The organism is Micromonospora arborensis (assembly GCF_003205615.1).
Taxonomy (GTDB): domain Bacteria; phylum Actinomycetota; class Actinomycetes; order Mycobacteriales; family Micromonosporaceae; genus Micromonospora; species Micromonospora arborensis.
In genome coordinates, this window is the sequence record NZ_PYBV01000011.1 from 1 (window position 1) to 53,882 (window position 53,882).

Genomic DNA, 53,882 nt, shown 5'->3' on the forward strand with positions numbered 1-53,882 from the left:
GTGGGTGGGGGTGGGTGGGGTGGGACGGGGAAGGGCCCGCCGGGTTGGCCGGCGGGCCCTTCTAGTGGTTCGGGGAACTACATGCTGGAGATGTCGCCCTGCTTGGCGCGAACGGCTTCGGCGGCCTCCAGGAGGCTGGCGCGCTCGTCGGCGTCCAGGTCGGTCTCGACGACCCGCTTGACGCCCTCGGCGCCGATCTCGGCCTCGACACCGAGGTAGACGCCGGAGATGCCGTACTCGCCGTCGACCCACGCGCACACCGGCATGACCTCGCCGGAGTCCTCGGCGACGGCCTTCGCCATCCGGGCCGCGGCGGCGGACGGGGCGTAGTACGCCGAGCCGGTCTTGAGCAGCGCGACCACCTCGGCGCCGCCGTTGCGGGTCTTGACGACCAGCTCCTCGATCTGCTCGGCCGGCATCGCGTCACGCAGCGGCTTGCCGTTGACGGTGCTCTTCGACGGCACCGGGACCATGGTGTCGCCGTGCGAGCCCAGCGTCAGCGTGCGTACCGACGCCACCGGCACGTTCAGTGCCTCGGCGACGAAGTTGCTGAACCGGGCGGTGTCGAGCATGCCGGCCTGGCCGAGCACCCGGTTCTTCGGGAACTGGGTGGCGAGCTGCGCCAGCGCGGTCATCTCGTCCAGCGGGTTGGAGACCACGATGACGACGGCGTTCGGGGCGTACTTGGCGACGTTCTCGGCGACCTGACGGACGATCTTGGCGTTGGTCTCCAGCAGGTCCATCCGGCTCATGCCGGGCTTCCGGGGCAGACCGGCGGTGATCACGACGACGTCGGAGCCCTCGATGTTCTCGTAGCCCTCACCGTTCGGGCCGGTGGTCACGCCGACCACCTTGGTCTCGAAGCCCTCGATGGCCCGCGACTGGTTGAGGTCGAGCGCGAGACCCGCGGGCTTGCCCTCCACGATGTCGGTGATCACTACGGTGTCGAAGACGTCGTACTCGGCCAGGCGCTGTGCGGTGGTGGAGCCGTAGAAGCCAGCCCCGACGACAGTGACCTTCTTACCCATGGTCGTCCCACTCCCTGATAACCAGTCGGTTTTCCGGACCGTATCAGCCATCCTGGCACCGATCAGGCCAGGGTCGGACGGTTACGGCCTTACACCTCAACCGCGCTCGGCACGCTCCACGACGTTGGTGAGCAGCATGGCCCGGGTCATCGGACCCACACCGCCCGGCATGGGGACCAGCGCGCCGGCCGTCTCGGCCACCTCCGGGTCCACGTCGCCGGTATAGCGGCCTTTGCCGTCCGCGCCGATCACGCGGGTGATGCCGACGTCCACCACGACCGCGCCGGGGTTGATCATGTCGCTGGTGAGCAGACCCGGTACGCCTGCCGCGACGATGACGATGTCGGCGGCCCGGGTGTGCGAGGCGAGGTCGAGGGTGCCGGTGTGGCACAGGGTGACCGTGGCGTTCTCGCTGCGCCGGGTGAGCAGCAGGCCGAGCGGGCGGCCGACGGTGTTGCCCCGACCGACCACCGCGACGGTGGCGCCGCGCAGCGCCACGTCGTGCCGGCGGAGCAGTTCCACGATGCCGCGCGGGGTGCAGGGCAGCGGGCCGTCGTAGCCGAGGACGAGCCGGCCCAGGTTGACCGGGTGCAGGCCGTCGGCGTCCTTGTCCGGGTCGATCAGCTCCAGCACCCGCTGGGTGTCGAGGTGCGCCGGCAGCGGCAACTGGACGATGTAGCCGTGGCACGCCGGGTCGGCGTTCAGCTCGGCGATCACGTCGTCGACCTGCTGCTGGGTGGCGTCGGCCGGGAGTTCTCGGCGGATCGAGGCGATGCCCACCTCTGCGCAGTCACGGTGCTTGCCGTTGACGTACGCCTGGCTGCCCGGGTCCGCCCCGACCAGGACCGTGCCCAGCCCGGGGGTGATGCCGCGTTCCGCGAGTGCCTTCACCCGTATCCGCAGCTCGTCCTTGATTTCCGCTGCGGTTGCCTTGCCGTCCAGAAGCGTCGCCGTCACGACCTGATCGTCTCACGGCCACCGCTCGCGGTTCAGACGACCTCGCTCGGGCGGCCCGCCCGGCACCTGACCACCACCAAACGGACGTGACGTTCTGTGACGTGTTGCTAGTCACTCTCAGTCACATTTTGTGGATTCGGTCACCGTCGAACCAGACACGAAGGCGGACCTGAGCAGGGACCGGACGGCCGGATCGGAGGGCGCCAACCGGGCTGCGGGCGGCACTGCGAGCGCTGCACCCGGTCGAAAATCCGCAGGCAGGCGACGTTTAAGCCGGCTTTTGCTAGCAGGTCCGCCGGCCTTGAGCAAGCCAGGACGACCCGGACCGTTACCCACCCGCAACCGCCTCGTTGCCGAAGACCCGTCGCCGACCTACCGTTGCCGCTTGTTGCGCAGCGTAAACCCAGCGTCGGGCCTGACTGCGCAGCGTGAGGAGATGAGGAGGCTCAATGCGAGTTCGTAGACTCGCCGCCTGGACCGCCCTCCCGCTCGCGGTGACGCTGGGCCTCGCGGCCTGCGGCAGCGGCGGAGACGGTGGATCCGGCGGCAGCGGCAGTTCGGCGGTCAGCATCCAGATCGCCGAGCCGAAGCACCTGGTTCCCACCAACACCACTGAGACGTCCGGGGCGCAGGTGCTCACCGGCCTGTTCAGCCCGCTCGTCGACTACGACGCCCAGAACAAGCCGTACGAGGTCGCAGCCGAGTCCGTGACCTCGTCCGACAACAAGGTCTGGACGATCAAGCTCAAGGACGGCTTCACCTTCCACAACGGTGAGAAGGTCACCTCCGACGACTACATCAACGCCTGGAACTACGGCGCGTACGCCCCCAACGGTCAGGACAGCAACTACTTCTTCGAGAAGATCGCTGGCTACGCCGACCTGCAGGGCAAGGCGCCGAAGGCGAAGGAGATGTCCGGTCTGAAGAAGGTCGACGACCTCACCTTCACCGTGACGCTGTCCGAGCCGTACATCGACTTCAAGACGGTGCTCGGTTACACCGCGTTCTACCCGATGCCGAAGGCCGCGTTCTCGGCCCCGGGCGTGCTCAAGGACTCCTACGAGCAGGCGCCGATCGGGCAGGGCCCCTTCAAGATGAAGGGCACCTGGCAGCACGACAGCAAGATCGATGTCGAGCGCTACGACGCGTACCCGGGCGAGAAGCCCAAGGTCAAGAACATTGAGTTCCGGATCTACCAGCAGCTGACCGCGGCCTACGCGGACGTCCTGGCGGACAACCTGGACGTGCTGCCGACGATCCCGACCGAGAGCCTGAGCACCGCGCCGAGCGACCTGGGCGACCGGTACAAGACCAGCCCGATGTCGTCGTTCCAGTTCCTGTCGTTCCCGACGTTCGACAAGGACTACAGCAACCCGGACGTGCGTAAGGCCATCTCGATGGCGATCGACCGTGACGAGATCACCAAGTCGGTCTTCAAGGGTTCGCAGACGCCGGCGCGCTCCTTCGTCTCGCCGGTCCTGCCGGGCTACCGGGAGAACACCGCGGGCAAGGCCGGCGAGTTCAACCCGACCGAGGCCAAGAAGCTCTACCAGGCCGCCGGTGGTCCGTCGAAGATCGTCATCTCCTACAACGGCGACGGCGGTCACAAGGACTGGGTCGACGCCACGGTCAACCAGCTGAAGACCAACCTGGGTGTCGACGCTGTCGGTTCGGCCGAGCCGAAGTTCGCCGACCTGCTGACCAAGGTCGAGAAGAAGCAGCCGGTGGGTATGTTCCGGATGGCCTGGGTCATGGACTACCCGACCATGGAGGACTACCTCGGCCCGCTGTACACCACGAACGGCTCGTCGAACTACTACGGCTACAGCAACCCGGACTTCGACCGGCTGGTCAAGGAGGGTTCCGCCGCCAAGACGCAGGACGAGGCGATCGCCAAGTACCAGCAGGCGGAGGACATCCTGGCCAAGGACATGCCGGTGATCCCGCTCCGCTTCGGCGAGAACGTGTTCGGCACCTCGTCCAAGGTCAAGAACGTGGAGATGGACCTGTTCCAGCGGGTCAACCTCGTCAAGATCGAAGCAGCCAGCTGAGCTGACCATGGTGCGGGCCACCCGGGCGACGCCCGGGTGGCCCGGACCGCACCACCGGGGCCGGGCCGCAGAAGCGGACCCGGCGTCGGTGGTGCCGGCTTCCCCGGGCCGGACGGCGCGTCTCGGATATTTCGGGTACGACCAGAGATGCCGTCCTGCGACCCTTTCGCACATTTCCGGAGAGACTGCTAAGCATGTTCCGCTACATCTTGCGGCGCCTACTGCAGATGGTCCTGGCGTTCTTCGGGACCACCCTGATCGTCTACGCGCTGACATTCGCCGGGCAGGGCGACCCCATCCAGGCGCTCGCTGGTGAGCGGCCGGTGACGCCAGCCCAACGGGCCTACCTGACCGAGAAGTACCACCTGGACGCCACTGGCGTGGGCGGCTTCTTCTACCGCTACTTCGACTACGTGAAGAACCTGCTCCAGGGCAACCTGGGCGAATCGCTGACCGGTCGGAACATCGGTGACATCCTCCAGCAGGCCTGGCCGGTCACCGTCCAGCTCGCGCTCATCGCGCTCGCCGTGGCGATCATCTTCGGCGTCAGCGCCGGCGTGATCGCCGGCATCCGCCGGGCCAGCATCTTCGACAACTCGACGCTGGTGCTGACCCTGCTGGTGCTGGGCATCCCGACCATCGTGCTGGCGCCGCTGGCGCAGTACTTCCTGGGCGTCAAGTGGCAGCTCTTCCCACCCACCGCCGGCTCCGACCCGACGTTCTACGCGCTCCTGCTGCCCGGCATCGTGCTCGGCTCGCTGTCGCTGGCCACCGCGCTGCGACTCACCCGGGCCTCGGTGGCGGAGAACCTGCGCGCGGACTACGTCCGGACCGCCCGGTCCAAGGGCCTGGTCAAGCGCCGGATCGTCGTCGTCCACGTGCTGCGCAACTCGCTCATCCCGGTGGTCACCTTCCTCGGTGTGGAGCTGGGCAACCTGATGAGCGGCGCGATCATCACCGAGGGCGTCTTCAACATCCCCGGCGTGGGCTTCAACCTCTTCCGCGGCATCCGCACCGAGGACGGCCCCCTGGTGGTGGGCATCGTCAGTGTGCTCGTCGTGGTCTACCTGGTCTCGAACCTGGTGGTGGACGTCCTGTACGCCGTACTCGACCCGAGGATCCGCTATGAGTGAGCGCAGCGAACGAATCATCAGCGCGGCGTGCCTGGGCTCTCCTGCCGGCGCCGAGCGCAGCGAGGTGGCGGCATGAGTGATTTTGAAACGGTGGCGGCCAGCGAGAACCAGGCCGCGCGGCGTGGCCCCTCGGGCGAGCCGGGCACACCCAACCAGGTCGGCGCCCCGCACAAGCCCCGCAGCCTGGCCGGAGACGCCTGGCGCGACCTGCGCCGCAACCCGATCTTCTGGATCTCGCTGGCACTGGTCGTCACCTTCACCCTGATGGCGCTGTTCCCCGGCGTGTTCACCGCCAACAACCCGAACGACTGCGTGCTCTCCCGGCAGCACGCCGGGCCGTCCGGCGGGGCCATCTTCGGGTACGACTTCCAGGGCTGCGACACGTTCTCCCGGGCGGTCTACGGCACCCGGGCCTCGCTGGTGGTCGGTGCGCTCGCCGCGCTCGGCACCGGGATCATCGCGCTGGTGGTCGGCATGCTCGCCGGCTACTTCGGCCACTGGGTCGACGCGGTGCTCTCCCGGGTGATCGACGTGGTGCTCGGCATCCCGCTGCTGCTGGCCGCGATCGTGCTGCTCAAGCGGGTGTCCAGCGACAACCAGTGGGCGCGGATCGGCGCGGTCGTCTTCGTGCTCGCCCTCCTCGGCTGGACGACCGCCGCCCGGGTGGTGCGTTCCTCGGTGATCACCGCGAAGGAGCAGGACTACGTCGCGGCGGCCCGGATGCTCGGCGCGGGCAACGGCCGGATCATGTGGCGGCACATCCTGCCGAACTCACTGGCCCCGGCCATCGTCGTGCTGACCATCGCGCTCGGCTCGTTCATCGCGGCCGAGGCGACGCTCTCGTTCCTCGGCATCGGGCTGAAGGCGCCGACCATCTCGTGGGGCCAGGACATCGACACCGGCCGGATCCACATGCGCGAGGCGGCCACACCGCTGATCGTCCCGTCCGCATTCCTCGCGCTGACCGTGCTGGCGTTCATCATGCTCGGCGACGCGATCCGTGACGCCTTCGACCCGAAGCTGCGGTGAGAAACTCATGACCGTTCAACCCACGCCTGCCTCCGCCACTCCCGAAGGCGGCCACCTGCTGGAGTTGCGGGACCTGCACATCGAGTTCCGCACCAACGAGGGTGTGGCCCAGGTGATCAACGGCGTGTCGTACCACCTCGACGCCGGCGAGACGCTGGCCGTGCTCGGTGAGTCGGGCTCCGGCAAGTCGGTCACCGCTCAGGCGATCATGGGCATCCTGGACACGCCGCCCGCGTTCATCCGTTCCGGCCAGATCCTCTACCAGGGTCAGGACCTGCTCACCCGCTCCGAGGAGCAGCGCCGGCAGGTCCGCGGCACGGAGATCGCGATGATCTTCCAGGACGCGCTCTCCGCGCTGAACCCGGTCTTCCCGGTCGGTTGGCAGATCGGCGAGACGCTGCGCCAGCGCGCCGGCATGTCCCGGGCCGACGCCCGACGCCGCGCCATCGAGCTGATGGACCTGGTCAAGATCCCGGGTGCCGCAAAGCGGATCGGTGACTACCCGCACCAGTTCTCCGGCGGTATGCGGCAGCGCGTCATGATCGCCATGGCGCTGGCGCTGGACCCGAAGGTGCTGATCGCCGACGAGCCCACCACGGCACTCGACGTCACCGTGCAGGCCCAGATCATGGACCTGCTGGCCGACCTGCGCCGGGAACTCAACATGGCGATGATCCTGATCACCCACGACCTGGGTGTGGTCGCCGGTGTCGCAGACCGGATCGCGGTCATGTACGCCGGCCGGATCGTCGAGCACGCCGACGTCCGCTCGCTCTACAAGGCGCCGGCTCACCCGTACACCAAGGGGTTGTTGGAGTCGATCCCGCGGTTGGACGTCCGCGGCCAGGAACTGTCGACGATCAAGGGGTTGCCGCCGAACCTGATGCGTATCCCGTCCGGCTGCCCGTTCCACCCCCGGTGCCCGTACGTCCAGCAGGTCTGCGTGGACGTCGTGCCGCACGACCTGGTCCTCGGCGACGGCCGGACCAGCGCTTGCCACTTCGCGCAGGAGGTCCGTGATGACAGCGTCGCCCGCTAACTCCACCAAGGTCCGCGGCGAGACCATCCTCTCCGTCGACAACCTGGTGAAGCACTTCCCGATCACTCAGGGCGTGCTGTTCCAGCGGCAGATCGGCGCGGTCAAGGCCGTCGACGGGGTGAGCTTCGAGCTGCGTCGGGGCGAGACGCTGGGCGTGGTCGGCGAGTCCGGCTGCGGCAAGTCCACCCTCGCCCGGCTGCTGATGCGGCTGGAGACGCCCACCTCCGGGCAGGCCACGCTGGAGGGCAGGGACCTGTTCAAGGCGTCCGGCGGCGAGCTGCGCCGGCTGCGTCGCAACATGCAGATGGTGATGCAGGACCCGTACACCTCGCTGAACCCGCGGATGACCGTCGGCGACATCATCGGCGAGCCGTTCGAGATCCACCCGGATGCCGCGCCGAAGGGCAGCAAGCAGAAGCGGGTCCAGGAGCTGCTCGACCTGGTCGGGCTCAACCCGGAGCACATCAACCGGTACCCGCACCAGTTCTCCGGCGGTCAGCGTCAGCGCATCGGCATCGCCCGCGCCCTGGCGCTGAAGCCCGAGGTGATCGTCTGCGACGAGCCGGTGTCGGCGCTGGACGTCTCCATCCAGGCCCAGGTGATCAACCTGCTGAAGCAGTTGCAGGACGAGCTCGGGCTGTCGTACATCTTCATCGCCCACGACCTGTCCGTGGTGCGGCACATCGCCGACCGGGTCGCGGTGATGTACCTCGGCCGGATCGTCGAGATCGGCACCGATGACGAGATCTACGAGCGGGCCACCCACCCGTACACCCAGGCTCTGCTCTCCGCGGTGCCGGTGCCGGACCCGGAGGCCCGCGAGCAGCGCAACATGATCCGGCTGGTCGGCGACGTGCCCAGCCCGGCCGACCCGCCGAGTGGTTGCCACTTCCGGACCCGCTGCTGGAAGGCCCAGGACATCTGCGCCGTCGAAGACCCGGCAACGGTCCCCCGCGCAGCGGACCCACACCCGTCCGCCTGCCACTTCGCCGAGCTCCGCCCCGCAACCCCGTAACCCCGCCCTGCCCCCACCGGGCGCACCCCGCCGCCCCCGTTGATCATGAGGTCATTGTCCCGACACGCCGAACGGCCGGGCAATAACCTCATGATCAACGGGGTGGGCAGGGCGGGCGGTGCGGTTAGTGGAAGAAGTGGCGCGTTCCGGTTAGGTACATCGTTACGTTGGCCTTCTTGGCCGCTTCGATTACCTCTTCGTCGCGGATCGAGCCTCCCGGCTGCACGATGGCGCGGACGCCCGCGTCGATGAGGATCTGCGGACCGTCGGCGAACGGGAAGAACGCGTCCGAAGCGGCGACCGAGCCGCGGGCCCGGTCGGCACCCGCGCGGCTGACCGCGAGTTGCGCCGAGTCGACCCGGTTGACCTGACCCATGCCGACGCCGACGGTTGCGCCGTCCTTGGCGAGCAGGATCGCGTTGCTCTTCACCGCGCGGACCGCTCGCCAGGCGAACGCGAGGTCCCGCAGCAGCTCCTCGTCGGCGGCCTCGCCGGTCGCCAACTGCCAGTTGGCCGGGTCGTCACCGGGCGCGTCCACCCGGTCGGCGACCTGGGTCAGCACGCCACCGGTCACCGGCCGCCACTCGACCTTCGCCGGGCTCCAGGCCGGCGCGCGCAGCAGCCGGATGTTCTTCTTGCCCTGCAGCACCTCGACCGCACCCTCGTCGAAGCCGGGGGCGACCACCACCTCGGTGAAGATGTCGGCGACCTGCCGGGCCAGCTCGACCGAGACCGGCCGGTTGACCGCGATCACGCCCCCGTACGCCGACACCGGGTCGCAGGCGTGCGCCTTGCGGTGCGCCTCGGCCACGTCCGCGCCCACCGCGATGCCGCACGGGTTGGCGTGCTTGATGATCGCCACGGCGGGCTGGTCGGCGAAGTCGTTCGCGGCCCGCCAGGCGGCGTCCGCGTCGACGTAGTTGTTGTACGACATCTCCTTGCCGTGCAGCTGCTCGGCCTGGGCCAGCCCCGCCGGGGCGTCCGGGTCGGTGTAGAGCGCAGCCGGCTGGTGCGGGTTCTCCCCGTAGCGCAGCACTGTCGACTTACGCAGCGCCGACCCGGTGAACGCCGGCCACGAGTCGTCGGCTGGGGCCAGCTCCTGGGCGCACCACTGGGCAACCGCCACGTCGTACTCGGCGATGTCGGCGAACGCCCGTGCCGCCAGGGCGCGACGCTGGGCCAGGGTGAAGCCACCCTCGTCGAGCGCGCCGATCAGCGCCGGGTAGCCGGTCGGATCGGTGAGCACGGCGACCGAGGCGTGGTTCTTGGCGGCGGCCCGCACCATGGCCGGGCCGCCGATGTCGATCTGCTCCACGCACTCCTCGACACCGGCGCCGGAGGCGACGGTCGCCTGGAAGGGGTAGAGGTTGGAGACCAACAGGTCGAACGCCGCCACCCCCAACTCGTCGAGCTGCGCGACGTGCGTGTCCTTGCGCAGGTCGGCGAGGAGACCCGCGTGCACCTTCGGGTGCAGGGTCTTCACCCGGCCGTCGAGCACCTCGGGGAACCCGGTCACCGTCTCGACCGGCGTCACCGGCACACCGGCGGCGGCGATGGTGCCCGCCGTGCTGCCGGTGGACACGATCTCCACGCCGGCGGCGTGCAGGGCCTGAGCCAGTTCGACCAGCCCGGTCTTGTCGTAGACGCTGACCAGCGCCCGCCTGATCGGGCGGCGCCCGTCCTGAGTGGGACTCACGGAACCGTGACCTTCCTTCCGGTGATGGTCCAGCCTTCGCGGACCAGGCGACCGACCTGCTCGACGAGCTGGCGCCGCTCGGCTTCCTTGATGCGCTCGGTGAGCGTGTCCACGTCGTCGTCGTCGAGCACCGGCACCGCGACCTGCGCGACGATCGGCCCGGTGTCCATGCCGGCGTCGACGAAGAAGAGGGTGGCCCCGGTGAGCTTCACGCCGTAGGCGAGGGCGTCACGCGGGCCGTGGATGCCGGGGAACGCCGGCAGCAGAGTGTTGTGGGTGTTCAGGTAGCGGTCGCCGAAAGCGGCGAGGAACTGCGGGCCGACCAGCTTGAGGAAACCGGCGGAGATGACCAGGTCGGGTTGGTGCTTCGCGACGTGCGCGGTGAGCGCGGCGTCCCAGTCCTCCCGGGTGTCGTGGTCGCGGACCCGCTCGACGAAGGTCGGCACCCCGGCCGCTTCGGCCCGGTCCAGGCCCGCGATGCCGTCGCGGTCCGCGCCGACCGCGACGACCTGCGCGCCGTACGCGGGGTCGACGGTGGCATCCAGCAGCGACTGAAGGTTGCTTCCGGAGCCGGATATGAGGACGACGATGCGGGCGACAGACGCGGGCTCGGTCACCGGGCCACCCTATCGGGCAGGTCAGGACGTCCTTCGGCTGGGCGGTGCGCCGATCTTGGAAGCGCTGACGAGCATCGACCCGGTACGCTGCCGCTCGCTCGGGCCGAACGCCGCGCCGACCCGCGCCCCGTCACTGACCCGGCAGGCCAGCCGGGTCGCTGAAATGAGGAACACCCATGCCGCCCGGTCCCACTCCCAACGACAGCCGTCGATCGACGGCAATATGACGATGTCGTCGTGTCGCTGTGCTGTGCATTCGGAGGCCTGGCAGCGATCATGGTTGGAAACAACAGCAGCAACTGACGGAACCAGTTCAAGGAGCTTCTCGAATGCAACCCGGTAACCCCGGCCAGGACCCGTACGGCCAGCAGCCGAACCAGGACCCGACCGCTCCCCAGCCGCCGTACGGCCAGCCACCCGCCGCCCCGTACGGCCAGCAGCCGGCTCCCCAGTACGGCCAGCCGCCGGCCGCCCCGTACGGCCAGCCGCCGGTCTCCGGTCAGCCGTACGGCCAGCAGCAGCCGTACCAGGACCCGTACGGCCAGCAGCAGCCCCCGTACGGCGGCGGCCCGACGTACCCGAACGCCGGCTACCCGCAGACCCAGGGGCAGAACAACACCCTCGGCCTGGTGGCGCTGATCCTCGGTATCGCGTCGATCCCGCTGGCGTGCTGCCCTCTCCTGGGCATCCCGGTCGGCATTGGCGGCCTGGTGACCGGCTACCTCGCCCGCCAGAAGGTCGCCCAGGGGCAGGCCAGCAACGCCGGGCAGGCCAAGGCCGGCCTCATCTGCGCTGCGGTCGGCGTCGCGCTCGGCATCATCGGAATCATCCTGAGCGTTGCGCTGAACGTCGGCCTGCCGACCCAGCCCTGACGGATCCAGCACGCACTGGGGCGCTCCGGATTCGTCCGGGGCGCCCCGCGATCGTTCTACGGAGCGGGGGCGCGGGTGAGCGCTCGGGTGGCGGCGGCGCCGAGCAGTGCGCCGACCGCGATGACAGCGGTCGCCACCGCCCCGACCTGCCAGCCCACCGGCCCGACCTGCGCCAACCGACCGGCGCCGAGCGGGCCGCCGGACACCGCGGCGGCCACGCCGAGCAGCACGCCGGCCACCGGCCCGGCCAGCGCCGCAGGCGCCAGCAACTCGGCCCAGCGCTGCGGGGCCCGCTCCGGCCCAGCGAGTCGAGCCACCCGGCGTGCGAGCAACCAGCCGGCGACCATCCCGGCCAGCACCGGCACCGCGAGCAGCAGAGCGCCGAAGCCGTCCACCGGGCCACGCGGTAGGCCGGCGAGCAATGGCACGGCCGGCAGCGCGCCAACCGACACCTCACTGGTGCGAACCGCGGTGTCGGTGCCGACCGCGAAGCCCGGCCCGAGTAGGTAGCTGGCTGACCAGACCGCCGCGTTCGGCGCGTACGCGACGCTGACCAGGGTGATGCCGGCCTGCCCGGCAACCCCGGTCCGGTACGCGCCGATCATGTCCGCCGCGTCGCCGCCGCCGGTTGCCACCGCCAGGCCGGCCGCGCCGGCGCCCGCGCCGAGCAGCAGCAGCCCGGCCACCAGACCGGTGCGAATGCCGTCGCGCACCGGGCCCGGCATCCGCGTGACGAGGAGCCGGGTCACGGCGGTGATGCGGGTCGCGCCGACCAGCGCGGCGAGTGTGCCGACCGCTGCGAACGTGGCTGCCGCCCGGAGCACGGACGCATCCGGCCCGTCGGTGCCGACCAGCACGGCCGCGAGCGCGCCGAGCAGCGCGTACGCGATGCCGACCGCGCCCGCGGCGAGCAGCGCCCGGCGCGGTGAGCGGGTGTCGCGGGCGCCGATCGCGCGGCTGACGTGCACACCGGCTCGGGTCAGTCGCCAGAGCGCGAGCACGGTCAGCGCCAACGGGGCGAGCCCGAGTGGGCCGGACTCGGTGTGCAGCGGCACGCCGTGCCCGAGCAGCCAGCCGGCCAACGCGGTGCGCAGGGTGCTGGTCAGGGTGGCGGAGTCCGTGCCGAGCTGGACCAGGCCGAGCACGATGGCGACCGGCAGGTAGGAGGTGAGGGCCGCCCAGCCGGCAGCCACCCCGGCGGCGACGGGCAACGGCGCACGCCCGCGTGGTGACCCACCCGTGCGGGGCGCGGGCACCCGTCGGGCCGGTGCGGCACGGTCGACCGGCCGGTCGTCGGCGCGCACACCGCCGGGACGGCTGGGACGGTCAGGGGTGACGGGGGACATCCGCTCTACTCTGGCACGTCGTGCGGGCGGTGGCAGTCCGTTAACCCGTCCGAAGGGCGGCGAGTTGACCGAACCTGAGTCCGGACCGCCCCGTCCGGTCTAGCCTCGGCCCTGAGGGGGCGCGCTCGCCGCCACCGGGTCGGGTCCGCCGGTCACGGTCCGGGTCGGCACGTCGGCCACGACCACCCGGAGGAAGCTGTGACGACGCCATACCCCCCGCCCCCGCCGCCACCGGCCCAGGGACGGGACCGGACCACGCTCTGGGGCGTGCTGGGCATCGTGCTGGGGCTGATCTGCTGCGGCATCCTCGGCATCATCTTCGGTTACCTGTCCATCCGAGACGCCCGCCGGTACGGGCAGTCACCGTTGCTCGGCTACCTCGCCATCGTCTTCGGCGTGATCAACATCATCGGCGGAGCAATCCTGCGCGCGACCGGCAACTACCCGTTCTGGAACAACGACTGAGCGGGCTGGTCGACCAGGGAGCTGACGCTGGTAGCGCAGAGCGGGGCGGCCGCCGATGCTGGTCTCACCGGTCACGGTGAACCCGGTGCGTGCCAGCACCGCCTGGGACGCCGGGTTGTCGAGGGTGGCCAGCGCGGTGAGACCGGCGAGCCGGTAGTCGTCGGCGGCCAGGTGGCACACCTGCTCGACAGCCGCGGTGGCGACGCCCTTGCCGGCGGCCCGCTCACCGACCCGGTAGCCGAGTTCGGCGAACCCGGCCGCGACATCCACGAGGTTGACCCGGCCGACCAGGTCACCCTGCTCGGTCAGGACGACGTGGAAGTGACACAGGCCCGCCTCCTGCTCGGCCAACAACGCGCGGTGCCGATCGGCGAACCCGGAAAAGTACGCGTCGCCGCGATCCGGCACCGAGCGCGCGAAGTACGCCCGGTTCTCCCGTTCGAACGCCAGCAGAGCGTCCGCATGGTCGGCCCTCAGCCGCTGCACTGTCAGCACGCCGGCAGCCTACGGTTCGTTCGGCGCCCCGGTGGTACGCCGGAGGGGGCCGACCAAGCTGCGGTCGACCCCCTCCGGTGTTGCCTGGCCCGGCTCAGCTGCCGGACATGATCTCCCGCATGAGGCGGGCGGTCTCGGTCGGCGTCTTGCCGACCTTGACGCCGACCGCTTCCAGCGCCGCCTGCTTCGCCTCGGCGGTGCCCGCCGAGCCGGAGATGATCGCGCCGGCGTGACCCATGGTCTTGCCGGGAGGGGCGGTGAAGCCGGCGATGTAGCCGACCACCGGCTTGGTGACGTTGGCCTTGATGAACTCGGCGGCCCGCTCCTCGGCGTCACCGCCGATCTCACCGATCATCACGATGGCGTCGGTCTCCGGGTCGGCCTCGAACGCCGCCAGGGCGTCGATGTGGGTGGTCCCGATGATCGGGTCACCGCCGATGCCGACGCAGGTGGAGAAGCCGATGTCGCGCAGCTCGTACATCATCTGGTAGGTCAGCGTGCCGCTCTTGCTGACCAGGCCGATCCGGCCGGAGCCGGTGATGTCGGCCGGGATGATGCCGGCGTTGGAGGCACCCGGCGAGGCGATGCCCGGGCAGTTCGGCCCGATGATCCGGGTCTGCTCGCCCTTTGCCACGTTGTACGCCCAGAACGACGCGGTGTCGTGCACCGGAACGCCCTCGGTGATCACCACGGCCAGCGGAATCGCGGCGTCGATCGCCTCGACCACGGCGGCCTTGGTGAACTGCGGCGGCACGAAGATGACAGTGACGTCCGCCCCGGTCTCGGCCATGGCGTCCGCGACGGACGCGAAGACCGGCAGCTCGGTGCCGTCGAAGTCGACCTTCTGGCCCGCCTTGCGCGGGTTGACGCCGCCCACCACGTTGGTGCCGGCGGCGAGCATCCGCCGGGTGTGCTTGGAGCCCTCGGAACCGGTCATCCCCTGAACGATGACCTTCGAGTCCTTGGTCAGCCAGATAGCCATGTTCAGACCCCCGCAGCTGCCAGCTCGGCGGCCCGCTCGGCCGCACCGTCCATGGTGTCCACCCGCTGCACGAGCGGGTTGTTCGCGCCGTCCAGGATCGCCCGGCCGGCCTCGGCGTTGTTGCCGTCGAGACGGACGACGAGCGGCTTGGTGACCTGCTCGCCGCGCTGCTCCAGCAGGGCCAGCGCCTGGATGATGCCGTTGGCGACCTCGTCGCAGGCGGTGATGCCGCCGAAGACGTTGACGAAGACGCTCTTCACGGCCGGGTCGGAGAGCACGATCTCCAGCCCGTTCGCCATCACCGCGGCGCTCGCGCCGCCACCGATGTCGAGGAAGTTGGCCGGCTTGACGTTGCCGTGCCGCTCACCGGCGTACGCGACCACGTCGAGGGTCGACATGACCAGACCCGCGCCGTTGCCGATGATGCCGACCTCGCCGTCGAGCTTGACGTAGTTGAGGTCCTTGGCCTTGGCGGCCTGCTCCAGCGGGTCCACCGCGGCCTGGTCGACCAGTGCCTCGTGGTCCGGGTGCCGGAACGCCGCGTTCTCGTCCAGGCTGATCTTGGCGTCGAGCAGCAGCATCCGGCCGTCGCCGTTCTTGGCGAGGGGGTTGACCTCGACCAGCGTGGCGTCCTCGGCGACGAACGCCTGCCACAGGCCGACAGCGATCTCGACCACCTGGTCGGCGACCTCGGCCGGGAAGCCGGCAGCGGTCACGATCTCGCGGGCCTTGGCCTCGTCCACGCCCTGCACGGCGTCGATCGGGGCCTTCACGACCTTGTCGGGGGTCTCGGCGGCGACCTGCTCGATGTCCATGCCGCCGGCGACGCTGGCGATGCAGAGGAAGGTGCGGTTCGCCCGGTCGAGCAGGTACGAGAAGTAGTACTCCTCGGCCACGTCCGCGGTCACCGTGATCATGACCTTGTGGACGGTGTGACCCTTGATGTCCATGCCGAGGATGTCGGTGGCCCGAGCCACCGCCTCATCCGGGCCCTCGGCCAGCTTGACGCCGCCGGCCTTACCTCGGCCGCCGACCTTTACCTGCGCCTTGACGACCACACGGCCGCCAAGACGTTCGGCGATCGCGCGGGCCTCTTCCGGGGTAGTGGCGACGCCGCCGGCCAGCACGGGCAAGCCGTGCCGCTCGAACAGGTCCCGCCCCTGGTACTCGTACAGGTCCACGATTGCGCGTCCCGTCCCGTCTCCGCGGCGCGCCGTCGCGCCGCCACCAGCGTTCAGAAAACAGCTTGACGCCTGTCATCAGTTGAAACAGGCCATTGGCCGCAGCCTAGCGAGGTCGGCACCACCGGCAACCGAGCGGGTGCGCGGTGTGCGGTAATGCACAACCGGGCATCGGATGCGGCCGGTTTCCGGCCACGATCCGGGCGGCATCAACCGTCCGGGCGATGTTGCCAGGGTTGCGTAACCCGGCCGTGGGGGCGTCGTTGAGTCAGGTGTCGGAGCGCTGAACAGCGCAATGACGGGAGACGGCCGATGCCCTGTCGGTCGAGGGGTGGCGGCGGGGCATCGTGCATAGAGGGGCCGGACGTGTGAGGGGTGCGTCCGGCCCCTCCCCCGTGCCCAAATCCGGCCGCCGCAGCAGACCGGCGTGCCTCAGGAGACCGGCTGCGCGACGTTCTGTCGAACCCACTCGACAATCGCCTGAGTGGTGGCGCCCGGCGTGAAGATCTTTGCGACGCCCAGTTTCTCCAGCTCGGGAATGTCGCCGTTCGGAATGATGCCGCCACCGAACACCACGATGTCGCGGGCGTCCCGCTCACCGAGCAGTTCCAGCACCCGCCGGAAGAGCGTCATGTGCGCGCCGGAGAGGACGGACAGGCCGACCGCGTCGGCGTCCTCCTGGATGGCGGTCTCCACGATCTGCTCGGGGGTCTGGTGCAGGCCGGTGTAGACGACCTCCATCCCGGCGTCCCGCAGGGCACGCGCGACGACCTTCGCGCCCCGGTCGTGGCCGTCCAGGCCGGGCTTGGCGACGACGACCCGAATACGAGAGCTCATCAGCGCACACCTTTCACCGGCTTCACGGCCTTCACCTGAACGAACGGTAACCCGGCGGACCCAGCCCTGGAAATCCGGGCCGGGAACCCGGTCTCCGTGACGACCACGGCCCCGGGGGACCACCAGGGAAGTCCCGCCAGCACCACCATCCCCTGCTCCCGGCGCTGCCCGCAGTCAAGCCGGACGACTCCGCCGGACCGGTCACGCTCGGCGACGAACGGGCAGCAACGGGGGCACCGTTCAGCGGCGCGATGCATGACAATCATGGACGCAAACGGACAGATCGACACGCCAATTTGGCGGTCTAGCTTGTGGCTGGCCTGGTGGTTGGCTAACGTGTCCACGGTTGTCATCAGGTCCATGGACGGGTGACGACGCGGTCAGCAGACGTTCAGCACAGCTTCACGAACGTCCACCGGCCGCTTCGGAACCCCGACAACGGAGGGTGTGCGTGCGCCAGCGCCTGTCGTCTGAGCCCGATCGATATCGCGGTCGTCGCCGCGTACCCACCCCACCGCGTAGCCGTTACGCCGCTGTCGTCACCACCGCGTTCGTCGGGGCCGGCATCGTCGCACTCGGCGCGAGCGCCCTGCCGGACGCCAAGGACGTCAGCCCGACGGTGCTCGACGAGCTCAAGCAGGCGTCGGTCACCAGCCAGGAAGCGGCGGATCGCGCGGACAACGCCGACCGCGCCTCGCGGGACAGCCGCAGCAAGGACAGCGCCGAGCCCGAGGTGTGGCTGCTGCCGCTGCAGGGCTACGACTTCAACTCCCCCTACGGGGTGCGCTGGGGCAAGCTGCACACCGGCGTGGACCTGGTCGCCGGCGAGGGCACGCCCTATGTGGCGATCCACGACGGCCTGGTCACCAAGGCCGGCTGGTTCGGCGGGTACGGCAACGCCGTGATCGTCCGGCACGCCGACGGCAGCGAGGCCATCTACGGCCACTCCTCCGCGGTGAGCGTCAAGGAAGGCCAGCAGATCAAGGCGGGCGACCAACTCGGCCTGGTGGGCCAGACCGGCCACGCCTACGGCACCCACCTGCACCTGGAGATCCATGTCAAGGGCCAGCCGGTCGACCCGGTGCCCTTCCTCCAGCAGCGCGGAGTGGACATCAAGCTGCAAGTCGAGGCAATTTACAGCGAGGTAGCCGCCTCCTGACGTTGCGTAGCGACCGATGACCGCCTGGATCTGTCGATCCGGGCGGTTTTTCGTTGCGCGGCCCGGCGCGATGTCTGCCAGGTCACAAGCGGGATTGTGACCGGCGACACCCGGTGGCATGATCACTTTTCCGGATGTAGCACCGCACAGCGGGTCATATCCGGGCACGCGGCCCACCGTCCATCGCCCGGCCGTGCGGTCCCCCTACCGGCCCCCGCCCGGCCCGACACCAGTATTTCGAGGTCAAGTGCCCCTCGACTGTGAAGGCCCGCCGTGCAGGAAGACAGCCCCGTCCAGAACGAGAACACCCCCGACACCACCACCCGGATCGAGCAGCCGCAGCGCGCCGTCCGTCGGAACCGCCTCATCGTGCTCACGGCCGCCGCTCTGGTGGCCCTCGGCCTCGGCGGCGTCGCCGTCGCCACCACCGGCACCGACCACCCGGCACCCGCCGCCGTCTCCCTCGACGCGCAGTCCCGGGCCGAGGCCGCCAGCCGGGCGGACCGCTCCGCTCGCGAGTCGAGCACGCTGGCCAGCCCGACGGCGGGCCCGTCAACGGCGAGCCCGTCAGCGGCAAGCGCCAGCCCGACGAAGACGGCCACCGCGAAGGCCAAGCCCAAGCCGAAGAAGGCCACCAAGCCGACGCCCGCCTGGGTCGACCCGATGCCGGGTGCGGCCGTCACCTCCTGCTTCGGGCAGCGCTGGGGCACCCTGCACGCCGGTATCGACCTGGCGTTGCCCTCCGGTACGCCGATCCGCGCCGCGGCCGCCGGCACCGTGACCCAGGCCGGTGACGCCTCCGACGGGTACGGCAACTCCGTCTTCATCGACCACGGCAACGGGTACCTGACCCACTACGCCCACCAGAGCCGCATCGCGGTCACGGTCGGCCAGGCGGTCAAAGCCGGCCAGGTCATCGGCTACGAGGGCGCCACCGGCGATGCCACCGGCCCACACCTGCACTTCGAGGTGCACCAGGGCATGTGGAACCAGATCGACCCCGCCCCGTTCATGCGGGCGCGCGGAGTCGACCTGGGCTGCTGAGGCGTCATCCCTGCGCGGTCCGGAACAACATCAAGGAAAGAGTGGCCTCAGTGGTGCCGGAGGCCACTCTTTCCTTGCAACAGTGCGATCTTGCGGGCGGGCGGGTCAGAGCTTGTCGACCGGGGCGTGCCGCAGCACCAGCCACATGGTCTGGTCGCCGAAGTCGATCTGCGCACGGGCACCCGGGCCGTGCCCCTCGACGGCGAGCACCCGCCCCAGCCCGTACCGCTGGTGATTGACCCGGTCGCCGGCCGACACCTTCGGCCCCTGTGGCAACTCGCTGGCCGTGGTCAGCCGGCTGGCGTCCACGCCGAGCCGCTGGGCCAGCTGGGCCGCCTTCGGCGTGCCACCGGTGAAGGTGCCCCGCCCGCCGGGCGCGCGGTCCGCACGACCGCCGACGCCGCCGCCCCCGCCGGCCCACGAGGTGTACGACCCTTCGGTGCGCTCCCAGTGCACCAGCTCCGACGGCAGCTCCTCGAGGAACCGCGACGGCGGGTTGTAGGACGGCTGCCCCCAGGCTGAGCGGGTCACCGCCCGGGAGAGGTAGAGCCGCTGCCGGGCACGGGTGATGCCGACGTACGCCAGTCGACGCTCCTCCTCCAACTCGCGGGTGTCGCCCAGCGAGCGCAGGTGCGGGAAGACGCCGTCCTCCAGCCCGGTCAGGAAGACGACCGGGAATTCCAGGCCCTTGGCGGTGTGCAACGTCATCAGGGTGACCACACCCTGATGGTCAGGGTCGTCGGAGGGGATCTGGTCCGCGTCGGCGACAAGCGCCACCTGCTCCAGGAAGCCGGCCAGGGTGGCCCGCTCCCCCTCCTCGCCCAGCGCCTCGATCCGCTCGGTGTACTCCCGGGCGACGCTGACCAGCTCCTGGAGGTTGTCCACCCGGCCGGCGTCCTGCGGGTCCAGGCTCTCCTCCAGCTCGGTGAGGTAACCCGAGCGGGTCAGCAGCGCCTCCAGCACCTCCTCCGGCGTGCCGGTCTCGGCCAGCTCCCGGGCGCCGTCGAGCAGTGCCACGAAGTCGGCGATGCCGTTGGCCGCCCGGCTGGAGATGCCCGGCGCCTCCCGGGCCCGGCGCAGCGCCGCGCCGAACGAGATCCGGTCCCGACTGGAGAGCGCCTCGACACACGCCTCGGCGCGGTCGCCGATGCCACGGCGGGGGGTGTTGAGGACCCGCCGCAAGCTGACCGTGTCGTCGTCGTTGACCACCGAACGCAGGTACGCCAGAGCGTCGCGTACTTCCTTGCGCTCGTAGAAGCGCACCCCGCCGACCACCTTGTAGGGCAGGCCGACGCGGATGAACACCTCTTCGAAGACGCGCGACTGGGCGTTGGTGCGATAGAAGACCGCGACGTCGCCGGGACGGGTCTCGTCGGCGTCGACCAGCCGGTCGATCTCCCGGGCCACCCAGTCGGCCTCGGCGTGCTCGGTGTCGGCCACGTACCCGACGATCCGCTCGCCGGTGCCGGCCTCGCTCCACAGCCGCTTGGGCTTGCGGGAGGTGTTCCGGTCGATGACCGCGTTGGCCGCGTTGAGGATGGTCTGCGTGGAGCGGTAATTCTGCTCCAGCAGAATCGTCCGCGCGTCGGTGAAGTCCCGTTCGAATTCCAGGATGTTGCGGATCGTCGCACCGCGGAACGCGTAGATCGACTGGTCGGCGTCACCGACCACGCACAGCTCGGCCGGGTCCAGACCGTCGGTGCCGGAGACCAGCTCCTTGATCAGCGTGTACTGCGCGTGGTTGGTGTCCTGGTACTCGTCCACCAGAACGTGCCGGAACCGCCGACGGTAGCTCTCCGCGACGTGCGGGTGGGACTGGAGCAGGTGCACCGTGGTCATGATCAGGTCGTCGAAGTCCAGTGCGTGCGCCTCACGCAGCCGGCGCTGGTAGAGCGTGTACGCCTCGGCCAACGCGCGCTCGTTGGGCCCGGTGGCCCGCGCCGCGAACTGCTCCGGGTCGACCAGCTCGTTCTTCAGGTTGGAGACCTGAGCGGCCAGCCCGCGCGCCGGGTAGCGCTTCGGGTCGAGATCGAGCTCGCGGGTGACCAACTGCATCAGCCGGCGGGAGTCGTCCGCGTCGTAGATCGAGAACGTCGACTTGAGGCCGGCGTGCTCGTGCTCGGCGCGCAGAATCCGCACGCACGCGGAGTGGAACGTCGACACCCACATCAGGCGTGCCCGGGGCCCCACCAGGGCGGCGACACGCTCTTTCATCTCGCCGGCGGCCTTGTTGGTGAAGGTGATCGCGATGATCTCCCCGGGATGGACGTCCCGTGCGGCGAGCAGGTAGGCGATCCGGTGTGTGAGCACCCGGGTCTTGCCGGACCCGGCGCCCGCCACGATCAACAACGGCGAGCCGGCGTGGCTGACGGCGTCGCGCTGTGGCCCGTTCAGCCCAGCGAGCAACTGCTGCGGATCGAGGCGCGCGGCGGCCGGCCCAGGTCGGTGCGGGCGGGCCGGCGCGGACTCCGGCGCAGGCGGGGACACGGGAATGTCGAAGAGAGGATGCATCGCCCGACAAGTCTATGCCGCCGGCCAGACACTTCCCGCTCCGCTGCGCCGGTGTGGGGAAGGCCTTGCGCACCCGATGCCGACGTGGGCATACTCGACGGCGTGATCGCTGCGCGCTACTACTTTTACTATGGCACCGGGAGTCCGGCTGCCGTAGGTCGCGCCTGATCGATTCAGACCTGCTAAAGCCCCGGGCTCCTGGAGTCCGGGGCTTTTTCCGTCCCGGGTTTCGGGCACCGGGCACCACAGTGCGAGGGGTACCCGATGATGACAGACGTGATGGAGCAGAGCGGCGGCCCGATCCGACCCAAGGCTGAGCAGCCCGCGGCCAACGGGAGCGAGCCGGCGGTGTCCACGCCGCCGACGGTCCAGAACGTTGGGCCGGCCGAGCTACCGACCGGCACCGACGAGCCGGCCGCGTCGGCGCGAATCCTGGAGATCAGGGAACGGATCAACGAGATCGACAATGCGCTGATCGCGCTCTGGCAGGAGCGGGCCGCGTTGTCCCAGGAGGTCGGGGCGACCCGGATGGCATCCGGCGGTACACGTCTCGTGCTCTCCCGTGAGCGGGAGGTTCTGGAGCGGTTCCGGGTCGCGCTCGGCGCCGACGGCACCCAGTTGGCCCTGCTGCTGCTCCGCGCCGGCCGCGGCCCGCTGTGACGCGCGTGGCTCGCGGCGCCCCGCACGGCGGCTGAAGCCACGTGGGCCAGCCGCGCGCCCCGCTGTACGCCGCGACGGCGGGCCGCTGAGCCCCGGTGCGGCATCGAGGTGCCGGATGGCCGTTCGGCACGGGAGCGGCCCGCTCCAGGTCCTGGACAGACGAAACCGCCTGCCGTCGTCGTGGTGACGGCGGCAGGCGGTTCGGTTGACTCACGCCTCGGAAGTGGCGACGATCTCGCGCCGCTCCGCGAAGTGGCAGGCGCTCGGGTGGTCCGAGCCCTGCCGGATCTCCAGCAACGGGACCTGCTCGGCGCAGACGTCCTGCGCCTTCCAGCAGCGGGTCCGGAACCGGCAGCCCGAGGGCGGGCTGATCGGCGACGGCACGTCACCCGTAAGCCGGATGATCGTCTTGTTGTGCCGCTGCGTCGGGTCCGGCACCGGCACCGCGGAGAGCAGAGCCTGGGTGTACGGGTGGGTCGGCCGCTCGTAGATCTCGTCCTCGGTGCCGATCTCGACGACCTTGCCGAGGTACATCACCGCGACCCGGTCCGACAGGTGGCGGACCACCGACAGGTCGTGCGCGATGAAGACGTACGAGAGTCCGAACTCGCCCTGCAACTTCTCCAGCAGGTTCATCACCTGGGCCTGGATGGAGACGTCCAGCGCCGACACCGGCTCGTCGCAGACGATGACCTCCGGCCGCAGCGCGAGCGCGCGGGCGATGCCGATGCGCTGACGCTGACCGCCGGAGAACTGGTGCGGGTACCGGTTGATGTGCTCCGGGTTGAGCCCGACCAGGTCGAGCAGCTCCCTGACCTTGGCCCGACGGCTGCCCTTCGGGGCCACCTCCGGGTGGATCTCGAACGGCTCACCAAGCAGGTCGCCGACGGTCATCCGCGGGTTCAGCGAGGTGTACGGGTCCTGCATGACCAGTTGGATCTGCCGGCGGAGGCGCCGCAGCGCCCCGCCGGACAGCTTCGAGGTGTCCTGGCCCTTGTAGACCACGCTGCCGGAGGTCGGCTTCTCCAGGTTCATCAGCACCCGGGCGAGGGTCGACTTGCCGCAGCCGGACTCGCCGACCACGCCGAGCGTCTCACCGGCGCGCAGGCCGAACGAGACCCCGTCGACCGCCTTGACCTGACCGACGGTCTTCTTGAACACCACACCCTGGGTGACGGGGTAGTGCTTGACCAGGTCACGGACCTCGAGGATGTTCTCAGTCACGGTTCACCAGCTCCTCGGCGAAGTGGCAGGCGCTGGCCCGGCCGCTGCCCACCTGCAGCAGCGGCGGGACCTTCTCACGGCACACCGGCTGAGCCATGGGGCAACGCGGGTTGAACGGGCAGCCCGGCGGGATGTTCATCAGGTTCGGCGGGAGGCCCTTGATCGTCCGGAGCTGCTGCCCCTTCTCGTCCATCCGCGGGATCGAGTCGATCAAGCCGATCGTGTACGGGTGCGCCGGCTTGGCGTACAGGTCGTAGACGTCGGCTTCTTCGACGATCCGGCCCGCGTACATGACCGCGATCCGGTCCGCGACGTCGGCGACCACGCCGAGGTCGTGGGTGATCAGGATCATGCCCATCTGCCGCTCACGCTGAAGCTCGGCCAGCAGGTCCATGATCTGGGCCTGCACGGTCACGTCGAGCGCGGTGGTCGGCTCGTCCGCGATCAGCACCTCCGGGTCGAGCGCCAGCGACATCGCGATCATCGCGCGCTGCCGCATACCGCCGGAGAACTGGTGCGGGTAGTTGTTGAACCGGCCCTTGGCGTTCGGGATCTTGACCTGGTCGAGCATGTCGATCGCGCGCTTCTTGGCCTCCGCGCGACCCATGCCCCGCCGGATCCGGAACTGCTCGGCGATCTGGAACCCGACGGTGAAGACCGGGTTCAGCGCGGAGAGCGCGTCCTGGAAGATCATCGCGATGCCCTCGCCGCGAATGCGGCGGCGCTCCTCGCTGGACATGCCGAGCATGTCCTTGCCGTGGAAGCGGACCTGCCCACCGGTGACGAACCCGGGCGGCGTGTCGAGGATGCCCATGATGGTCTGCGCCGTGACGCTCTTACCGGAGCCGGACTCGCCGAGCACGGCGAGGGTCTCCCCCGCGTCGACGTGGTACGTGACCCCGTTGATGACCTTTGCGACGCCGTCCCGGGTGCGGAACTCCACCCGCAGGTCGTCGACCTCGAGCAGCCGACCGGAGGGACGTCCGGACCCGCCGGATCCCGGCGCGGACTGCTCAGACACGAGAATGTCGGACACTGGATATCCCCTAGCGGAGTTTCGGATCGAGGGCCTCGCGGACCGCCTCACCGAGCATCACGAAGCTCAGCACTGCGGTGACGAGGAACGCGGCGGGGAAGAAGACCAGCCCTGGCGCGACCCGGATGAAATCCTTACCGCCGCTGATCATGATGCCCCAGGACACCACCGGCGACTTCAGGCCGACGCCCAGGAACGACAGGGTGGCCTCGGCGCCGATGAACGAGCCGACCATGATCGTGCCGTAGACCAGCAGCGGGGCCAGGCAGTTCGGCAGCAGGTGCTTCAGGATGATCCGGCCGGTGCCGGCGCCCAGGGCGCGGGCCGCGACGATGTAGTCGGCTTCCTTGGTGGCGAGCACCGAGGAGCGCATCAGCCGCATGACGACCGGCCAGCTCAGCACGATCAGCGAGACGGTCACCAGGCTCATGATCTGGGCCTTGCTGTTGCCGGAGCCCGAACCGTTGAACGTGGTCAGGATGACGATCGCGCCGAGCACGAAGGGCAGACCGAAGAAGACGTCGGCGATCCGGCTCAGCAGACCGTCCACCCAGCCACCGCGGTAGCCGGCGATGATGCCCATGGCTCCGCCGACGAGCAGCGTGCCGAGCACGGAGAGCACGGCGACGATGATGGAGGCGCGCGCACCGTAGATGGTCCGGGCATACACATCGCGGCCCTGCACGTCGTAGCCGAACCAGCCATCGGCGGACGGCTTCTGGAGGCTGCGGGACAGCGATCCGTTGACGGCGTCGCCGGGTGCGAACAGCGACGGGACGGCCGCCATCAGAAGGAAGATCACGATCAGGGTGACCGAAATCCAGAACAGCGGCTTGCGCCGCAGGTCCCGCCAGGCGTCACCGAGCAGGCCACGCGGCTTGTCGTTGCTCTGCGGCTGCCCCGCGGTGGCGGGGGCGGCGGATTCGGTCGGCTGGGCGCCAGGGGTGCTGACGATCGATGCGGTACTCGGGTCACTCATAACGAATCCTCGGGTCCAAGGCGGCGTAGAGCAGGTCGACCAGCAGGTTCATCACGAGATAGACCAGCACTAGGATGACCACGATGCCCACCACGGTGGCGCTTTCCTTGGTCACGATCGCGCGATACACCGATCGGCCGATACCGTTGATTTGGAAGATCCCCTCGGTGACGATCGCGCCGCCCATCAGGGCGCCGAGGTCGGTGCCGAGCAGGGTCACCACCGGGATGAGCGAGTTGCGCAGCAGGTGAACCCCCACCACCCGGCGCATCGGCAGGCCCTTGGCGATGGCCGTACGCACGTAGTCCGCGCGACGGTTCTCCGCGATGCTCGTACGTGCCACCCGGGCGATGTACGCGACTGACGCACTACCGAGCACGAAGCCCGGCACGATCAGTTCGGACCACCGCATCTCGGAGGAGACGGTCGGCTTGACGATGTGCCACTGCACGCCCAGCAGCCACTGGAGCACGAAGCCGACCACGAAGACCGGCAGCGCGATCAGGAAGAGGGTGGAGACCAGGACCAGGTTGTCCAGGAATCCGTTGCGCCGCAGACCGGTCAGCACGCCGGCGCCGAGGCCGACGACGGCCTCGATGGCGAGCGCCACCAGGGCCAGCTTCAGCGTGTTGGGGTACGCGGTCGCGATGATGTCGCTGATCTCTTGCTGCGAGAAGGTCTGACCGAAATCACCCTGGAGCAGGTTCTTCATGTAGTTGGCGTACTGCACGAAGACGTTCTGGTCGAGGTGGTACTTGTCGGTCATGAAGGCGATGTACTGGTCCGGGCAGCGACGCTCGCCGCACTTTCCTGCAAACGGGTCGCCGGGGACAGCCCAGACGAGCCAGTAAATCAGGAACGTCGTACCGATGAAGACCGGCACGAGTTGCAGCAGCCGTCTCAACAGATAACGGCCCATGGGGTGGTCCTCCAGACAGGGGGCGCGTCGGGCGGCCGACACGGTGGTGACAACGTGCGAGTGGGGTGTTGTGACACCCTCTCGCGGAACGGCCCCGGGTCGGGCTCACCGGATGTGGCGAGCCCGACCCGGGGTCAGACCGTTCGGATCAGAGCACGACCGAGGTGATGTCGAGCTCACCGACGTTGTTCAGCTCGAGCTTCTTGATCTTCTCCGAGTGGCCGGACTGCTGACCGTAGAAGTAGATCGGGATGCTCGGGACGTCCTGGTCGACCTTCTCGACGGCCTTGGCGAACGCCTCGTGCGAGGCCTCCAGGCTCGGCGCGGAGCTGGCCTGCTTCGCCAGGGCGTCGACCTCCTTGTTGCTGTACAGGCCGTCGTTCGAGGAGCCACCCGTGACGTAGAGCGGGTTGATCCAGTTCTCGACGTCCGGGTAGTCCTGCTGCCAGGCAGCGCGGTACGGGCCCTTCATCGCGTGGGCGTTCACGTTCTGGCGGAAGACCGCGAAGGTCGGCACACCCTCGGCGCGAGCGTTGATGCCGAGGTTGGTCTTGATCTGCTGCGCAACGGCGTCCATCCAGTCACCGTGGCTGGAGTCGGCGTTGTAGTAGAAGACCATCTCACCGGTGAAGCCGCCGGCCTCGGCCAGCAGCTGCTTGGCCGTGGTCGGGTCGAACTTGCAGGCGGTGCAGTTGCCCGGCTTGGCGCCCGGGGTCAGCGGGTTCGCCCAGCTGTCGGCCGGCTTGCGGGTGCCGAAGAAGATCTTGTCCGAGATCTCCTGCCGGTTGATCGCCAGCGACACGGCACGACGCAGCTTCGGGTCCTTGAAACGCTGGTCGTAGAACGGGAACGCGATCAGCGCGGTCGACGGCGTGACGGTCGAGATGCCCCGCTCACCGAGGTCGGTCTTCCACTTGTCACCGGCGAGCGCCGAGGTGGGCAGCGACTCCAGGAAGTCCAGGTTGTTGGAGAGCACGTCGGCGTAGGCAGCCGTCTCGTCCTGGTACAGCTTGACGTCGACGTCCTTGATCTTCATCTTGTCGCGCAGGTTGTAGTCGTCGAAGCGCGTCAGCTTGATGAGGACGTTGTCGCTCCACGACACGAACTTCACCGGGCCGTTGCCGATCGGCTTCTTGCCGAACTCCTCGGGCTTCATGGTGAAGAAGGCGTCCGGCAGCGGCATGAAGGCGCTGTAGCCGAGCTTGGTCGGGAAGACCGCGGTCGGCGCTCCCAGGGTGACCTCGAAGGTCTGGTCGTCGACGACCTTCAGGCCGGACAGCTTCTCAGCCGTCGGCGCCGGGGCCTTCTTCGGACCCTCCGCGCCGTCCGGGTCAGACGTGTAGGTCTGCTCGAAGCCCTGGATGTCGGCGAAGAAGGAGCCGTTCTGCGCGCCGTTCGGCGAGTAGGCGGCCCAGTTCCAGGCGTCGACGAAGTTCTTCGCCTTCACCTCGGTACCGTCGTGGAACTTGGTACCCTTCTTGATCTTGATGGTGAAGACCTTGGAGTCCGTCGTGGTGATGGACTCGGCCAGCGCGTTGCGCGGGGCCCCACCGTCGTTCGGGTACTCGACCAGGCCGGTCCACAGCCAGTCGACGATCTTGCCACCGCCGGTCTCCGTGGTGTTCGACGGAACCAGCGGGTTCTCCGGCTGGACACCGTGGACGACGATCGCGCCGTCACCGCTGGCGGCAGTATCGTCGCCGCCACCGCTCGAGCAACCGCTCGCGACAAGCGCGACAGCCGCGCTGAGCGCGATCGCGCTCGTCGCCCGCTTCGAGACTCTCATTCCGAGGGGCCTCCTCTTTCTAACCAGGTTCCGTCGTGGGTTTCACGCACGTTTGGGGGTGACACCGCCCGACCACCCCGGGGCGCGGGTCGCCGGGACCACAGGGAAGTTGGGGACACCCCTGATGTTCCGATCCGCCGGGCTCCCCCGCCAACGAGGCACGACACGACGCAGAAGGCACGGCCACGAACCGTCGCAAATCGACGAGGACATGGTCATGGGCCGTACGGAGTGCCACACACCGATGGTGAGGTGCTGCCACTGTGACACCCACTGGCCGCTTCCGTGAAGGTGCCGTTATCAAGCCGTTAGTTGCCCGCCACGTTGCCGATACTTGAAAAATGATCATAAAACGGCTGGTGCGGGTCGCTCTGACCAGGAAATACCCGGGATCGCCCGAGCACCCGGCCACGCCCGGCCTCAAGCCCGGCGCGCCGCCCGGGGTTCATTTCTGCCCGTTAGGACGTCCGTCACCGTTCGCGTTTCCGCCCATCCGGACGAGGTCGACTACGGCTCTACGGGTACGATCGCCGGCCGGGTGGCCGAGGGCGCAAAGATCATTTATCTGATCCCCCAGCCAGCGCCGCGCAACGTCACACGAGCCGGCGATCCGCCGCCCAGCGGGAAAGCTCGTAGCGGTTCGACATCTGAAGCTTGCGCAACACGTTCGACACGTGCGTCTCCACCGTCTTGATGGAGATGAACAGCTCCTTCGCGATCTCCTTGTACGCGTACCCCCGGGCCAGCAGCCGAAGCACCTCCCGCTCACGGTTGGTGAGCTGGTCCAGCTCGGGGTCGGCCACCGGGGCGTCCGGTCGGGCCGCGAAGGCGTCCAACACGAACCCGGCCAGCCGTGGGCTGAACACCGCGTCCCCGTCCGCCACCCGGCGGATCGCCGCGGCAAGCTCGTCCGGGGAAATGGTCTTGGTGACGTAACCACGAGCACCGGCACGGATCAACCCGATAACGTCCTCCGCCGCGTCGGAGACGCTCAGCGCCAGGAACTTGACCTGCGGGTGGGTACGCCGCATCGCCTCCAGCACCGCGCGTCCGCCGCCGTCGGGCATGTGCACGTCGAGCAGCACCACGTCCGGTCCGACAGCGGCGATCCGGGTGACCGCCTCGGCCACGGTGCTCGCCTCGCCCACCACCTCGACGTGGGCGCCCAACTCCGCGCGCACCCCGGCCCGGAACATGGCGTGATCGTCCACCAGGAACACCCGCAGCCGCTCGGGGCGGGCATCCGCCGGGTCGAGGTGCTCGGTCGACTGCTCGGCCATGGTCATCTGTTCCTCTCCGCTGCGGACGAGTCCCGGGAGATCGGCAGGATCAACCGGACCTCGGTCCCCTCCCCCGGGCCGGACCGGATTTCGGCCCGTCCGCCGTGCCGCTTCATCCGCCCGATGATCGAGCCGCGTACGCCGTGCCGGTGGTCCTCCACGGTATCCGGATCGAAGCCCTTCCCCCGGTCCCGGACGAAGACGCTGACCTGATCGGGCTCCACCTCGGCATAGAGCGACACGGTCAGCACGCCGGCGTGCCGGGCCGCGTTCACCAGTGCCTCCCGCGCGGCCGCGACCAACGCCCCGACCTTCTCGTCGGTCTCCCGGTCCCCCACCACCACCGTCTCCACGGTGATGGCGTAGGTGTCCTCGACCTCGGCGGCGGCCTGCTCCAGCGCGGCGGCGAAACGTTCGCTCGGCGACGCGGTGGGCTTGTAGAGCCAGTTACGCAGGGACCGTTCCTGCCCTCGGGCCAGCCGCTGCACCATCTTGACGTCGGCAGCGTTGCGCTGGATCAGCGCCAACGTGTGCAGCACCTGGTCGTGCACCATCGCGGCCAACTCGGCGCGCTCCTGCTCACGGATGCGCCCCTCGCGCTCCGAGCGGAGCTGGCTGTACGTCCGCCAGAGCACTGGCGCGGCGACCACGCCGACCCCCGCCAGCCCGACCAGCGCGAAGATCACGCCGTTGATCACCGCATCGAAGTTCTGCGCTGGCGAGTAGACGGCCGCGACGCCGATGATGCCGACCGCGACCAGCACTCCCCCGCCGATGAAGCGGAGCACGAACGCCCGCCGGTCACTCTCCTCGACGACCGCGCCGAGCCAGGGCACCGGCATCGCCTCACCCCACTGCCGCCGCCGCTCCGGCGCGGACTGGTGCCAGATGACCCCGGCGCCGACCGCGATGATGGCCACCAACCAACCGGCGGTGCCAGCCGCACCCACCGAGTCGAAGACCATCACCTGGATCAACAGGACACCGAGCCCGATCCCGACGAACGGCAGGAGTTGAGCGACGTCGCGCCGGGGCGGTACCGCGGTGTCACCGGGCCGCAGCGGCACCACGGCCCAGAAGGCCGCGTAGAGCAGCAGGCCGAGCCCGCTCAGACCGAGCAGCACCATGAACGCGACGCGCACCCGCAGCACCGAAATGCCGAGATGGTCAGCGATACCGGCGGCGACGCCGGCGGCCATCCGGTGCTCGGGGGCGCGGTAGAGGCGCGGGGGCGGAGTCACGGTGCTGATCGGAGGCTCCCTGCTCATGGTGGCGGGCTGGTCGAGGTCGGTGATCCGATCGTCACACGCTGCGGCGTCCACGACCACGGGGACGCCCCCGACATTCCGGCCGCCGTATCTCAGGGTGGGGTCAGGGTCGGGTCCTGAGGTCGTTCGGGTTCACCTGGCAGCAGGATCGAAGCATGACCGAGGAAGCTGCCCCGCCACCCCGACCGGGGTCGGCACAGCCGGGCGGTTCGACACCGCCTCCGCCAGCCGCGACGCCCGCCCAATGGACCGAGCCCAGCACGTCTGGTCCGTACACCGGCTCCGGCCCGACCGCCGACGGCGCACCAGCCGCCGGCTACGGGCCGCCCGCTGCCGGCTACGGCCCGGGCCCGGGGTTCGCGACCGGCACCGGCTACGGGGCCGGGGGCACGCCACCCGGGCCGGGTGGTCCCGGTCCGTCCGTGCCGCCACCGCCGCTGGGCGGCGCTGGTTTCACCTCGCGGTACGGGCTGGTCCGACCGCGTGACGGGCGGTATCTGGCCGGCGTCTGCGCGGCGATCGGACGAGCCACCAACACCGATCCGGTCCTCTGGCGAGTGCTGCTCGCAGTGCTCGGGTTCTTCGGGGGCATCGGCATCCTGGTGTACGTCGCCGCCTGGTTGATCATCCCGAATGAGGGCGACACCGCGTCCCCGATCGAGTCCATGCTCGGGCGTGGCCGCTCCAGCATGTCGCCGGTGACTGTGATCGTGCTGGGCATCCTGGCCGCGGCCAGCTTCGGCTACATCGTCACCGACGCCTTCCGCGCGGTGCTGCTCGGCGCGGCCATCCTGGTCGCCGGCGCGCTGCTGCTCAACCGGGACAGCCGCAACAACCCACCGGCGGGCCCCCCGGGCGGGCCGGCACCGTCCGCGCCGTCCGGCACCCCGCCGGGACCGGTGCCGCCGGTGGCCTGGCCCGCACCGTCGTACGGCACGGTCCCATCGACCGGCCCGCTGCCGACCACGCCGATGGCCAGCACTGATCCGGCGTACGCCACCGCGACGACGGCGGCGGCGCCCACCGCCACCACCCCGGCGTACGAGGTGCAGCCGACCAGCGTGCCGCAACCGTCCGCCACGGCGCAGCCGGTGTCCGGCACGGGCCCGGTGTCCGGGCAACCGGCCGGCTCGACGACCGTCGGGGCAGGCTGGCCGGCGCCCACCACGGGCTTGCCGGGCACCAGCACGCCCAGCGCCGGCTGGCCGTCGGCACCGGTGACCGGTCCCCCCGCTACCCCGCCCGGCTATCCGACCGCCGCGCCGCCATCGGGTTACCGTCCCCCGTTCGCGCCGCACGGCCCGTACGCCTCGCCAGCCCCGGCCGCGTCCCCACCGCCCAAGCCACCGAAGCCGCCGAAGCGCCCCCGGGAGCGTTCGCCACTCGGCGCGGTGACCTTCTCGCTGATCTTCCTGATCCTCGGTGTGGTCGCCCTGCTCAACCTGCTGGACGTCTTCCCCATCAGCGCCTCGGCGTACTTCGCGGCCGCGCTGGCCACGATCGGGCTGGGGCTGCTGGTCGGCACCTGGTTCGGGCGGGCCCGCTGGCTCATCGCGCTCGGCCTGGTGACCGCGGCGGCGCTCGGCACGGCGACGGTCGCCGAGTCCTACGACCGGATCCGCGGGGTCGACGGCGCGGTGACCTGGGCACCGACGGACTACCGCGACCTCGCCGACCGGTACGAGAACAGCTTCGGTGACGCCGTGCTCGACCTGCGGGGGATCGACTTCGCGAAACGGGACAGCCAGGTGACGGTCGCGATCAACTTCGGCAAGGCGACAGTGGTCGTCCCGCCGAACGTGGACGTCACCACCGTGGCCGACGTCAACGCCGGCGACGCCACCATCTTCGGCAACCGTTCCGGCGGGCTGGACGGCCGCCTGCAGGAGAGCACCGACCTCGGCGTCGACGGTGCCGGCGGCGGGAAGTTGCGCCTGTACATCCATGTCAATGCTGGCAACCTGGAGGTGACCCGGTGAAGGCTCACCGCACGGATCTGGTGTCGTTCGCCTTCGGGCTCGTGTTCCTGGCGCTGTCCGCCTGGTGGCTGCTCGGTCAGATACTCGGGCTCGCGCTACCCGCGGTCGGCTGGTTCCTGGCCAGCGCACTGATCCTGATCGGCGTCTTCGGGCTGGTCGGCGCGCTGCGCTCCGGTCGGTCGGGCCGGCCCGAGCAGACCGCCGAAGCGGCTGCCACCGAGGCCGTCACGCCGGTCTCCGGTGCGTCCGTGCCGGTTTCCGGTGCCGCCGCGCCGACCTCGGGTGCGGCTCTGCCGGCCTGGGAAGCCCAACAGTCCACCTGGGACGCTCCCCTGCCGGGAAACGAGACGTCGACCACCGAGGTACGAGCGCCGGAGGCACCGACCACCGACGTGATCCACCCGGCCTGGCTGGCTCACCCGACGTCGGAGCCGCAGACCACCCCGGTCCCCGACGACGAGACCGACGAGCCGACCATCGGAATCCTCCGAGCGACGCCGGATGAGCCGACCCGGTCCGACCAATCGGTCGACGCGGTCGACGACGAACCGGGCAACGAGCGCGAGGGTCGACGCGGGGAGGGCTGACGTCGGGCGCCCTGCCGGCGTCGGCCTGCTCCACCGCCACGGCGGTGCGGCTGGCACGGACGGGCGCATATGCTGGCCGGTGGAGATCTCGCCTCCGCCGGCCGGCCCGTCCGCCATGGCGGTCCCGCCGCGATTCCCGTCTCTACCCCCGTCAGGAGCCCGCCCGACATGACCCAGTCCCCCGCCGTGCGTACCACCGGTCGGTCCGGTCCGGTACGCATCGGCGAGCGAGCCGCCCGTACCCTCGTCTCCGAGCTGGCCCGGATCAACGATTCCAAGGCCGCCCTGCTGGTCGGGGTGGGCCCGGAGTCCGCGGTGCTGGCCGCGGCGATCGAGGCGCTGCTCCCCGGTGACCGGCTCACCGTGGTGCCCACCGAGCCGCTCGGCGCTGCCGCGCTCCGCGAGCACGTCACCGCCCAGGGCCGCTGGGTCGCCGACCGGGTGGACGTCGTCGACTCACTGGCCGAGGCCGAGACCGCCGGGGTCGTCATCGCCGGCGAGGTGTTCACCGGCACCACCGAGGAGACCCGCAGCGGCATCGAGGGCCTGGCCAAATACCTGTCCGACGGTGCCGTGTTGAGCGTGGCGACCCTCGCCACGCCCGGCCGGACCACCGGCGCCGCCGCCGAGCTGGCTCGGCAGGACGCCCTCTACGGCGTCGGCGCCGACCTGGTGCTGCGCAACAACCCACCGGTACGCGTCTACCGACTGCGCTTCACCCCGGCCAGCCCCGCCGCGGCCGACAGGTTGACCCCCGCCCACCGGCCCTCGAGCGTGCCGCTGACCCGCGGCATGCACATCGACTCCAACGGCGTGGCCGCCGCCGGCATCGCGCTGGGCCTCGCGGCACTGACTCGGGTGGCGCGTCCCTCGTCCAAGCTCTGGCTACTGCCAGCGCTGGCCGCCGGGCCGGTCGCCGCGTTCTTCCGGGACCCGGAACGGGACGTACCGGAAGACCCGAACGCCGTTGTCGCCAGCGCGGACGGAAAGGTCCTGTCGGTGCAGCGACTGCACGACGAGCGTTTCGGCGACGGCGAGTGGCTGCGGGTCGCGGTCTTCCTGTCGGTGCTGGACGTGCACGTCAACCGTGCCCCGGTCGCCGGCAAGGTGGTGGACTACTTCGTCGCCGACGGTGGCTTCGTCAACGCCATGAAGCCGGACGCCGAGCACAACGTGGCGGCGTACACCGTCCTGGACACCGCTCGTGGCACCGTGGTTGTCGCGCAGCGCACCGGGCTGATCGCCCGCCGGATCGTCCAGCGCGCGCCGATCGGCGCACTGCTGGCCAAGGGCGAGCGCTTCGGTCTGATCCGATTCGGCTCACGGACCGACGTCTACCTCCCGGCCGACGCTGCGGACCCGCTGGTCGGGCCGGGCGACAAGGTAATCGGCGGGTCCACGGTCATCGCCCGCTGGCGCTGACCCACCAACGCAGAACGGGGCGCCGCTGTCCGCGGCGCCCCGTTCCAACTGCTGAAATCAGGCGGTACGACGCTGCCGCAGCCAGAGCACCGGCCCGCTGACGAGATAGCCCACCACGATCAGGGCGAACGTGAGTCGGATGTCGACCAGCGCGCCGATCACCGGAGCAAGCCAGAGCCACGGCGGCAGCTTCACCAGGCGGGCGAGCTTGGCGTACGGGAAGCTCGACACCATCGCGAAGGCAAGCAGCGCGACCCCGGCGACCAGCACGGCGCCGGGCACCGGCAGGCCGATCGCCACGGTCACGGCGAGCACCGCCGCCGCCATGGTGGTGGGCACGCCGCAGAAGAAACGGCCGTCCTTCGGCGAAACGTTGAAGCGGGCCAGTCGAATCGCGGCACACGCCGCGACCAGGGCGCACGCCACCGCCGCGGCGGCCGTGGAGACGGAGCCAGCGAGCGAGGCGTAGACCACGACCGGTGCGGCGAGGCCGAACGAGCACATGTCGGCCAGCGAGTCCATCTGCGCGCCGAACGGGCTGGCCACGCCGAGCCGGCGAGCCAGTGCGCCGTCCAGACCGTCGAAGCCGACGCAGGCGATCAGGCAGAGCGCGGCGATCCGCACCTCGCCCTGCATGGCCAGGAAGATGGCCAGCATGCCGAGCATCAGGCTGGCCAGCGTGCAGGCGTTGACCAGGCCGAACTTCATTCGGCGGGCGATGGTGCGCTCGCCGGGAAGCAGCGGGATCGACCGCGACGAAGCCTCGTCGGCGTGCGCCATCGGCGGCATCGCCGGGCTGATCGGCATGACCGCCTCGATCTCCGCTCGGCCGACACCCAGTGTCGGTCGGCTGAGCCGGTCCAGGCCGTAGCGACGGCGCTGCCGGTCGGCGTACCGACGCTCGGGCGGGGCCACGTCGGTCGCGTGCAGGTCACCGTCACGGCGACCGACCCGGACCAACAGCACCTGGCGGGCGAACGTGCTGCTGCGGCGCAACCGGCCCGCCCAGCGACGCCCTGCGGGGCGCGGACTGTCAGTAGTACGACGCCGGCGCCATGGGGCTCTCGGCACGTTTCCTCCATCACCGGATCGGCTGGCCGCCGTGGGGCGGGTGTCCGGCTGTCTCGTGCCGGACCCTGCGTGGCCCGGCAGCCGTTTTGCGGAGTACACCATCGCATAGGGGAACGTGGCTTGGCGATAGCTGCCGGCGGTACATCCAACTGGTTTAAACCGCTCGAACCGCTCGCTTATTCCCATCCCGGGCTTCATCGCCCGTTTCCTCCATCATTCCCGCCTTTGACTGTACCGGAGGGTCACCATCTCGGCTCGACGAGCCGCGTGCTATCCACCACTCTGTCCGATTGCCAAGGCAGCGATGTCGCTCAACGGCAGGTCAACAGCCTGGGCACGGGTGAACCAGCCAGCACGCGCCGTCGAACCTCCGGCAGATTCGGTGACCACCGCATCCGTAGGTACGTCCACCAACACCCGATAGATCACCCGTACGCCGTGCCAGTCCAGCGGACGACCCTCCGGGCCGAGCGCGGCAGGATTGTGCAGATTGTCCACACCGAGCAGCTCCACCACCCGGCCTAGTTGCCCACCCTCCTCGACCAACTCTCGGAGCAACCCAGTTGTCGGCTGCTCGCCGTGATCGGTGCCACCGCCGGGTAGGTGCCACTGGCCAGCACCGGGATAGCCTGCCGCGATCTGCGTGAGCAGGATCCGCCCGGCCGGGTCGGTGACCAGCCCGTACGCCCCGAAGCGCAGCCTGCGGTCGGGATGCGGTGACGGAAACGGCTCGTACGACCGGCGCGTTCCGGGCGGCAGCGGAGTGACCGGCAGGCCGAGCGCCTCGGCGCTGAACGGTGCCAACGGCAGCCGCGCCACCTCGGGCAGGGTGAGCCATCGAGCCTGGCCAACCAAGCCGCCTGCACCATCACCCAGCACGCCGTGACGCACTGTGCCGCCGCCCGATGCGCCGCCGCCCGATGCGGGGTCGCCCGATGCGGGGTCACCCGATGCGGGGTCACCTGACGCGCCCTCGCCTGACGCGCCCTCGCCTGACGCGCCGTCGCCTGATGCGCCGTCGCAGGCGCTGAGCTCGAAGAGCAGCCGGTCGGTGTGCAGCGCGACGTCGTCCTCCGGATAGGTGGTCACGTCGGCTAGCACTGCCCGCAGCGGACCCACGGCCACAGTCAGCGCGGTCTGCCCGGCGACCGCACGGACCACGGCGCACTCCGGGTGCTCGGCGTGCGCGACGGCACCACCTGGCAGCCGCCAAACCCCCGGGAACTCACCCTCGACATCGTCCCGGACCACCAGGACCCGGCCCGATTCCCACAAGATCCCATAAGCCCCGACGCGCCGCACAAGCTCCATCCCAGCCCACTCCGCTTCCCCCGCCAACCAGCCCGCCAACCAGCCCGTCGACCAGCCCGTCGACCAGCCCGTCGACCAGCCCGTCGATCATGAAGTTATCGCCGTCCATCTCGGCGTGTCCTGACAATAACCTCATGATCGACGCTGAGTGAGGGGGCGGGCGTGCAGGGAGGGGGCCGGGCGGAGGCGCATCGAACGATGATCCACTCCATTTCGCCGATGTCGCGGTATCCCGGCGCGGGGATACCGCAATGTCGGCGAAATGGAGTGGATCAGTCGGCCGCGCCGCTCGTTCGCGGGCTTCCGGCCGATCGTGCGCCCGGGTGGGCCGCCGCACGCACACGGACAGCCGGGAGCACGACAACCCAGAGGCGCGGCCACCCCCACCACGACCGCACACACGCACGGCCTACCCGATGCACGACCGTCCGCACGCACCGGCGTCGGGACGCCCGGACCCACCGCCCGCCAGGAGCCGAGGAGCCCAGGAGCGCAGGAGCCCAGAAGCCCAGCAGCCCAGCAGCCCAGAAGCCCAGCAGCCCAGCAGCCCAGGAGCCCAGGGACCGCGCCGGGTACGGCCGGGGTCAGGTGAGCTGGGCGGCTTGGACTGCTTCGGCGGTCACCTCGGTGAGGTGGTGGGTGGGGAGAGCGCCCAGTTCCTCGCGGGCGAACCAGCGGGCTTCGCAGGTGGACCCGCCCACGTCGGCCACGGTCAGCGGGTTGGGCTGGTCGACCACGACCCGGTAGAAGGCGCGGACCCCGTGCCAGTCGATCGGGTAGCCCTCGGGGCCGAGCGAGGCGGCGTCGCGGTGGCTGGCCACCCCGAGCAGCTCGACGAGGCGGCCAGCCTGGCCGGTCTCCTCGATCAGCTCCCGGATCAGCGCGGCGCCGGGCTGCTCGCCGTAGTCGGTGCCGCCGCCGGGCAGGTGCCAGCAGCCGGCACCCGGGTAGCCGTCGGAGATCCGGGTGAGCAGCACGCGACCGGCCGGGTCGGTGCACACCGCGTACGCGGCGAATCGCTGCGCCCGGTGCAGCCCGTCGGGGCCGGGCACCGCGTAGAAGGAGGGGAATTCGGGTGCTTCGTCGGGGACCACGTCGGCCGAGGAGGCGGGGAGCCCGAGGGCACGTGCGGTGAACGAGCGCAGCGGCAGCTCGCGCGCCTCGTCGAGGGTGTACCAGCGGGCCAGGTCGGTGGGGCGCTCGCCGACCCGGTCTGCGAGGGTGCCGCCCCGCACCGCCACCCGGTAGATCAGCCGGTCGGTGTGGATGGTGATGCCGCGCTCCGGCAGCGCTCGCATGTCGGCGAGCACGTCGGCCAGGCCGGAGACGGCGACCGAGAGGCCGGTTTCGGCGGCGGTTTCGCGGACCACCGTGTGGTTCGGGTCCTCGCCGTGGTCGACCGCCCCGCCGGGCAGGGACCACGTGCCGGGGGTGCCGGAGCGTTCCGACGCGCGGACCAGCAAGACTCGGCCCATTGAATCAGCACAGACTGCATATGCCGCGATCCTGCGGAGCGGCTCCAGCAAGGTGGTCACGGAAGCAAATTCTCCCCGGGCCGAGTTACCGGAACGGAAAAGAGTCGGATTCCTGACTGTCTGACCCTGCTCAGGGATCGGTCAGGGTAAGGATCCGGGCGGTCACCGAGGGCGGGCCGGGCACCGGCGCGGACCGTGGGGGTATGACATCCAGCACCGCTTCCCACGCCCCGTACCGGCAACTCCGCCGACCCACCACCGACCGCATGGTCGCGGGGGTCGCCAGCGGGGTCGGCCGTTACTTCGCCATCGATCCCACCCTGGTCCGGGTGATCTTCGCGGTCACCGGGCTGCTCACCGGCGGGCTCGCGCTGTTCGCGTACCCGATCATGTGGTTCCTGATGCCGGAGGAGCCCAGCGGCGCGCCGGCCTGGCCGCACGCGGCGGGCGTCGCGCCGCAGGCGGGCCCGCCGCCCACCGCCGGGCCCGCGCCGGGCGGGCCGGAGCCGGGGTACGCCCCGACGCCGCCCTACCCGCCGACGACCTCGTCCAGCGCTCCGCCGGCTGCCTGAGCGACGGTCACTCCCACTCGATGGTGCCCGGCGGCTTGCTGGTCACGTCCAGTACCACCCGGTTCACCTCAGCCACCTCGTTGGTGATCCGGGTGGAGATCCGGGCGACCACCTCGTAGGGCAGTCGGGACCAGTCCGCCGTCATCGCGTCCTCGCTGGAGACGGGGCGCAGCACCACGGGGTGACCGTAGCTGCGCCCGTCTCCCTGTACGCCGACGCTGCGCACGTCGGCGAGCAGCACCACCGGGAACTGCCACACCCCCCGGTCGAGGCCGGCGGCGGTCAACTCCTCGCGGGCGATCAGGTCGGCCTCGCGGAGCAGGTCGAGGCGCTGCTGGTCGACCGCGCCGATGATCCGGATGGCCAGGCCGGGGCCCGGGAACGGGTGCCGCCAGACCATCGCCTCGGGCAGGCCCAACTGCAGGCCGAGCGCGCGGACCTCGTCCTTGAAGAGTGTGCGCAGCGGCTCGACCAGGGCGAACTTCAGGTCTTCCGGCAGGCCGCCGACGTTGTGGTGGCTCTTGATGTTGGCGGTGCCGGTGCCGCCGCCGGACTCGACCACGTCCGGGTAGAGGGTGCCCTGGACCAGGAACTCCACGTCGCCGTGTGAGGCGATCTCGCGGGCCGCGGCCTCGAAGACCCGGATGAACTCCCGACCGATGATCTTGCGCTTCTGCTCCGGGTCGGTCACCCCGGCCAGGGCACCGAGGAACCGGTCAGCCGCGTCGACCACCTTCAGCTTGATGCCGGTGGCGGCCACGTAGTCCTTCTCGACCTGCTCGGCCTCGCCGGCACGCAGCAGGCCGTGGTCGACGAAGACGCAGGTGAGCTGGTCACCGACCGCCTTGTGCACCAGCGCGGCGGCGACCGCGGAGTCCACCCCGCCGGACAGGCCGCAGATGACCTCCTTGTCGCCGACCTGGGCCCGGATCAGGGCAACCTGCTCGTCGATGATGTTTTCGGGCGTCCAGGTCGGCTCGATGCCGGCGATGTCGTAGAGGAAGCGGGTCAGCATCTCCTGACCGTGCGCGGTGTGCCCGACCTCCGGGTGGAACTGCACGCCGGCCCGACGCCCGGCCAGGTCCTCGAAGGCCGCCACCGGTGCGCCCGCCGACTCGGCGGTCACCGTGAAGCCCTCGGGCGCCTCGGTGACGCAGTCGCCGTGGCTCATCCAGACCGGCAGGTCCGCCGGCAGGTCACGGAGGATCACCCCGGGGTCGAGGAGGCGGGGGCGCAGCGGCGTGCCGCCGTACTCACGGTTGCCGGTCTTCGTGACCGTGCCGCCGAGCGCCTGGGCCATCGCCTGGAAGCCGTAGCAGATGCCGAAGACCGGCACGTCGGCGCTGAACACGCCCGCGTCGATCTGCGGCGCATCCGGCGCGTAGACGCTGGCCGGGCCCCCGGAGAGGATGATCGCGGCGGGGTTCTTCGCCAGCATCTCGGCGATCGGCATCGAGTGCGGCACGATCTCGGAGTAGACCTTCGCCTCGCGAACCCGGCGCGCGATGAGCTGGGCGTACTGGGCTCCGAAGTCCACCACGAGGACAGGGCGAGGCAGGCTCATGTGCACAAAGCCTACCGACAGTCACGGACGCGTCGGGCGCGGGCCGGCCTTCCGGCGTGCCGCGGCGACGGCTCCGGGCGCAGCGGACGCCCGGAAAGCCCCCTAGCATCGATGCGGTCCGATGACGGCAGGACGGCAGGACGGGAGGACGGGTGTGACCGAGGTGACCGTACGGCTCTTCCGAGACACCGACGCCGAGCCGCTGGCCGTGCTCGTCGCCAGGTGCCTTCGGGAGGTCAACAGCCGCGACTACCCGGCCGACCTGATCGAGCGGATGTGCGCGCACTTCGACGCCGCCCGCTTCCGCGAACTCGCCACCGTCCGGGAGGTGTTCGTCGCTGAGCAGGACGGGCGGGTGGTCGGCACCGTGTCCCGGGACGGCAACAAGGTCTACACGATGTTCGTCGATCCGGACGGCGCCGGCCGGGGTGTCGGCCGTCGGCTCATGCACCACATCGAGCGGTTGGCCGGCGCCGACGGCCACGACCACATGGAGACCGGCGCCAGCATCACCGGGCACGGCTTCTACCAACGGTTGGGCTACCAGGACGTCCGGGTCAGCGAGACCGACTTCGGGCTCAACTACATCCTCCGCAAGCCGCTGCCTTAGCTAGGCACGCAGCGAGCCCGGGGCGTCCGCCGGGACCGCCGGGTGGTGCGGGGGGACGGGTGCCAGCCGGCGGTACGGGGAGCCGAGCGGCGGGCGGGGGTCCTCCTCGCCCCGGTTGGGCCAGAAGGACATCGCTCGTTCCGCCTGCGCGGTGATCGTCAACGACGGGTTCACGCCGAGGTTGGCCGAGACCGCCGCGCCGTCGACCACGTGCAGCCCCGGGTGCCCGTACACCCGGTGCCAGGGGTCGATCACCCCGTCGGCCGGGGTGGCGCCGATCACCGCCCCGCCCAGGATGTGCGCGGTGATCGGGATGTCGAACGGCTCGGTGACCGAGCCGCCGGGAGTGCCGCCGATCTCGTCGGCGAGCAGGCGGACCGCCGTGTTGCCGGCCGGGATCCAGGTCGGGCTCGGCGTGCCGTGGCCCGGGCCGGTGACCAACCGGCGGCCGAACGCGCCGCGCCGCCACCGGGTGGTCAGCGAGTTGTCCACCGACTGCATCACCAGGGCGATCACCGTCCGTTCCGACCAGCCGCGCACCGACAGCATCCGGGCGGTCAGCCCCGGCTGCCGCACGATGCTGCCCAACCAGCGCCGCACCCGGTGCGGGCCGCCGTCGACCAGCAGGGACTGGAGCAGCCCCATCGCGTTGGAACCGCGCCCGTAGCGGACCGGCTCGACGTGGGTCTGCGAATCGGGGTGGAACGAACTGGTGATCGCCACCCCCTCGGTGTAGTCGAGGCCCTCGGACCGGGCTCGTTGGCGTGGCACCGAGGCACCCAGGATCGCCTCCGAGTTGGTACGGGTCAGCTCGCCGAGGCGGGGCGAGAGCCCGGGCAGCACACCATCGGCCTTCATCTCGTGCAGCAGCCGTTGGGTGCCGAGCGCCCCGGCGGCGAAGACCACCTGGTCGGCGTGGACCGTCTGTCGCCCCGTGCGCAGCCAGGTGCCGGTGCGGACGGTGTGCACGTCGTACCCGCCGTCGGGGGCCGGCCGGACGGCCGTGACCGTGGTCAGCGGGCGCACCGTGACGCCGAGCCGTTCCGCGAGCCAGAGGTAGTTCTTGACAAGCGTGTTCTTCGCCCCGTGCCGACAGCCGGTCATGCACGAGCCGCAGTGCAGGCAGCCGGTGCGCTCCGGGCCGGCACCACCGAAGTACGGGTCGGCGACCCGCTGGCCGGGACGGCCGATGTGCACGCCCACCGGGGTCGCGTGGAAGGTGTGGCCCACCCCCATCCGCTCGGCCACCGCCCGCATGGCGCGGTCCGCGCCGGTGTCCCGGGGGTACGTGGTGACGCCGAGCATCCGCTTCGCCTGGTCGTAGTGGCGGGCCAGCTCGGCACGCCAGTCGGTGATGTCCCGCCACTGCGGGTCGGCGTAGAAGGCCGGCAGCGGTTCGTAGAGGGTGTTCGCGTAGACCAGAGAGCCGCCGCCCACCCCGGCGCCGGAGAGCACCAGCACCCCGGTGCCCGAACGCCGGTCAGCCGGCCGGAGCAGGGTGAGCCGTTGAATGCCGTAACAGCCCAGCTTCGGCGCCCAGAGGAACCGGCGGGCCCGCCACGACGTCTGCGGGAACTCGTCGTCGGCGAAGCGCCGGCCAGCTTCCAGCACCGCTACCGAGTAGCCCTTCTCGGCCAGCCGGAGCGCGGTGACGCTGCCGCCGAACCCAGACCCGATGACGACCACGTCGTACCGCATGGACGCATCATTACTCGCGAGTAGTGCTCGCGCCAGCGACGGTTTTTGCGCGATCATGCACCGGCCTACCGACCCGACACCGTCCGGCCGCAACCCGGAGCACCTGTCGGAGCGTTGTGCACCAGACGGGTGGAAGGAATCCAAAATGATCCTCGGGTCGATGGCGCCGCGCCGGCGGTGGCTGCTGCTGGGCCTGGTGGCCCTCGCCGCCGTCGCGTTGATCGCGGCCGGCGCGGTGGTGATCACCCGGTGGACCGGCGACAGCAAGCCCGGCGGCGCCCCGGTCGCCGGCTCACCGTCACCGTCACCGGTCGCCACGCCCACCCCGAGTCCGAGTGGCCCACCGCCGGGCGCGGACATCACCGGCCCGCTCAACCTGCTGCTGGTCGGTGTGGACACCCGGGTCAGCGTGCCCGGTTGGGAGCCGCACGCGGACGCCGTGCTGGTGCTGCACGTACCCAAGGGGTTGGGTCAGGCGTACCTCTTCTCCCTCCCCCGCGACCTGCTGGTCGACATCCCGGCGTTCCCGAAGGCCGACTACAAGGGCGGCAAGACCAAGCTCACGCACGCGATGAGCTTCGGCAGCCGGGTGCCGGGCAAGCCCAAACAACCAAGCACCGCCCAGGGGTACGAGCTGTTGCGCAGCACCGTCAGCGGGTACACCGGGCTGCGCATCGACGCCGGCGCGGTGCTCACGTTCAACGGGTTCGACAAGCTGGTCGACACCCTCGGCGGGGTGGACATCTACGTCGACCAGCGGGTCGCCTCGCTGCACCGCCGACCGGACGGCCGCTACCGGGAGAGCGCGCCGGGCGGCTACAAGGGACCGCAGCAGGTCTACGAGAAGGGCAATCAGCACCTCAACGGCTGGCAGGCGCTGGACTACGCGCGGCAGCGCTACATCACCGGCGGTGACTACGCCCGGCAGCGTCACCAGCAGCAGCTGATCCGGGCGCTGACCCGCAAGATCCTGGACGAGGGCCTGGCCCGGCAACCGGACCGGGTCGACCAGGTGACCGCGGCGCTGGGCGACACCCTCGTCTACGCGGGCGGGCCCCGGATCGTCGACGTGGCGTACGCCCTGGGTGGGGTGCCGGGGAACCGCTTCACGCTGGTCGGCCTGCCCGGTTCCGGCGTCGGCAAGGGCAGCGCCTACCGCGGCGAACAGCTCACCAACGACGGCCGGAAGTTCATCACCGAACTCCGCGCCGGCCGAGCGGATGCCTACCTGGCAGCCCACCCCACCCTGGTCGTCAAGAACTGACCCCGGTCAGAGCCGCTTGGGCAGGGCGGGCTTCTTGGTGCCGTAGAGCCAGGCATCGAAGAGCGCGTCGAGCTGTTTACCGGAGATGCGCTCGGCGAGAGCCACGAACTCGGCAGTGGTGGCGGTACCGTTGCGCTTCTCCGCCGCCCAGGTCTTGACGATCTCGAAGAACGCCTCGTCGCCGACGGCCACCCGCAGGGCGTGCAGGGTCATGCCACCGCGCTGGTAGACCGACTCGCTGAACAGCCCCGGCACCCCCGGCTTACCCGGCGGCGTCTTCCACACCTGCGCGGACGCCCTGGCGTACTGGGTGTCGAACGCCTCTTCGGCGGTGTCCTTCCTGGTGTGCTCGGCCCACAACCACTCCGCGTACGTCGCGAAGCCCTCGTTGAGCCAGATGTCCTCCCACTTGGCCAGCGAGACGCTGTCACCGAACCACTGGTGCGCCAACTCGTGGGCGACCACCTCGGTGTTCTCACCCTGCCGGAAGAAGCTGGCCGCGTAGACCGGGCGGCTCTGCGTCTCCAGGGCGTAGGAGATCCGGCTGTCGGTGACCACCACACCGCCGTACGCGTCGAACGGATAAGGCCCGAACACGGTCTCCAGGTAGTCGGCGACCTTGGTGGTCTCGGCGATCGACGAATCCGCGGAGCCGTTGGCCGCGGTCGCGACCGCGTTGTAGACCGGCTTTCCCCGGTGGGTGGCCGTGGTGATCCGGAACTCGCCGATCACCAGCGTGCTCAGATAGCTGGCCATCGGCGACTTCTCCGACCACTTCCAGGTGGTCCAGCCGTCCTTGCTGGCCTTACCGCCCGGCACGCCGTTGCTGACCGCGGTCAGACCGTCCGGAACGGTGATCTCGAAGTCGTAGGTCGCCTTGTCGGACGGATGGTCGTTGACCGGGAACCAGGTGCTGGCCGACTCGGGCTGCCCCAGCGCGATGGCACCGTCCGGGGTGTGCAGGAACCCGCCGTCACCGAGCGTCTCGTTCTTCAGCGGCTTCGGCACACCCGTGTAGGCGATCTCCGCGACGAACCCGTTGCCGTTGATCAGGCCGGAGGCCGGCTTGATCACCAGCTCGTTCCGCTCCCGGCGGTGGGTTGCCGGTGCGCCGTCCACGGTGACCGCGGTGACGGTCAGGCCGGCCAGGTCGAGGTTGAACGTCGACAGGTCGGCCGTCGCGGAGGCCTGCACGGTGGTCGTACCGGTGAGCTGGTCCTTCTTCGGGTCGTAGCGAACCTTGACCGTGTACCGGTCGACGTCGTAGCCGCCGTTGCCATAGCTCGGGAAGTAGGCGTCGCCGACCCCGGCGGCGCCCGCCGTGAAGGTCCGCGACGGGGTGGGGGACGCGCTCGGTGCCGGCTCCGCCTCCGTGCCCGTCGAGTCGCATCCAGACAGTGCGAGTGCCCCGGTCACCAGCAGAGCGGCGCCCATCCGCAGTCTGTGCCGCGTCACCCGCATTCCACACCCTCCCGCGTACGGTGGCGGTGGCGACCCAGGCCGCTCCGCGCGAACGGGCGTCTCCCCGCCGTTCCCAGGCGGCAGCATATCGACCGGCCGTCGTGGCGTCGTCAGGGCAGTGTGGGCGCCGACCCACCCACCAACCAGGCGTCGAAGAGCGGTCGCAACTGTCGACCCGCCACCCGCTCGGCCAGCGCGACGAGGTCCGAGGTGGTCGCGTTGCCCGCCGCACGCTCGGTGGTCCAGGTACGCAGGATGCGGAAGAACATCTCGTCACCGACGGTCCGTCGCAACGCGTGCACGGCGAGCGCCCCCCGCTTGTAGACGGCCGTGCCGAACATCCGCTCCCGCCCCGGCTCGACCGACGGCTGCGACCAGTCGATCGTCGCGTACTGCAGTTCGAAGTTGCGCTGGGCGGTCCGGCCGCCGTCGTGCTCCTCCCACAGCCACTCGGCGTAGCTGGCGAAGCCCTCGTTGAGCCAGATGTCGCTCCACCTGCCCACCGACACGCTGTCGCCGAACCACTGGTGAGCCAACTCGTGCGCGACGACGCTCAGGTTGGGCCGGTCGTCGGCGAAGAAGGCCGGCCCGTAGACCGGGCGCGACTGGGTCTCCAGCGCGTACCCGATCCGATCGTCGGCGATCGCGATCCCGCCGTACGAGTCGAACGGGTACGGGCCGAAGCGGCTGGCCAGAAAGTCGACGATCGCACCGGTGCGGGCCAGTGCGGTGGCCGCGCCGCCGGCCGGCGGCAGGCTCGCCGCCACCGCGGTGACCATCGGCCGGCCCGCGTGGGTGCCGACCACCACCCGGTAGTCACCGATCACCAACGTGCTCAGGTAGCTGGCCATCGGGGCGCGCTCCGACCAGCGCCAGGTGGTCCAGCCGTCGGCGCTGCTCTTCGGCCCGGGCACCCCGTTGCTCAGCGCGGCCAGGCCGTCCGGGACGGTCACCGCCAGGTCGTAGGTCGCCTTGTCCGAGGGGTGGTCGTTGACCGGGAACCAGGTGGCGGCCGAGTCGGGTTGGCCGAGCGCGACCGCGCCGTCGGCGGTGTGCAGGAAACCGCCGCTGCCCAGCGTCCCGTCGACCACGGGAGTGGGCACACCCCCGTAGTCGACCGTCACGGTGAACTGCCGACCACGCCGAAGCCCGTCGCGCGGGGTCACCACCAACTCGCCGTCGCCGCGACGGTGGTCGGCCCGCGCGTCCCCCACGGTGACAGCATCGACGTCCAGGCCGGCCAGGTCCAGATTGAACCGGGACAGGTCCTGAGTGGCCGTGGCGGTGATGACGGCTCGACCGGTCAGCCGGTCCGTCGACGGGTCGTAGCGGACGTCCAGGCCGTAGTGCGTGACGTCGTAACCGCCGTTGCCACGCCCCGGCACGTACGGGTCGCCGGCGTCGGCCGCACCGGGCCGGAAGCCGGCACCGTCGGTACCCGTACAACCGGTCGCGACCAACCCGATGACGCAGGTCAGCGCGGCGGCCATGGTGGCGAGGCGACTGCCGGCCCGCGTCCCTCCGGTCAGGACCATGCACACTCCTCCTGCGGCTTCCCCGGTCAGGACGAGCGTAGTCAGCGCCACCGGCCGCGCGGCCCGTATCGGCGATCAGCGCGGCCGGTCTTCCGGCGTTCGACGGGACGGGTCAGCGGTCGAGGACCAGGCCGACCTTCTGGAACTCCTTCAGGTCGCGGTAGCCACACTTGGCCATGGCCCGACGCAGCCCCCCGAAGAGGTTGAGCTGACCGTCGGCCTCGTCGGCCGGGCCGAAGAGCAGCTGCTCCATCGACCCGAGCGGCTCGCCGGCGACCTCGAAGGCGCCCCGGGGCAGCGACGGGTGGCTCGCCGCCGAGTGCCACCAGGCACCACCGGCGGGGGCCTCGTCGCAGAGCGACAGCGGCTCACCGAGCATCACCGCGTCCGCGCCGCACCCGAGGGCCTTGGCGATGTCGCCCGAGGTCTGGATGTCACCGTCGGCGATGAGGTGCACGTACCGGCCGCCGGTCTCGTCGAGATAGTCGCGGCGGGCCGCCGCCGCGTCGGCGATCGCGGAGGCCATCGGCACCCGGATGCCCAGCACCGACTCGGTGGTCGACCACTCGTCGCCACCGATGCCCACGATCACACCGGCCGCGCCGGTACGCATCAGGTGCAGCGCGGTCTTGTAGTCCGTGCAACCGCCGACGATCACCGGCAGGTCGAGGTCGGCGATGAACTCCTTGAGGTTCAACGGCTCGTCGGTGGTCGACACGTGCTCGGCCGAGACGATGGTGCCCTGGATGACCAGGATGTCCACCCCGGCATCCAGGATCACCGGGGCCAGCGCGAGGGTGTGCTGCGGAGAGACCCGCACCGCCACCGTGCCGCCACCGGCGCGCAGCTCACGGACCCGCTCGGCGATGAGGTCCGGGCGGATCGGCTCCGCGTACACCTCTTGGAGCCGCTTGGTGGCGCGGGCGTCCTCACCGAGGCCGGCCAGCTCGTCCAGCACCTTGGTCGGGTTCTCGTAGCGGGTCCAGAGCCCCTCGACGTTGAGCACACCCAGGCCACCGAGCTGACCGAGCCGCACCGCCGACGAAGGACTCATGGTGGCGTCGGAGGGGTGGCCGACGCACGGGATGCCGAACGGGTACGCGTCGAGCTGCCAGGAGGTCGAGACGTCATCGACGTCCCGCGTGCGGCGGCTCGGCACGATGGCGATGTCGTCCAGGTGGTAGCCGCGCTGCGCGGTCTTACCCAGCCCGATCTCGACCACGTCACGCATGGGGGGCTCCAGGTGGTTGGGGGTGGTGGGTCAGCGGGAGTGGTAGTTGGGCGCCTCGACGGTCATCTGGACGTCGTGCGGGTGACTCTCCTTCAAGCCGGCCGCGGTGATCCGGATCAGCTGGCCACGCCGGTGCAGCTCGGGGATGGTCGGGGCGCCACTGTAGAACATGCCCTGCCGCAGGCCGCCGACAAGCTGGTGGGCGACGGTGGCGAGCGGGCCACGGTAGGGGACCTGCCCCTCGATGCCCTCCGGGATCAGCTTCTCGTCGGAGATCACGTCGTCCTGGAAGTAGCGGTCCTTGGAGTAGGACTTCTGCACACCCCGGCTCTGCATGGCGCCGAGCGAGCCCATCCCCCGGTAGGACTTGTACTGCTTGCCGTTGATGAAGATCAGCTCACCCGGGCTCTCCTCGCAGCCCGCGAGCAGGCTGCCCAGCATCACCGAGTCGGCGCCCGCGACGAGAGCCTTGGCGATGTCGCCGGAATACTGCATCCCGCCGTCGCCGATCACCGGCACACCCAGCGGCCGGCAGGCCCGGGCCGCCTCCATGATCGCGGTGATCTGCGGTACGCCGACCCCGGCGACGACCCGGGTCGTGCAGATCGACCCGGGGCCGACCCCGACCTTCACGGCGTCCGCACCGGCCTCGGCCAGGGCGCGGGCCCCGGCGTAGGTGGCCGAGTTGCCCCCGATCACCTGCACGTCGGTCTCGCGCTTCAGACGCTGGATCATCTCGACGATGGCCCGGCTGTGGCCGTGCGCCACGTCCACCACGACCACGTCCACGCCGGCGTCGACCAGGGTCCGAGCCCGCTTGTACGACTCCTCGCCGAAGCCGATCGCGGCGGCGACCCGTAGCCGACCCGACGAGTCCTTCGTCGCCAGCGGGAACTGCTCGCTCTTGGTGAAGTCCTTCACGGTGATCAGACCGCGCAGCCGGCCGCCCTCGTCGACCAGCGGCAGCTTCTCGACCTTGTGCTTACGCAGCAGGTCGAGCGCGTCGGCCTTGCTGACCCCGACCGGCGCGGTGATCAGCGGGAGCTTGGTCATGACCTCGTGGACCGGGGTGGCCGGGTCGGAGACGAACCGCATGTCGCGGTTGGTGATGATCCCCACCAGCGCGCCGCTGGCGTCGGTCACCGGCAGCCCGGAAATTCGGAACTTCGCGCAGAGCCGGTCGACGTCGCGCACCGTGTCCTCCGGCGAGCAGGTCACCGGGTTGGTGATCATGCCCGACTCCGAGCGCTTCACCAGGTCGACCTGCTGGGCCTGGTCCTCCATCGAGAGGTTGCGGTGCAGCACACCGATGCCGCCGTTGCGGGCCATCGCGATGGCCATCCGCGCCTCGGTCACCGTGTCCATCGCGCTGGAGACCAACGGAATGGCGATCTCGATCTCCCGGGTCAGCCGGGTGCGGGTGACCACCTCGCTCGGGGCCACGTCCGACTCGCCCGGCTGCAACAGCACGTCGTCGAAGGTGAGACCGAGCGGAACCACCCGGGCAGAGCCGGTCGGCAGCTCGGGCAGGTGGCCGCCCAGGTCGGCGTACTCGACACCGGCCGCAAAGTCGGCGCTGGGCGAATTTTCCACGATTGCTCCCCTGAGCTGCTCGGATGGGCTTCAGCGAGGTGGCGCGGGCAGGCACCGGAGCGCGCCACGGTACCGGCACGTCACTTCATCGTACCCAGTGAGCTGGGCGGCTCATCCGTGGCGGGCCGGCCCGGCGCGTGCCCGGGGGGCGGACGTCCCCGCCGCGTTGGGTCTACGGTGAGGGGGTGCACGACGAGCCCATCGACCCGTTCAATGGCGACCCGGCCGATCCGACAGCGGGTCTGGAGGACCCGGGCGACGACGCGACGCCGGATCCGCTGACCGACGTCGAGCGGCAGGATGTGCTGGAAGACCTCGCCGACCTGGAGATCTACCAGGCTCTGCTGGCCCCGATTGGGGTCCGCGGGCTGGTGATCGAATGCGAGGACTGCCGGGAGCCGCACTACTTCGACTGGGACCTGCTCCGGGGCAACCTGCGGCACCTTCTCAACTCGGGTCGCCCCCGGGTGCACGAGCCCGCGTACGACCCCGACCCGGACCACTACGTGACCTGGGACTACGCCCGCGGGTACGCCGACGGGGTGCACGACACCCTGAGCGAGGGCACCGAGGACGAACCGGGCACCCCGACCGCCACCCAGTGACGGCGGCGCGCGACGGCGTGCCTCAGGCGACGGCGGCGCGCGACGGCGTGCCTCAGGCGACCAGGCCGGCCCGGAAACCGGCGGCCACCGCGTGCGCCCGATCCCGGGCACCGAGCTTGCGGAACAACCGGCGGGCGTGCGTCTTGACGGTGTCCTCCGAGACGAACAGCTCCCGGCCGATCTCCGCGTTGCTCTTGCCCTCGGCCATACCCAGCAGCACCTGAAGCTCGCGCTCGGTGAGCCCGATCGACGCACGGCTGGACCGGGCGTTCGGGGCGGGCCGGGCCGGGTCGGTCTGATCGGCCGCCGACTCGCCCGTCGCGGACTCAGGCTCGTCGTCACCCCGCTGCACCGGCACCGACGGCACACCCGCCTGCCCCTCGCCGGGCGTGGCCGCCCAGCCGGGCTCACCGGAACCACGCGGCGACGGCCCGGAGCGACCGGAACCGCCCACCGCCGCGGTGTCCCGGGCCGGATCGGTGATCCGCTGCCGGGAGGCCCGGCCGGGCGCGGTGAGCAGCAGCAGAGCCTTGGCCACCGCACTGGTCAGGTCGTGGTCGACATTCTGGATGAGACCCCGGGCGCCAGCGCTGATGGTGGCCGCCGCGGCCTCGGACTCCTCGGTGCCGAGCAGCACGACCGCAGCCTGCGGCGCACGGGCCAGCACCCGACGGACGAAGCCGGCGCTGTCCGGCCGGGTGAGGGCCGTGTCGGCCAGCACCACGTCGGCAGGTCGCTCGGCCAACCGCAGCATCACCTCAGGATCGGAGACGGCGGTACGAACGATTGCGGACAACCCCAGCCGCGCGGCAGCAGAAGTGAGGTGCTGGGCCGCGAGTGGTGTCCGAACGCACACAAGAACGGTATGCACTGTGGTCTCCTCTCCGCCAACGAGCAGACCATGACGGGGTCGGCTGGGGAGGGGGTTCCCGGCAATCCTTCGAACTTTTCCGACAAATAGGGCAGAAGCCGCAATTTCTCGGACGTTTTCGATCACAGAAGTGTGAGGCGGCGACGGCCCGGGTACCGGGAGATCCAGGCCGGGAACGGTGCGCCTGCGCGGCCCGCCGCCCGGATGCCGGCCACAAAAGGATTCTCGCGGAGCCGCGCGGGAGGAGGGGTGCTGATGTCGAACGTACGTAGACTGCCCGGACCCATCGTCGATCTCTGGGACTGGCAGCGACTCGGTGCCTGCCGAGGGCGGGACAGCGCCCAGTTCTTCCACCCGGACGGCGAGCGGGGTTCATCCCGACTGCGTCGCGAGTCCGCCGCCAAGTCGGTCTGCCGCACCTGCCCGGTGAGGGCCGAGTGCGCCGCGCACGCGCTGTCCGTCCGCGAGCCGTACGGCGTGTGGGGCGGCTTCAGCGAGTCGGAGCGACTGCGGCTGCTCGCCGTCGGCTGGGAGGACCTCGCTGACCGCCGGCACGCCCGGGTCGACGTCGCACGACTGGAGGCTCGCCTGGGCCGCCCGCACAAGTCGACCGTCCCGGCCCAACGCAACGTTGCCTGACCCGACACGTCACTGACTTCCGCGAACCGCGCCCCCTCATCCGGGGCGCGGTTTCGGCGTCCCCGCATCCGGGGGTGCCGTTTCGGCGTCCCCGCATCCGGGGGTGCCGTTTCGGCGTCCCCCGATCACGGCCGCGACGCTCACACCAATCAAAGCCGTGAGGGCCTGGTGGCGGACGTGGGGTCCGGCTGTGACCTGAGGGTCGGTAGTGGCTCGAGGGTCGGTAGTGGCCTGAGGGTCGGACGTGGCCCGAGGGTCGGACGTGGCCCACGGGTCGGACTTGGCCCGAGGGTCGGACTTGGCCTGAGGGGCGGAAGTGGCCCGAGGGTCGACGGCGCTGCCGGACCTCACGTCGACTGCGGGCCTCCCGAGGGCTGCGGGCCCCGGTCACTGCCGCACTCAACTCGACTTCCGCGCCGCACGCCACTGCCGGACCCCATGTCACCTGTCCCGGGACATGATCGACACCACATCGCCGATGTCGGGGTATCCCGCGCCTCGGATGCCCCCATGTCGGCGATATGGAGTGGATCATGTCCCGGGACAGACCACGCGAGGCAAACCATGCCCGAATGTGGGCGATTTGTCCGCCTTAGGGGACGTCGGGCCTGACTGGCCGCCACCACTTACGTGGCTTTTGTCTGACCTGGCCCCTTCTGGCCTGTGACCGGTCGCATCCATGGCCCGGAATCATGGCCAAGCCAGGGTCGTTACACACCCTGACGATCGCAGCACCACCGGCCGGCCCCGAGGATTGGGGTGCTGGCCGCGGGGTTGGAATGCCGACCCCCACCGGGTCGTTGTGATCCCCACGAACGACCGCCCGGCCGCCGCCTCCACGAGGTGCCGATGGACGGGCCACCCCCGGAATGACCCCAGCCCCCGGTCGTTACACACAGACCCGGAGCCCACAAGCCCTCGCAGGTGAGCGCCGAACCGGGCGCCACAAGCCCCTCCGCTCGCGGGTCGCCGCCGGGAATCGCCCCGGCCCCCGGGTCGTTACACCTGGACCCGGCGCCACAAGCTCTCCGCTCGTGGCCCACCCCCGGGGAGTGACCCCGGACCGCGAGTCGTTACACCTGGACCCCGGCGCCACAAGCCCCCGCTTGCAGGCCGCCGCCCCCGGCGCACGAGCCCCCCGCTCGTAAGCGCCGACCCCTTTCAGACTTTTCCCCGTTAGTGCAGCGCCCGGACGAGGTGCTCACACCCGGCACGCCTTCCCCCTTATGGGCGTGTGGGTGTCCTTACCCCCGAAGGAGCTACCCCCATGAACACGATCATGCGTAAGAGCGTCCTGTCCGTTGCTGGTCTCGCGTTCGCCGGTGGTGTCTTCGCCGGTCCGATCGCCGCCCACGCCAACCCGGCCGTGGACGCCAAGCCCGCCGCCGTCGCAGTGCAGGCTGACAAGCCGGACACCGCCAAGCTGATCCCGCACGGCACCCAGGGCGACCAGTCCCACATCACCCTCAACGACGAGCAGATCGGCAACGCCAAGGCGATCATCGCCGCCACGAAGAAGGCCGGCCTGCCCGAGCGGGCCGCGGTCATCTCGATCGCCACGAGCCTGCAGGAGTCGAAGCTGGAGAACCTGGGCCACCTCGGCGACATGAACGACCACGACTCGCTGGGCCTGTTCCAGCAGCGCCCGTCCAGTGGTTGGGGTACCCCGGAGCAGATCACCGACCCGGCCTACTCGACCACCGCGTTCCTCAAGGGCCTGAAGCAGGTTGATGGGTGGCAGGACATGCCCCTGACCCAGGCCGCGCAGACCGTCCAGGTCTCCGC

Annotated in this window: 45 protein-coding genes and 1 pseudogene; 19 read left to right on the plus strand and 27 right to left on the minus strand. The window is 70.4% G+C overall.

The window, feature by feature from the left end:
* Positions 1-77: 77 nt before the first annotated feature.
* Together C7C45_RS07915 and C7C45_RS07920 are read right to left on the minus strand one after the other, a co-directional pair.
* Complete coding sequence (locus C7C45_RS07915) at positions 78-1,028, minus strand: malate dehydrogenase (protein WP_110562992.1); 951 nt, start codon at positions 1,026-1,028, stop codon at positions 78-80.
* A 96-nt stretch (positions 1,029-1,124) separates the two neighbouring features.
* On the minus strand, positions 1,125-1,985 hold the full coding sequence (locus tag C7C45_RS07920; RefSeq protein WP_110562993.1) for a bifunctional methylenetetrahydrofolate dehydrogenase/methenyltetrahydrofolate cyclohydrolase: 861 nt from the start codon (positions 1,983-1,985) through the stop codon (positions 1,125-1,127).
* Between the two features lie 449 nt (positions 1,986-2,434).
* On the opposite strand from C7C45_RS07920, the gene C7C45_RS07925 reads away from it, so the two are divergent.
* The 5 genes from C7C45_RS07925 to C7C45_RS07945 all read left to right on the plus strand — a co-directional run bounded on the left by C7C45_RS07925 (position 2,435) and on the right by C7C45_RS07945 (position 8,252).
* Positions 2,435-4,036: a peptide ABC transporter substrate-binding protein gene (locus C7C45_RS07925; protein WP_110562994.1), complete on the plus strand. Its 1,602-nt coding sequence runs from the start codon at positions 2,435-2,437 to the stop codon at positions 4,034-4,036.
* Between the two features lie 194 nt (positions 4,037-4,230).
* Complete coding sequence (locus tag C7C45_RS07930; RefSeq protein WP_110562995.1) at positions 4,231-5,169, plus strand: ABC transporter permease; 939 nt, start codon at positions 4,231-4,233, stop codon at positions 5,167-5,169.
* Between the two features lie 72 nt (positions 5,170-5,241).
* A complete protein-coding gene (locus tag C7C45_RS07935; RefSeq protein ID WP_110562996.1) occupies positions 5,242-6,198 on the plus strand; it encodes an ABC transporter permease in 957 nt (318 codons plus the stop codon).
* Positions 6,199-6,205: 7 nt separating this feature from the next.
* A complete protein-coding gene (locus C7C45_RS07940; RefSeq protein ID WP_110562997.1) occupies positions 6,206-7,237 on the plus strand; it encodes an ABC transporter ATP-binding protein in 1,032 nt (343 codons plus the stop codon).
* On the plus strand, positions 7,218-8,252 hold the full coding sequence (locus C7C45_RS07945; RefSeq protein ID WP_110562998.1) for an ABC transporter ATP-binding protein: 1,035 nt from the start codon (positions 7,218-7,220) through the stop codon (positions 8,250-8,252). Before C7C45_RS07940 ends, C7C45_RS07945 begins: the two co-directional genes overlap by 20 nt.
* Positions 8,253-8,376: 124 nt before the next feature.
* Here C7C45_RS07945 and purH read toward each other — a convergent pair whose 3' ends face one another.
* Both purH and purN read right to left on the minus strand, forming a co-directional pair.
* Positions 8,377-9,948, minus strand: coding sequence for a bifunctional phosphoribosylaminoimidazolecarboxamide formyltransferase/IMP cyclohydrolase (gene purH, locus C7C45_RS07950; RefSeq protein ID WP_110562999.1), 1,572 nt, complete (start codon positions 9,946-9,948; stop codon positions 8,377-8,379).
* Positions 9,945-10,565: a phosphoribosylglycinamide formyltransferase gene (gene purN, locus C7C45_RS07955; RefSeq protein WP_110563000.1), complete on the minus strand. Its 621-nt coding sequence runs from the start codon at positions 10,563-10,565 to the stop codon at positions 9,945-9,947. The genes purH and purN overlap by 4 nt, the downstream gene beginning before the upstream one ends.
* Before the next feature lie 329 nt (positions 10,566-10,894).
* Between purN and C7C45_RS07960 the strand changes: the two genes are divergently transcribed.
* Positions 10,895-11,437, plus strand: a complete 543-nt coding sequence (locus tag C7C45_RS07960; protein ID WP_110563001.1) for a DUF4190 domain-containing protein — start codon at positions 10,895-10,897, stop codon at positions 11,435-11,437.
* Positions 11,438-11,493: 56 nt separating this feature from the next.
* On the opposite strand, the gene C7C45_RS07965 is transcribed toward C7C45_RS07960, so the two are convergent.
* Entirely contained in the window at positions 11,494-12,783 is a 1,290-nt protein-coding gene (locus C7C45_RS07965; RefSeq protein ID WP_110563002.1) for a cell division protein PerM, read from the minus strand.
* Between the two features lie 198 nt (positions 12,784-12,981).
* Between C7C45_RS07965 and C7C45_RS07970 the strand changes: the two genes are divergently transcribed.
* The gene (locus C7C45_RS07970) at positions 12,982-13,248 is read left to right on the plus strand and encodes a DUF4190 domain-containing protein (RefSeq protein ID WP_110563003.1); all 267 of its coding nucleotides are present in this window, start codon (positions 12,982-12,984) and stop codon (positions 13,246-13,248) included.
* Here C7C45_RS07970 and C7C45_RS07975 read toward each other — a convergent pair.
* The 4 genes from C7C45_RS07975 to icmB all read right to left on the minus strand — a co-directional run bounded on the left by C7C45_RS07975 (position 13,144) and on the right by icmB (position 16,743).
* Positions 13,144-13,743, minus strand: a complete 600-nt coding sequence (locus tag C7C45_RS07975) for a GNAT family N-acetyltransferase (protein ID WP_110563004.1) — start codon at positions 13,741-13,743, stop codon at positions 13,144-13,146. The genes C7C45_RS07970 and C7C45_RS07975 overlap by 105 nt on opposite strands.
* A 94-nt stretch (positions 13,744-13,837) precedes the next feature.
* Positions 13,838-14,725: a succinate--CoA ligase subunit alpha gene (gene sucD, locus C7C45_RS07980; protein WP_110563005.1), complete on the minus strand. Its 888-nt coding sequence runs from the start codon at positions 14,723-14,725 to the stop codon at positions 13,838-13,840.
* 2 nt (positions 14,726-14,727) lie between these two features.
* Positions 14,728-15,906 carry an ADP-forming succinate--CoA ligase subunit beta gene (gene sucC, locus C7C45_RS07985; protein WP_110563006.1) on the minus strand — a complete coding sequence of 393 codons (1,179 nt, stop codon included), beginning with the start codon at positions 15,904-15,906 and terminating at the stop codon, positions 14,728-14,730.
* A gap of 432 nt (positions 15,907-16,338) precedes the next feature.
* A complete protein-coding gene (gene icmB, locus C7C45_RS07990) occupies positions 16,339-16,743 on the minus strand; it encodes a coenzyme B12-dependent isobutyryl CoA mutase small subunit (RefSeq protein WP_030491849.1) in 405 nt (134 codons plus the stop codon).
* Positions 16,744-17,194: 451 nt separating this feature from the next.
* Between icmB and C7C45_RS08000 the strand changes: the two genes are divergently transcribed.
* Positions 17,195-17,902, plus strand: a complete 708-nt coding sequence (locus C7C45_RS08000; protein ID WP_110563008.1) for a M23 family metallopeptidase — start codon at positions 17,195-17,197, stop codon at positions 17,900-17,902.
* A 327-nt stretch (positions 17,903-18,229) separates the two neighbouring features.
* Entirely contained in the window at positions 18,230-18,946 is a 717-nt protein-coding gene (locus C7C45_RS08005) for a M23 family metallopeptidase (protein ID WP_244200307.1), read from the plus strand.
* Between the two features lie 105 nt (positions 18,947-19,051).
* On the opposite strand, the gene pcrA is transcribed toward C7C45_RS08005, so the two are convergent.
* Positions 19,052-21,457: a DNA helicase PcrA gene (pcrA, locus tag C7C45_RS08010; protein ID WP_110563010.1), complete on the minus strand. Its 2,406-nt coding sequence runs from the start codon at positions 21,455-21,457 to the stop codon at positions 19,052-19,054.
* A gap of 264 nt (positions 21,458-21,721) precedes the next feature.
* On the opposite strand from pcrA, the gene C7C45_RS08015 reads away from it, so the two are divergent.
* Positions 21,722-22,117 (plus strand): chorismate mutase, encoded by a 396-nt coding sequence (locus tag C7C45_RS08015; RefSeq protein ID WP_208641103.1) that lies wholly within the window; start codon positions 21,722-21,724, stop codon positions 22,115-22,117.
* 210 nt (positions 22,118-22,327) lie between these two features.
* On the opposite strand, the gene C7C45_RS08020 is transcribed toward C7C45_RS08015, so the two are convergent.
* The 7 genes from C7C45_RS08020 to C7C45_RS08050 all read right to left on the minus strand — a co-directional run bounded on the left by C7C45_RS08020 (position 22,328) and on the right by C7C45_RS08050 (position 30,609).
* Positions 22,328-23,341 (minus strand): ABC transporter ATP-binding protein, encoded by a 1,014-nt coding sequence (locus tag C7C45_RS08020; RefSeq protein ID WP_110563012.1) that lies wholly within the window; start codon positions 23,339-23,341, stop codon positions 22,328-22,330.
* Positions 23,334-24,362, minus strand: a complete 1,029-nt coding sequence (locus C7C45_RS08025; RefSeq protein ID WP_110563275.1) for an ABC transporter ATP-binding protein — start codon at positions 24,360-24,362, stop codon at positions 23,334-23,336. The genes C7C45_RS08020 and C7C45_RS08025 overlap by 8 nt, the downstream gene beginning before the upstream one ends.
* A gap of 25 nt (positions 24,363-24,387) precedes the next feature.
* Positions 24,388-25,356 carry an ABC transporter permease gene (locus C7C45_RS08030; RefSeq protein ID WP_110563013.1) on the minus strand — a complete coding sequence of 323 codons (969 nt, stop codon included), beginning with the start codon at positions 25,354-25,356 and terminating at the stop codon, positions 24,388-24,390.
* A complete protein-coding gene (locus C7C45_RS08035; protein ID WP_110563014.1) occupies positions 25,349-26,275 on the minus strand; it encodes an ABC transporter permease in 927 nt (308 codons plus the stop codon). Before C7C45_RS08035 ends, C7C45_RS08030 begins: the two co-directional genes overlap by 8 nt.
* Before the next feature lie 148 nt (positions 26,276-26,423).
* Complete coding sequence (locus C7C45_RS08040; protein ID WP_110563015.1) at positions 26,424-28,061, minus strand: peptide ABC transporter substrate-binding protein; 1,638 nt, start codon at positions 28,059-28,061, stop codon at positions 26,424-26,426.
* A 593-nt stretch (positions 28,062-28,654) separates the two neighbouring features.
* Positions 28,655-29,341, minus strand: a complete 687-nt coding sequence (locus tag C7C45_RS08045; RefSeq protein ID WP_030337843.1) for a response regulator — start codon at positions 29,339-29,341, stop codon at positions 28,655-28,657.
* A 2-nt stretch (positions 29,342-29,343) separates the two neighbouring features.
* Complete coding sequence (locus C7C45_RS08050) at positions 29,344-30,609, minus strand: ATP-binding protein (protein WP_110563276.1); 1,266 nt, start codon at positions 30,607-30,609, stop codon at positions 29,344-29,346.
* 155 nt (positions 30,610-30,764) lie between these two features.
* Here C7C45_RS08050 and C7C45_RS08055 point away from each other — a divergent pair, with 155 nt between their 5' ends.
* The 3 genes and pseudogenes from C7C45_RS08055 (at position 30,765) to C7C45_RS08065 (ending at position 34,597) form a co-directional block, all read left to right on the plus strand.
* On the plus strand, positions 30,765-32,588 hold the full coding sequence (locus tag C7C45_RS08055) for a PspC domain-containing protein (protein WP_110563016.1): 1,824 nt from the start codon (positions 30,765-30,767) through the stop codon (positions 32,586-32,588).
* Positions 32,585-32,830 (plus strand): annotated as a pseudogene (locus C7C45_RS08060) (hypothetical protein); the annotation flags it as partial. The gene C7C45_RS08055 and the pseudogene C7C45_RS08060, both read left to right, overlap by 4 nt.
* A gap of 513 nt (positions 32,831-33,343) precedes the next feature.
* Complete coding sequence (locus tag C7C45_RS08065) at positions 33,344-34,597, plus strand: phosphatidylserine decarboxylase (RefSeq protein ID WP_110563017.1); 1,254 nt, start codon at positions 33,344-33,346, stop codon at positions 34,595-34,597.
* Between the two features lie 57 nt (positions 34,598-34,654).
* On the opposite strand, the gene C7C45_RS08070 is transcribed toward C7C45_RS08065, so the two are convergent.
* From C7C45_RS08070 to C7C45_RS08085, 3 genes are all read right to left on the minus strand, one after another.
* Positions 34,655-35,593 (minus strand): CDP-alcohol phosphatidyltransferase family protein, encoded by a 939-nt coding sequence (locus C7C45_RS08070; protein WP_110563018.1) that lies wholly within the window; start codon positions 35,591-35,593, stop codon positions 34,655-34,657.
* Between the two features lie 345 nt (positions 35,594-35,938).
* Positions 35,939-36,979, minus strand: coding sequence for an NUDIX hydrolase (locus C7C45_RS08075; RefSeq protein WP_110563019.1), 1,041 nt, complete (start codon positions 36,977-36,979; stop codon positions 35,939-35,941).
* A gap of 584 nt (positions 36,980-37,563) precedes the next feature.
* Positions 37,564-38,514: an NUDIX hydrolase gene (locus C7C45_RS08085; protein WP_110563020.1), complete on the minus strand. Its 951-nt coding sequence runs from the start codon at positions 38,512-38,514 to the stop codon at positions 37,564-37,566.
* A gap of 143 nt (positions 38,515-38,657) precedes the next feature.
* Between C7C45_RS08085 and C7C45_RS08090 the strand changes: the two genes are divergently transcribed.
* A complete protein-coding gene (locus C7C45_RS08090) occupies positions 38,658-39,026 on the plus strand; it encodes a PspC domain-containing protein (protein ID WP_110563021.1) in 369 nt (122 codons plus the stop codon).
* Positions 39,027-39,033: 7 nt separating this feature from the next.
* Here C7C45_RS08090 and guaA read toward each other — a convergent pair whose 3' ends face one another.
* Complete coding sequence (guaA, locus tag C7C45_RS08095; protein ID WP_110563022.1) at positions 39,034-40,590, minus strand: glutamine-hydrolyzing GMP synthase; 1,557 nt, start codon at positions 40,588-40,590, stop codon at positions 39,034-39,036.
* 154 nt (positions 40,591-40,744) lie between these two features.
* On the opposite strand from guaA, the gene C7C45_RS08100 reads away from it, so the two are divergent.
* Positions 40,745-41,200, plus strand: a complete 456-nt coding sequence (locus tag C7C45_RS08100; protein WP_110563023.1) for a GNAT family N-acetyltransferase — start codon at positions 40,745-40,747, stop codon at positions 41,198-41,200.
* On the opposite strand, the gene C7C45_RS08105 is transcribed toward C7C45_RS08100, so the two are convergent.
* A complete protein-coding gene (locus tag C7C45_RS08105; protein WP_110563024.1) occupies positions 41,201-42,898 on the minus strand; it encodes an FAD-dependent oxidoreductase in 1,698 nt (565 codons plus the stop codon). It abuts the gene before it with no gap.
* A 145-nt stretch (positions 42,899-43,043) separates the two neighbouring features.
* On the opposite strand from C7C45_RS08105, the gene C7C45_RS08110 reads away from it, so the two are divergent.
* Positions 43,044-44,162, plus strand: coding sequence for an LCP family protein (locus C7C45_RS08110; protein WP_110563025.1), 1,119 nt, complete (start codon positions 43,044-43,046; stop codon positions 44,160-44,162).
* A 6-nt stretch (positions 44,163-44,168) separates the two neighbouring features.
* Here C7C45_RS08110 and C7C45_RS08115 read toward each other — a convergent pair whose 3' ends face one another.
* The 4 genes from C7C45_RS08115 to guaB form a co-directional block, all read right to left on the minus strand.
* Entirely contained in the window at positions 44,169-45,623 is a 1,455-nt protein-coding gene (locus tag C7C45_RS08115; protein WP_110563026.1) for a M1 family metallopeptidase, read from the minus strand.
* Positions 45,624-45,733: 110 nt separating this feature from the next.
* Positions 45,734-47,113 (minus strand): M1 family metallopeptidase, encoded by a 1,380-nt coding sequence (locus C7C45_RS08120; protein WP_110563278.1) that lies wholly within the window; start codon positions 47,111-47,113, stop codon positions 45,734-45,736.
* Positions 47,114-47,270: 157 nt separating this feature from the next.
* Positions 47,271-48,389 (minus strand): GuaB3 family IMP dehydrogenase-related protein, encoded by a 1,119-nt coding sequence (locus C7C45_RS08125; protein WP_110563027.1) that lies wholly within the window; start codon positions 48,387-48,389, stop codon positions 47,271-47,273.
* A gap of 30 nt (positions 48,390-48,419) precedes the next feature.
* On the minus strand, positions 48,420-49,982 hold the full coding sequence (gene guaB, locus C7C45_RS08130; RefSeq protein ID WP_110563028.1) for an IMP dehydrogenase: 1,563 nt from the start codon (positions 49,980-49,982) through the stop codon (positions 48,420-48,422).
* A gap of 185 nt (positions 49,983-50,167) precedes the next feature.
* Between guaB and C7C45_RS08135 the strand changes: the two genes are divergently transcribed.
* Positions 50,168-50,587 carry a DUF5319 domain-containing protein gene (locus C7C45_RS08135; protein WP_110563029.1) on the plus strand — a complete coding sequence of 140 codons (420 nt, stop codon included), beginning with the start codon at positions 50,168-50,170 and terminating at the stop codon, positions 50,585-50,587.
* 52 nt (positions 50,588-50,639) lie between these two features.
* Here C7C45_RS08135 and C7C45_RS08140 read toward each other — a convergent pair whose 3' ends face one another.
* Entirely contained in the window at positions 50,640-51,458 is an 819-nt protein-coding gene (locus C7C45_RS08140) for a helix-turn-helix transcriptional regulator (RefSeq protein WP_110563030.1), read from the minus strand.
* A gap of 255 nt (positions 51,459-51,713) precedes the next feature.
* Between C7C45_RS08140 and C7C45_RS08145 the strand changes: the two genes are divergently transcribed.
* Together C7C45_RS08145 and C7C45_RS08150 are read left to right on the plus strand one after the other, a co-directional pair.
* A complete protein-coding gene (locus C7C45_RS08145) occupies positions 51,714-52,097 on the plus strand; it encodes a WhiB family transcriptional regulator (RefSeq protein WP_110563279.1) in 384 nt (127 codons plus the stop codon).
* Between the two features lie 1,267 nt (positions 52,098-53,364).
* The coding region (locus C7C45_RS08150) for a hypothetical protein (RefSeq protein ID WP_244200291.1) at positions 53,365-53,882 on the plus strand (518 nt) is incomplete at its 3' end.

Bases quoted from the DNA above. Each gene is read 5' to 3' on its own strand.
- C7C45_RS07915 (WP_110562992.1), bottom strand. From the start codon at position 1,028: ATGGGTAAGAAGGTCACTGTCGTCGGGGCTGGCTTCTACGGCTCCACC.
- C7C45_RS07925 (WP_110562994.1), top strand. From the start codon at position 2,435: ATGCGAGTTCGTAGACTCGCCGCCTGGACCGCCCTCCCGCTCGCGGTG.
- C7C45_RS07930 (WP_110562995.1), top strand. From the start codon at position 4,231: ATGTTCCGCTACATCTTGCGGCGCCTACTGCAGATGGTCCTGGCGTTC.
- C7C45_RS07935 (WP_110562996.1), top strand. From the start codon at position 5,242: ATGAGTGATTTTGAAACGGTGGCGGCCAGCGAGAACCAGGCCGCGCGG.
- C7C45_RS07940 (WP_110562997.1), top strand. From the start codon at position 6,206: ATGACCGTTCAACCCACGCCTGCCTCCGCCACTCCCGAAGGCGGCCAC.
- C7C45_RS07945 (WP_110562998.1), top strand. From the start codon at position 7,218: ATGACAGCGTCGCCCGCTAACTCCACCAAGGTCCGCGGCGAGACCATC.
- C7C45_RS07960 (WP_110563001.1), top strand. From the start codon at position 10,895: ATGCAACCCGGTAACCCCGGCCAGGACCCGTACGGCCAGCAGCCGAAC.
- C7C45_RS07965 (WP_110563002.1), bottom strand. From the start codon at position 12,783: ATGTCCCCCGTCACCCCTGACCGTCCCAGCCGTCCCGGCGGTGTGCGC.
- sucD (WP_110563005.1), bottom strand. From the start codon at position 14,725: ATGGCTATCTGGCTGACCAAGGACTCGAAGGTCATCGTTCAGGGGATG.
- icmB (WP_030491849.1), bottom strand. From the start codon at position 16,743: ATGAGCTCTCGTATTCGGGTCGTCGTCGCCAAGCCCGGCCTGGACGGC.
- pcrA (WP_110563010.1), bottom strand. From the start codon at position 21,457: ATGCATCCTCTCTTCGACATTCCCGTGTCCCCGCCTGCGCCGGAGTCC.
- C7C45_RS08015 (WP_208641103.1), top strand. From the start codon at position 21,722: ATGATGACAGACGTGATGGAGCAGAGCGGCGGCCCGATCCGACCCAAG.
- C7C45_RS08030 (WP_110563013.1), bottom strand. From the start codon at position 25,356: ATGAGTGACCCGAGTACCGCATCGATCGTCAGCACCCCTGGCGCCCAG.
- C7C45_RS08035 (WP_110563014.1), bottom strand. From the start codon at position 26,275: ATGGGCCGTTATCTGTTGAGACGGCTGCTGCAACTCGTGCCGGTCTTC.
- C7C45_RS08040 (WP_110563015.1), bottom strand. From the start codon at position 28,061: ATGAGAGTCTCGAAGCGGGCGACGAGCGCGATCGCGCTCAGCGCGGCT.
- C7C45_RS08045 (WP_030337843.1), bottom strand. From the start codon at position 29,341: ATGGCCGAGCAGTCGACCGAGCACCTCGACCCGGCGGATGCCCGCCCC.
- C7C45_RS08050 (WP_110563276.1), bottom strand. From the start codon at position 30,609: ATGAGCAGGGAGCCTCCGATCAGCACCGTGACTCCGCCCCCGCGCCTC.
- C7C45_RS08055 (WP_110563016.1), top strand. From the start codon at position 30,765: ATGACCGAGGAAGCTGCCCCGCCACCCCGACCGGGGTCGGCACAGCCG.
- C7C45_RS08065 (WP_110563017.1), top strand. From the start codon at position 33,344: ATGACCCAGTCCCCCGCCGTGCGTACCACCGGTCGGTCCGGTCCGGTA.
- C7C45_RS08075 (WP_110563019.1), bottom strand. From the start codon at position 36,979: ATGGAGCTTGTGCGGCGCGTCGGGGCTTATGGGATCTTGTGGGAATCG.
- C7C45_RS08090 (WP_110563021.1), top strand. From the start codon at position 38,658: ATGACATCCAGCACCGCTTCCCACGCCCCGTACCGGCAACTCCGCCGA.
- guaA (WP_110563022.1), bottom strand. From the start codon at position 40,590: ATGAGCCTGCCTCGCCCTGTCCTCGTGGTGGACTTCGGAGCCCAGTAC.
- C7C45_RS08105 (WP_110563024.1), bottom strand. From the start codon at position 42,898: ATGCGGTACGACGTGGTCGTCATCGGGTCTGGGTTCGGCGGCAGCGTC.
- C7C45_RS08110 (WP_110563025.1), top strand. From the start codon at position 43,044: ATGATCCTCGGGTCGATGGCGCCGCGCCGGCGGTGGCTGCTGCTGGGC.
- C7C45_RS08115 (WP_110563026.1), bottom strand. From the start codon at position 45,623: ATGCGGGTGACGCGGCACAGACTGCGGATGGGCGCCGCTCTGCTGGTG.
- C7C45_RS08120 (WP_110563278.1), bottom strand. From the start codon at position 47,113: ATGGCCGCCGCGCTGACCTGCGTCATCGGGTTGGTCGCGACCGGTTGT.
- C7C45_RS08125 (WP_110563027.1), bottom strand. From the start codon at position 48,389: ATGCGTGACGTGGTCGAGATCGGGCTGGGTAAGACCGCGCAGCGCGGC.
- C7C45_RS08145 (WP_110563279.1), top strand. From the start codon at position 51,714: ATGTCGAACGTACGTAGACTGCCCGGACCCATCGTCGATCTCTGGGAC.